Source organism: Kribbella qitaiheensis (assembly GCF_042657745.1).
Taxonomy (GTDB): Bacteria; Actinomycetota; Actinomycetes; order Propionibacteriales; family Kribbellaceae; genus Kribbella; species Kribbella qitaiheensis.
Genome location: NZ_JBHSKE010000035.1, coordinates 1 through 57671, shown reverse-complemented (window position 1 = coordinate 57671; position 57671 = coordinate 1). Strand labels below are relative to the sequence as shown.

Genomic DNA, 57671 nt, shown 5'->3' with positions numbered 1-57671 from the left:
GGAGCTGCCCGACGCGGGCTCGCCCGCGCAGCTCATGGCTCAGTCAGGTGCGTCCCTGGCAGCACCGCCTTTGATCGCCCGGGCGCACCACGGTTCGGTCAGCAAGGAGCAGCGGGCGCTGATCGAGGCAGACCTGAAGTCCGGGCGACTGCCCTGCGTGGTCGCGACGAGCAGCCTCGAGCTCGGCATCGACATGGGCGCGGTCGACCTGGTGATCCAGGTCGAGGCACCGCCGTCCGTGGCCAGTGGTCTGCAGCGGGTCGGCCGCGCCGGGCACCAGGTCGGCGCGACCTCGCGAGGTGTACTGTTCCCCAAGTTCCGCGGCGACCTGGTCGACACGGCCGTGGTGGTCCAGCGGATGCGCGACGGCCTGATCGAGAGCCTGCACATCCCGGCCAACCCACTCGACGTACTCGCCCAGCAGATCGTCTCGATCGTTGCCCTCGACACCATCGATGTGGACGAGCTCTACGCCCTCGTACGCCGATGCGCTCCGTTCGCCACGTTGCCCCGTTCGGCGTACGACGGGGTGCTCGACATGTTGTCCGGGCGCTATCCGTCGGACGAGTTCGCGGAGCTCCGGCCGCGGATCGTGTTCGACCGGGTCAGCGGCGAGATCTCCGGCCGGCCTGGTGCTCAGCGCCTGGCGGTGACCAGCGGCGGTACGATCCCCGACCGCGGCCTGTTCGGCGTCTTCCTCGTCGGCGAGTCCACCAACCACCGGGTCGGTGAGCTCGACGAGGAGATGGTCTACGAGTCGCGGGTCGGCGACGTCTTCACCCTGGGCGCGTCGAGCTGGCGGATCGAGGACATCACCCACGACCGAGTGCTGGTCTCCCCCGCTCCCGGCCAGCCAGGGCGGCTCCCCTTCTGGAAGGGCGATGCCGTCGGGCGTCCCGCCGAGCTGGGCGCTGCCACCGGCGCCTTCGTCCGGACGATGGCTTCGCTGCCACAAGCGAAGGCGGTCAAGCGCGCCCGCGACGCCGGCCTGGACGAGTACGCGGCGAACAACCTGGTCGCCTATCTCGCCGAGCAGCGCGAAGCGACCAGCCGGATCCCGGACGACATCACCATCCTGGTCGAGCGGTTCCGCGACGAGCTGGGCGACTGGCGCGTCTGCATCCACTCCCCGTACGGCGGTCAGGTGCACGGCCCCTGGGCTCTGGCGATCGCCGCCCGCCTGCGCGAGCGGTACGGGATGGACGCGCAGTCCGTCTCCGGCGACGACGGGATCGTGCTGCGCCTGCCCGAGACCGACGAAGCTCCGCCAGGTGCGGATCTGGTGTTGTTCGACCCGGCCGAGATCGAGGACCTGGTCACCGCCGAGGTCGGTGGATCGGCCTTGTTCGCCGCGCGGTTCCGAGAGTGTGCGGCGCGGGCCTTGCTGCTCCCCCGACGCAATCCGGGCAAGCGGTCGCCGCTGTGGCAGCAACGTCAGCGCTCGGCCCAGCTCCTCAGCGTCGCCAGCAAGTACGGCTCGTTCCCGATCGTGCTCGAGACGCTGCGGGAAGTTCTGCAGGACGTGTATGACCTGACCGCGCTGAAGGATCTCCTGACCGGGATCGGCGAGCGCCGGATCTCCGTGGTCGAGGTCGAGACCCCCGAGGCCTCGCCGTTCGCGAAGTCGCTGCTGTTCGGCTACGTGGGCGCCTTCATGTACGAGGGCGATACGCCGCTCGCCGAGAAGCGCGCGGCCGCCCTCTCCCTGGATCAAGGTCTGCTGGCCGAGCTGCTGGGCCGGACCGAGCTGCGCGAGCTGCTCGACGCTGAGGTCGTACTGCGGACCGAGGCCGAGCTGCAGCGCCTGGCGGAAGACCGTCGAGCCCGCGACGCCGAGGGCCTGTTCGACGTACTACGGCTGGTCGGGCCGCTGTCGATTTCCGAGGCCTCGCAGCGTTGCGTGGAAGGCTCAGATGCCGAGGCTTGGTTGACCGAGCTTGCCGCTGCCCGACGAGTCGTCCGGGTGCGGATCGCGGGCGAGCACCGCTGGGCTGTGGTCGAGGATGTCGCCCGGCTGCGCGACGCCCTCGGAGTGCCGCTGCCTCCAGGTGTCGCCGAGGCTCACGCCGAGTCTGTCGCGGATCCACTAGGCGATCTGGTCTCGCGTTATGCCCGCACGCATGGCCCGTTCCGTGCGATCGACCTCGCCACCCACCTCGGGATCGGCGTGGCGGTGGTGACCGATGCGCTACGGCGGTTGGCAGCCGCCGGGCGGGTGGTCGAAGGCGAGTTCCTGCCCGGTGGCATCGCGATGGAGTGGTGCGACTCGGAGATCCTCCGGCTCCTCCGCCGGCGTTCCCTCGCCGCTCTCCGCAAGGAGGTCGAGCCGGTCGATCCCGCCGCGCTGGCGCGCTTCCTGCCCGCCTGGCAGGGAATCACCAGCAGCCGCGGCCGTGGGTACGACGTACTGCTGGGCGCGGTCGAGCAGTTGGCGGGTTGTGCCGTGCCCGCGTCGGCCCTGGAGTCGATCGTGTTGCCGTCACGCGTCCCCGGGTACCAGCCGTCCATGCTGGATGAGCTGACCGCGACGGGCGAGGTCGTCTGGGCGGGGTCGGGTTCACTGCCGGGCACGGATGGCTGGGTCTCGTTGCATCTCGCGGACAACTGCGATCTGACGTTGCCCGATCCAGATTCTGCCTTCGAGCTTGGTGAGACCCACCAGGCTGTGCTCGACGCGTTGTCGGGTGGAGGGGCGTTCTTCTTCCGGCAACTGAGTGATGTGGTCGGCGCGACGGCCGGTGTGGTCGATGACGAGACGCTGGTCGGAGTCCTCTGGGACCTGGTCTGGGCCGGGCACCTGACCAACGACACGCTGGCCCCGGTGCGCTCTCTGGTCGGGGGCGGCCGAGGCAGCCACCGGACCCGCCGTACTCCGCCCCGCGCGCGCCCGGGTCGTCCGACCAGGCCGGGGCGACCCGCCATGCCATCGCGGAGTGGTCCGCCAACCGCGGGCGGCCGGTGGTCGCTGCTACCTGAGCGCAACCCGGATGCCACCAGGCGGGCTCATGCCGCGGCGGAGACCCTGCTCGACCGCTATGGCATCGTCACTCGCGGCTCGGTGATCACCGAGCGGACGCCGGGTGGATTCGCAGCGGTCTACAAGGTGTTGAGCGCGTTCGAAGAGTCCGGACGTTGCCGTCGTGGGTACTTCGTGGCGGGGCTCGGTGCCGCGCAGTTCGCCTTGCCTGGCGCGGTGGATCGCTTGCGGGCGATGGCTGAGCTTCCGACCGGTGCGCCGAACTCCGCGGCCGGGAGGCGCAAGGAGGAGCCGGCGGCGCGGGCCGTAGTACTGGCTGCTTCTGACCCGGCGAATCCCTATGGCGCGGCGCTGCCGTGGCCCGAGCGGGAGAACGCGGGTGGTCATCGACCAGGTCGCAAAGCGGGCGCGCTCGTGATGCTCGTGGATGGGCGGCTGATCGTCTACGTCGAGCGTGGGGGGCGAACCGTGCTCAGCTTCACCGAGGATCCCGACCTGCTGCAACCTGCTGTGGACGCGCTCGCGCTGGCGATCAGGGACGGCCACCTGGGCAAGCTCAGCGTAGAGACCGCGGACGGCGAGCAGGTGCGGCACACGGCGTTCGGGGATGCCTTGGCGAAGGCAGGGTTCCACGCGACGCCGCGCGGACTGCGACTCCGGGCCTGAGCCATGCGTGAACGGGATCGCGCCGATGCCTGAGGGGGGAATGAGTCGTGCCTGAGGGAGATACCGTCTGGCGCGCTTGCAAGCGTCTCAACGAGGCCCTGGGCGGGCGGGAGCTGACCCGGACCGATTTCCGGGTGCCCGCACTGGCGACGGTCGACCTCAGCGGCCGCACGATGACGGAAGTCGTTGCTCGCGGCAAGCACTTGTTGATGCGGGTTTCGGATGGGGTGACGATCCACAGCCACCTCCGGATGGACGGCAGTTGGCATCTGTACCGCCCTGGTGAGTCCTGGAAAGGCGGTCCGGACTTCCAGATCAGGGTCGTGCTGGAGACGGCTGACTGGGTGGCGGTCGGGTATCGGCTGCCGGTGCTCGAGCTCGTCGAGACGGAGAAGGAAGACACGGTGGTGGGGCACCTGGGCCCCGACCTGCTCTCCCCCGACTTCGACCGGTCCCTCGCGGTCGCCAACCTCGCCGCCGAGCCAGAACGAACCATCAGCGAGGCGTTGCTGGACCAGCGGAACCTCGCCGGGATCGGAAACTTCTATCGCACCGAGGTCTGCTTCCTGCTGGGTCTGCACCCGTGGCGGCCGGTGTCATCCGTGGACCTCGGTGCGGCGGTGGACCTCAGTCGCCGCCTGCTGAAGTCAAACCTGCGGCGCGCCGCTCAGGTGGCCACCGGGATCGATCGTCCGGGCCAGCGGACCTGGGTCTTCGAGCGCGCCGGCAAGGCGTGCCGGCGGTGTGGGACGACGATCCTGACCGCCCATATCGGCGAGCCGCCACAGGACCGCGTCAGCTACTGGTGCCCCACCTGCCAGCCCGAGCTCTGACCTCGACTGGAGTCGCAGCGGGTTGAGTCCAGGCGCCTGTGGATGACCCGCGGCACTGGCGAAAAGACGGATACCTTCTCTGTCGAATCGAACATCTGTTCGACCCGAGGAGGAGAAGACCATGTGCGACGTGTGCGGCGGCATCACGAACGACGAGTACCTGCAGCGACTCGTGGACAGCATCCGCGCCCACGGCTGGACCGTGCAGTTCATCGAGGGTGACGACCAACGGAATCCGGCCTTCGCCTACACGCTCGGGCTCAGCTTGCGGGGTCATCCGGAGTTCATCACGTTCAACTGCCGGCCGGAGTCCGTCCAACGTGATCTCGGGCCGCTGGTGCGGGCCGTGCTCGACGGGGAGCGCTTCGATGAGGGCGACGACCTGAGCCGGTTCTACCCAGCCGAGACCAAGCCTCAACTGCTCCGCTTCCCCGACTCGACGACCCACCTCTACACGGCGAACGGGATGTTCAGACGCGCCGGAGATCCGCCGATCCAGGCGTTGCAGTTCGTCTGGCCGAGCCAAGTTGCCTGGATGGGCGGCAACGGATGAATCGAGCAGAAGGATCCACGCCGCAAGGCCGGCCCAGCGTCAGGCCGGACCGACGGTCAGGCAACGCGCAGTACCGCGAATCAGGCCGTGAGCAGTGCCGCGGGTCAGGCGGCGGAGGCGACGACCTCGGTCTCGATGGTGGGATGAGCCAGCACCAGAGCCTCTTCGCGAGCCAGGTCCTCGCTCACCTCGGCGAAGATCGTCGACAAGGGGACCTCGAGCGCCATGCAGATGGCGGCGAGCAGCTCGCTCGACGCTTCCTTCTGACCGCGCTCCACCTCGGACAGATAGCCCAGGCTGACCCTCGCATCGGCGGACACCTCGCGCAGAGTGCGCCCCTGGCGCAGCCGCTTGCGCCGCAGGACGTCGCCCAGCAGGCCACGAACCAGCACCATGAGGTTTCTCCCTTCCGCCTGTCGGACCGAACTTACTCGCACCGTAGCCCGTCCGTGAGGACCAACGGTACCCGTTGCCGGGTCACTACTCCTCGCAATGTCCAGCTTCGGTGCGCCGTACCAGTCTGCCTTACCTGTCCCCATGGTGGTCTCAACGCCCCGGTTGGGCCAGATCTTCCGCGACGAGTTCTGCTGCCAGGCCCAGGACAGCCTCGACACTGCCGCGGCGGACGGTTGCCCGGTCCCCACTCAGAGACAATTTTCGTACCTTTACGACGCCTGGACCGGCCGCCGCGACGAAGACCGTGCCCGCCTCGATCCCGTCCTGCGGGTCCGGGCCTGCGACACCGGTCGTGGCCAGGCCGTAGGTGGCCCCCAGCCGCTCCCGTACGCCGGCTGCGAGGGCTGCTGCGGTGTCGGAGTGCACGGGGCCTACCTCGACCAGCAGGTCCGTCGGAACGCCTGCGAGAGTCGCCTTCAAGTCCGTCGCGTACACGATCACGCCGCCACGGTAGATCGCGGAGATGCCTGGGATGTCCGTCAAGGCAGCGCCCACCAGGCCGCCGGTCAGCGACTCGGCCGTGGCGAGGGTTTCCCCACGGTTCTTCACCAGCTCCACCAGCCGCTGTAACGCGGTCCCGGGGGCGTCCTCACCCGTGGGACTGGGCGTTTCCTGACTCATGGAAGGGGGCGCTTCGCGGCGGCGCGGAGGCGGAGGGCTCGGCCGACGTAGTCGAGGCCGGTGACGATGGTGACGATCACTGCGGCGCCCATGAACACGACAGCGGTCCAGTGCAGGACGGCCACCGAGTGCCACGGAAGGAGGTAGAGGCCGAGCGCGATCGCCTGGAGGACGGTCTTCAGCTTGCCGCCGCGGCTGGCCGGCATCACGCCGTGCCGGATCACCCAGAAGCGCAGCGCGGTGACACCCCACTCACGGACGAGCACGACGACCGTCACCCACCACGGCAGTTCACCGAGGATGGACAGCCCGATGAACGCCGCTCCGGTGAGCGCCTTGTCGGCGATCGGGTCGGCGATCTTGCCGAAGTTGGTGACCATGTTCCACCGGCGCGCGATGTCGCCGTCGAACCGGTCCGTGATGATCGCCACCACGAACGCGGCGGTCGCGAGCAGCCGGGTCTCGGTGTCTTGTCCACCGTCGCGGAACAGCAACCACACGAACACCGGCACCAGCACGAGCCGCAGGACCGTCAGCGCGTTCGCCACATTCCAGGCGCTCGGCGCGCTGATCGGTCCGGCGCCGGCACGCGGCACCGGATTCGTCGGCGGGATGGTCACGCGGTCAGGTTAGCTGCCGCGACGCCCTCTCGGGTGCCCACGTGCGCGGCGAATTGGGCGATCAGGTCGACACCTTCGGTTCCGACCACCTCGGCGAAGACCAGGTCGCCGACGGCCAGGCCGTCCGGGAGCGCGGTCAGCGTGGTCGAACCGTCGACCTCCGGGCCTTGGTGGGCAGCACGACCCTCGGCGGTGTCGCCGTCGATCGACTCGACCAGGACCTCGACCGTCTCACCGATCCGGGATTCGGCGCGCGCGGAGGTCAGATCCTCGGCGAGCCGGGTGACGCGGTCCAGCCGGGCCGCGATGGTGTCCTCGTCCAGCTTGCCGTCGTACGTCTCCGCCTCGGTGCCGTCCTCGTCCGAGTACCCGAACACGCCGATCGCGTCGAGTCCGGCGCGGGAAAGGAAGTCGCAGAGTATGTCCACATCCTCCTCGGTCTCCCCCGGGAACCCGACGATCACGTTGCTCCGGATACCGGCGGTCGGCGCCTGCGCACGGACCTGCTCGATCAGTTCGAGGAATCGCTCCGCATCACCGAACCGGCGCATCCGCCGCAGCAGCGGACCGGACGCGTGCTGGAAAGAGAGATCGAAGTACGGCGCGACGCCCGGGGTGGACGCCATCGCGGTGATCAGCGTCGGGCGCATCTCGGCGGGCTGCAGGTACGACACGCGCACCCGGGTGAGACCGGGGACCTCGGCGATCTCGGCGACGAGGGTCTCCAGCAGGCGGAGGTCGCCCAGGTCCTTGCCATACGAGGTGGAGTTCTCGGAGACGAGGAAGACCTCGCGGACGCCGTTCTCGGCGAGCCAGTGCGCCTCGCCGAGCACCTCGGTCGGGCGGCGGGACACGAACGCACCACGGAAGGCGGGGATCGCACAGAAAGCACAACGACGGTCGCACCCGGACGCCAGCTTGAGCGGGGCCATCGGGCCACCGTCGAGCCGGCGCCGCATGATCCGGGGTCCACTGGCCGGCGCGGAGACCAGATCAGGCGCATCGATCGTCAACTCGCGGTCGGCCGCCTTCACCGTCCGCCCCTTGAGCTCCTTGCCGCCGCCCACATCACCATCACCCACAGTTTCGCCACCCACCAACGCCTCACGAGTGAGGTCATCAGCCGCTGGGAGGCTGGCTGCAGAGGTGTCGTGGGTGTCCCCGTGACCGGGAACTGCCACGCCGGTCGCGTTGGCGCGGTCGGCGGGAGCGAGTGGGAGGAGCTTGCGGCGGTCGCGCGGGACGTGCGACTGGTGCTTGGTGCCGGACAGGATCGAGCGGAGCCGCTCGGAGATGTCCGCGTAGTCGTCGAAGCCGAGCACCGCGTCCGTCTCGGGCAGCGCCTCGGCCAACTGCTCGCCGTACCGCTCGGCCAGGCAGCCGACGGCCACGACGGCCTGGGTCCGGCCGGATTCCTTGTAGTCGGAGGCGGCGAGCAGGGTGTCGACCGAGTCCTTCTTGGCGGCCTCGACGAACCCGCAGGTGTTCACCACCACGGTGTCCGCCTCGGCGGCGTCGTCGACGAGGCGGAAGCCGCCGGCCTCGAGCCGTCCGGCCAGTTCCTCGGAGTCGACGTCGTTGCGGGCACAGCCCAGCGTGACCAGGGCGACGGTCGTGGGAGTCGTAGTCATCGCTCCGAGTATGACTGCTGCACCCGACGCCCCGAAATCAGCCGCCCACGAAGAGCGCAGGGCACGCGACCCCTGCCACGTCCGCACGGACAACCGCGGGATGCCGACCAGCCCTCTCGGAAGGGCTAGTTCGGTTTGGCTATTTTGCCCATCAGGGTGACGGTGAAGCGTTTGGACGGTGGGATCGACTTCTTGTTGTTGATCAGGACGGTGATGTTGCCGCCGTCGACCAGGGAGACTCGCATCTCGCCTTTGTTGACGATGGTTTGAGTGGAGCCCGGGCCCAGTCGGCCTTGGAAGAGGCGGATGCCCTGGGAGTTCCGGACGGTGACGTACGAGCCGTCGCCGCGAGCGGTGAGGGTGAGCTTGACGCTGCTCGGCTTCACGACCGGCGGCTTGGCCGGGGGCTTGGGTTTCGCCGGCGGCTTGGCGGTCACCTTCGGCGCGGGCGTGGTGACGACCGGGGTCGGGCTGGTCTTGGAGGCGTTGGCCTCGACGTCACTCGGGAGCGTGAAGAGGCGGACCATCCCCCAGCCCATCAGGCCGACCAGGATCGCGCCCAGGACCACGGCCCAGCGCGGACGCGCCGGGTGCAGGGTCGGTCGCCGGTCCTGCGCGCGCTCGTCGCGGCGGCTGCGGTCGGCATCGGGCTCCGGATGCGTCTCGTCGAACTTCGCCAGCAACACAGCAGGGTCGGTCTTGACCACGCGGGCGATCGCACGAATGTGGCCGCGGGCATAGAAATTGCCACCGCAGCGGGTGAAGTCGTCGGCTTCCATGGCGGCGAGCAGACCGGATCTGATCCGGGTCGAGGCACTCAGCTGCTCGATCGTCATGTCAGCCCGTTCGCGGGCCGCCGTGAGCTCGCTGCCGATGCTCACGTCCCCACCGCCTCTCCACCGTCATCGACAAGTTGTTCAGATCCGCTGACACCACAGTCAACGGTCTTGGTTCGACGGGGTCACGCAGATGTCAGAGTTGTTCCCTGACCGGACACCTGGTGTCTGCCAGCAAGTGCAGCGCCTGAACCACTTCCCCGTTCGACGGCCGAGCCGTCAACCCGAACGGTACCGCGAGTGAGGTCCCCGTCAGACGACGGTTGGCATCAGTCACCTTGCGACTGGCTTGCGACATCGCCCCGAGCACCGGCCCGGGGTCCAGCAGGTGCACCGCGATCCGCCCGTCGTCGAGCAGGTGACGCCGTCGCAGGACGGTGACCTCCTCGATCTCTTCCCAGCGAGTACCGATCCATTCGTTGCGGATCCGCAACCGGATCCCGACCTCGTCGGCGACCAGCAACGCCCCGATCGTCATCGCCCTCGCGCAGATCACCGCCAGTACGCCGAACGCCGCGGCCGCGATCCACCGCAGTACGCCGGTGGGGCTGGTCGAGGCGGAGGCGGCGAATCCGAGCGCGACCAGGCCGGCGCCGAGGGCCAGGCCCCCGTGCACTTTCTGGGAGGCACGGACGGTGAACTCCGTGGCGACGGAATCCGGGTCGACAGCGTGCTGCTCAGACCGAGGCATCGCGGTATGGGCGGTCACGGGTCACTCTCCTCGCAAAGTGGCGACGAAGTCCTCTAGGTCGTCAGGTTTCACCAGCACGTCCCGGGCCTTGGAGCCTTCGCTCGGCCCGACCACGCCCCGGCTCTCCAGGATGTCCATCAGCCGGCCGGCCTTGGCGAAGCCGACCCGGAGCTTGCGTTGCAGCATCGAGGTGGAACCGAACTGGGTGGAGACGATCAGCTCGGCCGCCTGGACGACCAGGTCGAGGTCGTCGCCGATCTCGTCGTCCAGGTCCTTGCTCGGGCCGGCCACCGCGGTGACGTCCTCGCGGTACGTCGGCTGCAGTTGCTGCTTGCAGTGCTCGACGACCGCACGGATCTCGAGCTCGGTGACCCAGGAGCCCTGGATACGCATCGGCTTGCTCGCGCCCATGGGCAGGAACAACCCGTCACCCTGGCCGACCAGCTTCTCGGCGCCCGGCTGGTCCAGGATGACCCGGCTGTCGGCCAGCGACGAGGTGGCGAAGGCAAGCCGCGACGGCACGTTCGCCTTGATCAGACCGGTCACGACGTCGACCGAGGGCCGCTGCGTGGCCAGCACCAGGTGGATGCCGGCAGCGCGGGCGAGCTGGGTGATCCGGACGATCGAGTCCTCGACGTCTCGCGGGGCGACCATCATCAGGTCGGCGAGCTCGTCCACGATGACCAGCAGGTACGGGTACGGCGTGAGGACCCGCTCGCTGCCCGGCGGCGGCTTGACCTTGCCGCCGCGGACCGCCTTGTTGAAGTCGTCGACATGCCGGAAGCCGAACGCCGCCAGGTCGTCGTAGCGCATGTCCATCTCGCGCACGACCCACTGCAGCGCCTCGGCCGCCTTCTTGGCGTTCGTGATGATCGGCGTGATCAGGTGCGGGATGCCCTCGTAGTTGTTCAGCTCGACCCGCTTGGGGTCGACCAGGATCATCCGCACCTCGTCCGGCGTCGAGCGCATCAGCACCGAGGTGATCAGCGAGTTGACGAAGGACGACTTGCCGGAGCCGGTCGCACCCGCGACCAGCAGGTGCGGCATCTTCGCCATGTTGGCGACGACGAACCCGCCCTCGACGTCCTTGCCGAGCCCGGCCACCATCGGGTGGTGGTCGTTGCGCGCGGTCGCCGACCGGATCACGTCGCCGAGGCTGACGATCTCCTTGTCGACGTTCGGGATCTCGATACCGATCGCGGACTTGCCCGGGATGGGCGACAGGATCCGGACATCCGCGCTGGCCACCGCGTAGGCGATGTTCTTGCTCAGCGCGGTGACCTTCTCCACCTTGACGGCGGAGCCGAGCTCGACCTCGTACCGCGTGACGGTCGGGCCGCGGGTGTAGCCGGTGACCTGCGCGTCGATGCCGAACTGGTCGAACACCTCGGTCAGCCGGTCCACGACGGCATCCGACGCCTTCGTCCGTGCCTTGTGCACCGAACCGGGCTTCAGGATCTGGCCGTCCGGCAGCGTGTAGGTGATGTCGCCGGACAGCCTGAGCTGCTCCACCCGCTGCGGGATCGGCGTGTGCGGCGGCGGCTCGGGAGCGGACTCCGCCTTCGAGGCGGCTGCGGCCTTCCAGGCCGGCTCGGCCTCGGTGTGGGCCGCCGCGTCACCGTCGTCGCCATCCACTTCCGGCTCCACGGCGGCCTTCTTCCGGCCACGTTTGGAGATCTCGCGGCCCTCGAGCACCGGCGAGTCGTACGGCTTGACGGTGGGCTCGCCGTCGTCGTCCAGAGCGGCCTTGGCGCGCCGCTCCTTGCGGGTGAGCCGCACGGTGTCATCGGGCTGCCCTGTGACCGAGGGAGCGTCGGCCGGGATCTCCGTCCGCCCCAGCAGTACGTCGAACGCGGCCCGCACCCGCAGCGGGATCGCGTAGATCGGAGTACCGGTGACGACCAGCGCGCCGAAGATCGCCAGCAGCACGAGCAGCGGCGCGGCGACGTACTCCGTGAGGAGGTCCGACAGGAGCGAGGAGACCACGTAGCCGATGGCGCCGCCGGCCTCCTTCAGGCTGCCGTCGGCCGGGTTGCCGGGACGCGGCAGGCCGTTGGCGATGTGGACCAGCCCGAGTACGCCGAGGGACAACGAGGTCCAGCCGATCACCTGGCGCCCCGCGGGCCCGTTGCGGTCCGGGTGGCGCAGCGTGCGCAGCGCGACGAACAGGAGCATCAGCGGCACGGCCCAGCCGAGCATGCCGACGCTGCCGCCGACCACTGTGCGGACTCCGTTGCCGACGGCACCGGGCAGGTCCCACCAGATCGCGGCGGCGACCACCAGCGCGAGGCCGATCAGCGTGAGGCCCGCGCCGTCGCGGCGGTGGGCCGGGTCCAGGTCGCGGGCGCCGTGACCAATGCCGCGGACCATGCCCCCTAGCAGGTGTGCGATCCCGATCCAGCACTTGATCAGCCCTCGTCCGAGGGCCAGCATGGCGGCCGCGAAAGGACCGGCGCTCGATTTGGGCGCGGCCGTGCGCGCAGCGGTGCTACCACTGCGCTTCGCGCTCTGCCCACGCTTCTGGGCTCCTGACGGACGGGAGCGTCCACCTGCGGCCGACCGCCCCGTACCGGGACTGTTGGCTGCCGACTTCCGCGCCCGCGCCGGGGAAGACGTGCGGGTCGCCATATCTAGCAGGCTACCCCGACTACCTCTCGAGTCACACGTGTCACACGCCGATCACACCGCCCCATCCGCAGCGTCATAACGCAGCTACCCGCTCCCGCTGGAGCTGCCTCAGGCGGAGCGCGTGCCAGATCAGCACATACCCGGCCAGGGCTAGGAGGACACCCGAGGCGGCCCCTGTCAGCACCAGCCGCGCGACCGCTTCGCCAAGCAGCGGGCCCTCGGCCCGACCAACCTCCACCGCGGCAGCAACTGCGGCTAGGAGTATTACCGCCGCCAGTACGCCGTATCGGGCGGCCCTCGAGACGTAGCGCGTGGCGTCGACCGGGCTCGGCGGGGTCTTGCGCCACCAGAAGTAGAGCCAGACGGCAATGACCAGGACGCCGCCCACGCTGCTCAGGTACTGCAGCACCCGGTTGACGTCCCAGAACGGGGTGATGTCGGCGGTGAGGAACCTCCAGCGGCGGACGAAGTACCCGTCGTAGTGCGTGAACGAGTCCCACAGCACGTGGGTGAACGCGCCGATCACCGTCGACACCACGATCCAGAACACCTGCACGAGGCTGGGGATCCGGGCACGCACTGCAGGCGATGGCAATCGACCGGCGAGGGCGCTAGGAGCCAGGGCGAGCAGCGGCCGCTTCACCAGCAGCTGGAAGACCAACAGGATGACCAGGGCCAGCAGCGGGTCCAGCCAGAACGCAGACGAGAACTCATGCGTCCGGGTGATCGTGAGATTTCCGTCGATGTACATGGTCGCGAAGCGGTAGCCGGCACCGACGTACAGCAGATCCGGCGCGACCGCACCGGCCACCAGCGCCGACGCCACCAACGGCCCCCGCATCAACGGCAACACGGCAGCCGGATGCGCTAACGGAAATGGCACCCGCCGCACATTAGTTGCCCAGGAGGTCTAACCCTCAGGCGCCGGTGACGCCATCGAGCTGCTCGCGGAGGAGATCGGCGTGGCCGCAGTGCCGGGAGTACTCGCCGATCAGGTGGATATAGATCATCCGGAGGGTCGAAGGCTCACCGCCGAAGGTGAACCGGTCGTCCAGGGAGTGACCTTCTGCGGCCTTGTCGGAGAGTGCCCATTCAGCGATCAGAGCCTCGTACTCCGACTGCGCCCGGCTGGCGTCGATCAGTTCGAAGTCCGCGTCCTTCCCGAGTTCCGGCGCGAACAACGGCTCGGCCGGGTCGTCGCCGGCGAAGTGGATGCGGAACCAGATGCGCTCCACCTTCGTGGCGTGGCGGATCAGCCCGAGCAGCGAGAGGTTCGACGGCGGCACGGGCCGGGCGGCCAACTGCTCGGCGGTCAGCCCCGCGCACTTGTAGAGCAACGTCGTTCGGTAGTAGTCCAGGTAGCCCGCGAGCAACTCCCGCTCGGGTGCCACCAGCGAACCCTCAGGTCGCTCGATCTCAGGCGCGGTCCAGGTCATCCGCGCATCCTCCCCCGCCGACCCGCCACCGCACCAACTGATTAGCCGGGATGGACCGGCGGCGCCCAGCCGGGACGGGGGATGAGGCAGAACGGGTGGCCGGCCGGGTCCTCGAACACATTGCCGGACAGCTTCCGGGCGCCAAGCGCCAGGACCTGCGGTTCGGCGGCCTGCACATCGTCGACCATCACGTCGAGATGGAACTGCTGCGGCCGCTCCGGATCCGGCCAGACCGGCCGCCGGTGATCCGACGCGAGCTGGAACGCCAGCCCCGAAGTCGTGTCGTTCACCGCGATCACCACCCAGTCGAGGCTCTCGTAGGTGATCGGCAGCCCGGTCAGCTCCGAGTAGAACCGCGCCAGCGCCGAAGGGTCCGGGCAGTCGATCACCACATGGTGAAGTCGTCCGATCATGCCGCCATCATCGTCCCGACCCTTGCGTCCGAAGAAGTGCGGGACCGGGTCAGCAGTTCTTCGGACGCAAGGCGAGAAACGCATCCCAGATCCGGGCTGTCTCACGATGCGTCTGTGTATCCCAACTAGTGAGATAGGTGCTGGCGCTCGGACGAGGTCGTTGGTTACCGTCTTCGACAGGTCATGAGTGCCAGCGCGAAGCCCCGGCTTGCTGGCCGGCAACCCTCCTCCGCGGTGGGGTGCCCCGGGTGAGGACCCGGCCGTTCGGATCCCCCGAATCGGCAAGTGCGGACCACCCGGGAGCAGAACCATGTCGATCCTCTCCATCCTCGAGCCTGCCAACTCCACCTCGAGCAGCCGTCCAGCCGTCGCCCGGCTCACCACCGGCAGCATCCCCACCACCGTCGCGGCCGACCTGCTCGTCCCCCTCGCCGACGGCCGAGTGACGGACTACGCGAACTTCGACCACGGAGCCAGCGCGCCCTGCCTCGAATCGGTCCGCGCGGCCGTCGAGGCAGCACTCCCGTCGTACGCGTCGGTGCACCGCGGCAACGGGTACGCCTCCCGGATCACCACCCAGTGGTACGAGCGGGCGCGCAGCGAGGTCCACACCTTCGTCGGCGCCTGCAGCACAGACCAGGTCATCTTCACCCGGCAGACCACCGACGCCCTGAACCTGTTGGCCCGGGCGGTGCCGACGGACGCGACTGTGATCGTGTTCGAGTCCGAGCACCACGCGGCCCTGCTCCCCTGGCCGGCCGAGCGCACCATCCGCCTCGCGGCCCCGACCTCCCAGACGGCAGCCGTCACCGCCGTCGCCGACGCACTCCGTACTGCGCCCGACGGGCCGCGGCTGGTCGTCGTCACCGGCGCCTCCAACGTCACCGGCGAGATCTTCCCGATCGCCGAGATCGCCGCTGTCGCCAAGGCCCATGGCGCGCGGGTGTGCCTCGACGCCGCTCAGCTGGCGCCGCACCGCCTGGTGAACATCGAGGAGCTCGACGTCGACTGGGTCGCCCTGTCGGGCCACAAGCTCTACGCCCCGTACGGCGCGGGCGCGCTGATCGGCCGCACCGACTGGCTGAATGCGGCCGACCCGTACCTGTACGGCGGAGGCGCCACCGCCACGGTGACGCCCGAATCCACCGTCTGGAACGAGGGCCCGGCGCGGCACGAAGGCGGCTCCCCCAACGTCATCGGCGCGATCGCCCTGGCCGCAGCCTGTGCCGCGATCAGCAAGTACCGCGAGTCCATCGAGCAGCACGAGCGCAGCCTGCTCGCCCGGCTTCGCACCGGCCTGGCGCAGATCCCCGGCGTGACGACGTACTCGATCTTCGGGGCCGAGGCGGACCGCGTTGGCACCGTCTGCTTCACCGTCGAGGGCGTCAGCTCGACCGTGGTGTCCGCAGCGCTCTCGGCGGAGTACGGGATCGGCGTGCGGGACGGCAAGTTCTGCGCCCACCCGCTGGTCGGTCACCTGCTCGCCGAATCCCCGGAGCACGGCACGGCCGTCCGCGCCAGCCTGGGCCTCGGCACCAGCCGCGAGCACGTCGATCGCCTCGTCACCGCGGTCCGCACCCTCGCCACGACCGGCCCGGCGTCGGAGTACGTCGAGTCCGCCCACGGCTGTCAGCCGGTCGGCGACCCCCGCGACCTCGAGGCTCCCCAGATCTGGTGACCCACCCGCCAACAGCCTGAGCCCGCTCCACCGCTCGGAGAGGCTCAGGCTTGGTAGGTGGCAGAAACGTCCGGCAGCAGCCCTGCACGGTGAGCGGCAAACGCCTGAGCAGAACCAGCCACTCCGGACCAACGAGCGTCGTACCCCGCTACTGCGGTCGCAAGCCTGTGTGGTGCGCGGCAAACGCCAGCAGGTCGGCCCATTCCGAGGCAACCATGGCCGCGGGCTTACCGAAGCCGTGGCCGGTGTTGACCTCGATCCGGCTCAGCACTGGACGATCGCCGGCCTGCACGTGCTGCAGCGTCGCCATGAACTTGTGACTGTGCAGCGGCACCACCCGGTCGTCGTGGTCGCCTGTAACGACCAGGGTCGCCGGGTACGACGTACCGGCACGCAGGTTGTGCAGCGGCGAGTAGGCGACCAGGTCCTCGAACTGCGCGGCGTCGTCCGGCAGCCCGAAGTCCGACGCCCACGCGGCCCCCACCGTGAACAGGTGGAACCGCAGCATGTCCATCACGCCGACCCCGGGCAGCGCGACCGCGAACAGGTCCGGCCGCTGGGTCATCACCGCGCCGACCAGCAGGCCGCCGTTGCTGCGGCCGTGGATGGCGAGTTGCTGCGGCGTGGTCACCTTGGTCTTCTGCAGGTGCTCGCCGACCGCGATGAAGTCGTCGAAGACGTTCTGCTTGTTCGCCAGGCGCCCCTCGTCATGCCAGGAACTGCCGTACTCGCCGCCGCCGCGCAGGTTGGTGATCGCCAGTACGCCGCCGGCCGCGAGCCAGGCGGGCCAGCCTGGCCGGTAGTCGGCCAGGACCGGGATGCGGAAGCCGCCGTACCCCCACATGAGCGTGGGCCGCGGCTGGTCGAAGGTCAGGTCGGCCCGGCTGATCAGGAAGTACGGCACCTCGCGGCCCGGCTCGACCCGGCGGGTCACGGTGATCTCCGGCGAGGTGAAGCCCGCACCCGCCGGCACGAGCTCAGGCAGTGCGCGGAACTCGCCCGACGCCGCGGAGACGACGTACGAGACCGTCGGGTCGGTAGTCGACGACAGGCCGACGAAAACCTCGTCGTGCTTGGGCGACGCGTTCAGGCCCACGACTCCCCCACCGGGCACCGGGACCACCCGCGGGTTGCCGCCGTCCAGGTCGTACAGCGAGAGCACCGGCTGCGCGTCGATCAGGGACAGCACGGCCAGGCCGGCCGCGGTCCCGCGGACAGACTGCAGGGCGCCTTCGCCCTCAGGGATCAGATCGGTGAAGGTGCCCGCCAGATCCGAGGTCACCACCCTGCCCCGCGACGCGTCGCGGTCGGTCCGGAGGACGAGCCGGTCGCCGGACATGCGGACGAAGGCGGTCTCGTCGCGGAACTCGTCGATCACCTTGATCGGCTCACCGAGGCCGCCATCCGCGATCGGGTAGAGCCAGAGCCGGGTCGCCGGGTCGGTGCCCTCGCTGATCGTCACCACGAGGTAGCGGTCGTCGTCGGAGACCTCCGGCCCGATGAAGATCCGGTCGTTCTCCGGGAAGCTCAGGATCAGCTGGTCGTCCTCCTGCGGCGTCCCGACCTTGTGCAGCTTCAGCTGACCGCCGCCGAGCGCCTTCGTCTCGGTGCCCTCACTGCGCCCGCTGGCCGGGTAGTGCAGGTACAGGTACGCCGAGGAGTCCGGCAGCCAGGTGGCCTCGCAGAACTTGGCCTGGGTGACCACGTCGTCCACCTCGGCGCCAGTGGCGACCTCCAGCAGCCGGAAGGTGATCCAGTCGCTACCACTCTCGTTCAGGCCGTACGCGAAGTACCGGCCGTCCGGGCTGACCGTGTAGCTGCCCAGCGAGTCGGTGCCGTCCTCGGAGAGCTTGTTCGGGTCGATGAGCACCCGGCCGCCGTCGAGCAGCCCCTGCAGGGAGTCGGCGACGTACACGACGTCCTGGGCCTGGGTGCCGTCGTTGCGGCCGACGAAGAACCAGCCGGACTCCTGAGCCGGTACGCCGGCCCGCGGGCGCGCCAGGATCGCGGTCATTGTCTGCTGGAACCACTCCCGCTCGGGGTAGCTCGACAGCTCGGTCTCGGTGGCCCCGTTCTGACGGCGGACCCAGTCCTTGGTCTCGGCGGAGTCGGGATCCTCCAGCCAGCGGTACGGGTCGGCGATCTCACGGCCGTGCAGGGTCTCGACGATTCTCTCGTCGCGGCGGCTCTCGGGGTACTCAGAGGTCATGCCAGCCAACCTAGTACGCCGTACCGACTCCCTTCCGCCGGTTTTCCCTTGCAGGCGGCGGCTGCGCGTCCCACTCACCGGACCTTCGGCGGGCGGCATCCCGCGCCAGGCGTCCGGACCGGTGAGTGGGCCGCTCCCCAGAGGTGGTCAGTCAGTGCTTCTTGGCGGGGTTCAGGTCCTTGCGCCAGAGGACCTCGCCGTACAGGTTGCGCAGCGACGCGGTGAAGACCTCGGTGCGCGGGTCGATCTCGACGTGGCCGAAGAACTGGTTGCCACCGCTCGGCGGCTGGCTCGGGAAGTCCGCGGCCTTCACGAACTCCACCTTCGGGCCGAAGGTCGAGTCCAGCCCGTTCGGGCCGAAGGTCCCGGCGTTGACCGGACCGGCGACGAGTTCCCAGAACGGGTCGAAGTCGGTGAAGGCCGCCCGGGACGGGTCGTAGTGGTGAGCTGCGCAGTAGTGCACGTCCGCGGTCAGCCAGACCGTGTTCCGCACCTTGCGGCGCTTGAACTGACTCAGCACCCAGGCGATCTCGTGCTCACGGCCACCAGGCGCTCCGGCCAGACCGTTGGCGACCGCCTCGATCCCGTTGCCGTCCGGGACGAGCAGGCCGAGCGGCATGTCGCTGGCGATCACCTTCCAGGCCGCCTTCGAGGCAGCGACCTCCCGGACCAGCCAGGCGGCCTGCTCCGCTCCCAGCATCGCGACCGGACCGGCGACACCCGGGGCCGGGTTGGCGCCGCGGTAGGTCCGCATGTCCAGGCAGAACACGTCCAGCAGTGGGCCGTAGCTCACCTTGCGGTAGATCCGGTTCCGCCCGGCCGAGTGCGTCATCGGCAGGTACTCGAGGAACGCCTTGCGCGCCCGCGCCGCGAGCACGTCGACCCGCTTCTCGGTGTACCGGTCGTCGGTCAGGATCTCGCCGGGGTACCAGTTGTTCAGCGTCTCGTGGTCGTCCCACTGGCTGACGATCGGCACGTCGGCGTACAGGTCGAGCACGTTCTGGTCGAGCAGGTTGTACTTGTACCGGCCGCGGTACTCGGCCAGCGTCTCGGCGACCTTGGAGACCTCCTCGGTCACCACGTTCTTCCAGATGGTGCCGTCGGCAACCTTCAGCTCGGCCTCGATCGGGCCGTCGGCGTAGATGTTGTCGCCGGAGTGCAGGAAGAAGTCGGGCCGGGCCTGGTGCATCGCCTTGTACGCGACCATGCCGCCGATCTCGGGGTTGATGCCGTACCCCTGACCGGCCGTGTCCCCGGTCCAGACGAAGCTCACCGGGCGGTTGCGGCCCGGAGTACTGAAGGAGCCCTCGGCGGTCTCGCCGACCCGGCCGGACGAGTCCTCGAAGCCGATCCGGTAGTCGTAGCGCTGGCCGGGCCGGAGTCCCTTCAGCGGCAACTGGGCGGTGAAGTCCTCGTCGGCCGAGGTGATCGGGCCCCGCAGCCGCACCGCTTTGTCGAACCGGCCGTGGCTGGTCAGGTCGACGACGAGGCGGGCGCGGCGATCCGTCCGGGACCAGACGACGGCCGAGTTCGAAGTGACGTCGCCGCTCGCGATCCCGGACGGCAGGGCGGGCCGGGTGCGACGGACGACGTTGGGGGCAGCGGCGGCGGTCGCGGCCGGTACGGCGACGGTAGCGCTCGCGGCGGCGGTGGCGGCCAGCAGCTGGCGGCGGCTCAGGTTCATGAAGCCGAAGGTGCTCTCCCAGGGTGACAACGGGGTGACCTTCGAGCGAACTGCCTGACAACTCAGCCAGGGTGTGCCGGCGCTTGCGTGTGGGCAGATGATGGAGGGAAGTCAGGGCCGAAAGGGAATGCCGGGGAATGAGCAGAGAACACCGCCTCACGCAGGTTTTCATCCGATTGGCCGACACCCTGGTCGCCGAGTTCGACCTGGTCGACTTCCTCGGCATGCTGGCCGAGGCGACCGTCGAACTGCTCGACGTGGACGCGGCCGGCCTGATGCTGGCCGACGACCATGGCGTCCTGCACGTGATGGCCTCGTCGGACGACCAGGCCGAGCTGCTGGAGCTGTTCGAGCTGCAGCAGAACGAGGGGCCGTGCCCGGAGTGCTTCCGGACCGGCGTACCGGTCGTCAACGTCGACCTGGCCGACTGGCCCGACTTCGCTTCCGCGGCGGCGGCCGGTGGTTATGTCTCCGCCCACGCGCTGCCGCTGCGACTCCGCGGCCAGGTGATCGGCGCTATGAACCTGTTCCGGTCCAACACGAGTCCGCTCACCGAGGAGGACGCCGCGCTCGGGCAAGCCCTCTCCGACATGGCGACGATCGGCCTGCTGCACGAACGGGAGCTGCGCGGCCAGCAGGAGCTCGCCGGGCAGCTCCAGCACGCGCTGGACAGCCGCGTCGTGATCGAACAGGCCAAGGGGATGCTGGCCGAGCGAGCCGGCGTGAGCCTGCCGGATGCCTTCACCGCGATGCGTTCGTACGCCCGGGGCCGGGGCTGCGGGCTGACTTCCGTGGCCAACAGTGTGCTCGACGGCACGCTCGAAACCTCTGCACTGCTGACCCAGTAGTTGCGTCCGACTGCCCGCCGTGGTTCCGTTGACGGCATCAGCCACTTTCTCGTGGCGCTGCCCTGGACCCGGTAGCGCATCTCGACCGATGCACTCCCGGATGGGGCGTTCTCATTGTCACAGCTCGTCGCGGATGACACACATCCGCAAGGCCCGCAGGCGCGGCACGCAAGTCTCTACACCGACCTCTCACACACTGTGCGTGATCTAGGTCTGCTCCGGCGCCGCTACGGCTACTACTGGACCCGTATCGGGCTGGTACTCGCCGCCCTGGGCGGAATCATCACCGGATTCATCCTCCTCGGCGACTCCTGGTTCCAACTGCTGATGGCCGGCGCGCTAGCGGTCGTCCTCACCCAGGTCGCCTTCCTCAGCCACGACAGCGCGCACCGGCAGATCTTCGACTCGGCCACCTGGAACGACTGGACCGCCCGGTTGCTGGCCGGCGGACTCGCCGGGATGAGCGTCACCTGGTGGCGCAACAAGCACAGCAAGCACCACAACGCACCCAACCAACTGGGCAAGGACCCCGACATCGCGATCGGAGTGGTCGCCTTCACCCCTGACCACGTGGCTCGCCGTACCGGCCTGGTCAAGTGGCTCGGCGATCGCCAGGGCTGGCTGTTCTTCCCGCTGCTGACGCTGGAAGGGCTGAGCCTGCACGTGGCCAGCATCCAGCACCTCTTCCGGCGCGGGGCGACCCGGCTGGAGCGCGTCGAGGCCGCGGTCGTCGTGTCCCGGGTCGGCGGCTACATCGCCGCCCTGTACATCGTCCTGCCGATGGGCAAGGCCAGCGCCTTCCTCGGGCTGCAACTTGCTCTCTTCGGCGTCTTCCTGGGCGCCTCGTTCGCCCCGAACCACAAGGGCATGCCGCTGGTGCCAGCCACGATGAAACTGGACTTCCTGCGCCGCCAGGTGCTGATGTCCCGCAACATCCGCGGCGGTGTGATGGTGGACTTCGCGATGGGCGGGCTCAACTACCAGATCGAGCACCACCTCTTCCCGAGCATGCCCCGGCCGACACTGCGGAAGGTGCGGCCGATCGTTCGCGAGTACTGCCAACTGCACGGCGTGAAGTACACCGAGGTCGGCCTGTTCGAGTCGTACCGCATCGTCATCGACTACCTGAACAACGTCGGTATCCGGGCGCGCGACCCGTTCCAGTGCCCGCTCGCCGCCACGATGCGGAACTAGCTCAGCAACAGCCGGAGGACCGCGGCCATCGCGGTCCTCTGCGCTGTCGCCTTCAGCTCGAGGGCGGGATCTCCCCGGAGCCCCGGATCGTCAGCTTCACCGGCACCCGGACGGTCCGGCCCGGGCGATGCGGCTCGGGAAGGCGCTCGGTCATCAGCTGAATCGCCGTCCGGGCCATCACGTCGGCCGACTGAGCCACCGCGGTCAGACCCGGGCTGAGCAGATCGCCGAGCGCCAGGTCGTCGAACGACACGAGCGCGACCCGATCGCGGCGGCCCGCCATCCCCCGCAGTACCTCGGCGGTGGTCATGTTGTTCGCCGAGAGGATCGCGGTGGCCGGCTCCGGCCGGTCCAGTACTGCGGACAGGGTGATCCCGATGCCCTCGGTGGTCGGCTCGGACAGGTGGACCAGGTCCTCGTCGACGTCGATCCGGTGCCGGGCCATCCCCGCGCGATAGGCGACGACACGTTCCCGGGCGGTGAAGATCCGCTCGTCGTCACCGAGGTACGCGATCCGGCGGTGCCCCTGGCGGACCAGGTGGTCGATCGCCTGGTCGATGCCGCCGGCGTTGTCGGCCAGTACGGCGTCGGCCTCGATCCCGTGCGCCGGCCGGTCGATCGTCACCACGGCCATGCCGGCGTCCACGTGCGGAGCCAGGTAGTCCTGGGTCTCGCCGATCGGCGCCATGATGAGGGCGTCCGGGCGGCGGGCGACGAACTCGAGGCAGACGTCCCGCTCTCGTTCGGGGTCCTCGTCGGTCAGGCCGATCATCACGACCGAGCCGCTGGACCGGGCCCACAACTCGACCGCGCGGCCGAGGGACGCGAAGAACGGGTCACCGATGTCGCGGATCACCACGGCGATGGTGCCGGTCTTGCCCCGGCGCAGCATGCGGGCGCTCTCGTTCGGCGTGTAGTTCAGGTCCTTGATCGCGGCCTGGACCTTCGCGGTCAGTTCCGGGCTGACGTTCGGCTCCTCGTTGACCACCCGGGAGACGGTCTTGAGCGCCACGCCCGCCCGGGCCGCGACCTCTTTCATGGTGGGCCGGCGCTGCCCGGCTCCATTGACACCAGTGAAACTCACGTGGCCCACCCCTTCTGTCAGCTCTCCACGACAACCGGGATGATCATCGGCCGTCTACGGTGAGTATCGCTGACCCACTTGCCGACCACGCGGCGAATGACCTGCTGCAACTGGTACATGTCGTCCACCCCGCTCCCGATCGCCTTCTCGATCTCTGCCTCGATCTTCGGCCGCAGGTCGTCGAAGACGGCGTCGTCCTCGGCGAATCCGCGGGCCTGGATCTCCGGTCCGGCTGTCAGTTTGCCGGTGACAGAGTCCATCACGGCGATCACCGAGATGAAACCCTCGTCGCCGAGAATCCTGCGGTCCTTCAGCGACGTCTCGGTGATGTCGCCGACGGTCGACCCGTCCACGAACACATAACCGCACTCCACCTTGCCCGCGACGACGGCCTTGCCGTCGACCAGGTCGACCACCACCCCGTCCTCGACCACGACCACGTTCTCGGCCGGTACGCCGGTCTGCCGGGCGAGCTCCGCGTTCGCGTGCAGGTGCCGGATCTCCCCGTGCACCGGCAACACGTTGCGCGGCTTGACGATGTTGTAGCAGTACAGCAGTTCACCGGCGCTCGCGTGGCCCGACACGTGCACCAGCGCGTTGCCCTTGTGGATCACGTTCGCGCCGTGCCGGGTCAGCCCGTTGATCACCCGGAACACCGAGTTCTCGTTGCCAGGGATCAGCGAGGACGCCAGTACGACGGTGTCGCCCGGCTGGATCTGTACTACATGGTGGTCGTTCGCCGCGATCCGCGACAGCGCCGACATCGGCTCGCCCTGCGAACCGGTGGAGACCAGCACCACCTGCTCCGGCGGGTAGTTGTCGAGCTCGCGCATGTCGATCAGGGTGTCGCCGGGGACGTTGAGGAAGCCCAGGTCCCGGGCGACTCCCATGTTCCGCACCATCGAGCGGCCGACGTACGCGACCTTGCGGCGGTGCTTCACGGCGGCGTCCATCACCTGCTGGACGCGGTGCACGTGGGAGGCGAAGCAGGCGACGATGATCCGCTGCTGCCTGGCGTTGGTGAAGACCCGGTCCAGCACCGGTGCGATGTCGCGCTCGTGGGTGGTGAAGCCGGGGACCTCGGAGTTGGTGGAGTCGACGCAGAACAGGTCGACCCCCTCCTCACCCAGCCGCGCGAACGCGCGCAGGTCGGTGATCCGGTTGTCCAACGGCAACTGGTCCATCTTGAAGTCGCCGGTGTGCAGCACCATGCCGGCCGGCGTTCGGATGGCGACCGCGAGCGCGTCCGGGATGGAGTGGTTGACCGCGACGAACTCGCACTCGAACGGGCCGAAGCGGACCGTCTCGCCCTCGGCCACGGTCTGCTGCGGCACGTTGCGGTGCCGGTGCTCCTTCAGCTTGCCCTCGAGCAGCGCCAGGGTGAGCTGCGAGCCGACCACCGGGATGTCGCCACGCTCGCGCAGCAGGTAGGGCAGACCACCGATGTGGTCCTCGTGTCCGTGCGTCAGCACGACCGCCACGATGTCGTCCAAACGCTCCCGGATGGGCTGGAAGTCCGGGAGGATCAGGTCGACACCGGGTTGGTTCTCGTCCGGGAAGAGGACGCCGCAGTCCACGATCAGCAGCTTGCCGTCGTACTCGAACACCGTCATGTTCCGGCCGACCTCGCCGAGGCCGCCGAGCGGGATGACCCGCAGCGCGCCGGGCGCTAGTGGTGCCGGCGCGTCCAGTTCCGGGTGGGGGTGACTCATGCAATCAGTCCTGCCGTCTTGAGATCGGTGGTGAGCCAATCGACCTGTTCGGGGGTCGCCTCGATCAGCGGCGACCGCATCGTCGCGTGTTCGATCACGCCGGTCAGCTTCAGTGCGGCCTTCACCATGATGGCGCCCTGGGTCCTCGTCATGATCGCCTCGACGGCGGGCACCAGCCGGCGATCGATCTGCTGTGCGGTGGCGAGATCACCGGCGACGACGGCGTCGATCAACCCGCGGTACTGCGGACTGGCGACGTGGGCGACCACGCTCGCGATGCCGACGGCACCGATCGACAGCCAGGCGAGGTTCAGCTCGTCGGCGCCGCAGTAGTAGGCCAGGTCGGAGTTGGCGAGCACCTTGGTGGTGGCGGCGACGTCGCCCTTGGCGTCCTTCACCGCGACGATCCGCGGGTGCTCGGCCAGCGCGAGCAGCGTCTCGGTGGTGATCGGGACACCGGCGCGGCCGGGGATGTCGTAGACCAGCACGGGCAAGCCGGTGGCGTCCGCGACCGCGGTGAAGTGCGCCTTGATGCCTTCCTGCGGGGGCTTGTTGTAGTACGGGGTGACGACCAGCAGGCCGTCCGCACCCGCAGCCTCGGCAGCCTTCGCGGACTCCACGCTGTGGGCCGTGTTGTTCGACCCGACGCCCGCGAGCACCTTCGCGCGATCGCCGACCGCGGCCAGTACGGCGCGGACCAGCTCGACCTTCTCCGCGTCGCTGGTGGTGGGCGCCTCGCCGGTGGTGCCGTTGATGATCAGGGCGTCGTTCCCCTGGTCGACCAGCGCGGTCGCCACCTTCTGCGCAGCCTCGAGATCGAGCGAGCCGTCGGGCCGGAACGGGGTGATCATCGCCGTGGTCAGCCGGCCGAATGGCAGAGCTGCTGAGGCGGGAGTTGCTGCTGAGGACATGGGGCTCAGATTACCGCTCCCACCGCCTCGAGAAATGAGTAGGCCTGGTGGCTGTCCGCTCGGGGGTCCGGGCAGCCACCAGGCTCACTCGTCCTATCGGGCCGCCACCCGCAGTCGTTACACATTTGTCCAAAAAAGTCCGGAAAAGTTTCTGCAAATACGCGTAGTGACACAACGCTCACCATCCGTCGATCATCGTCTCAGTTTCGGGCCTGGCATCGATTACTCACCCCCGCGGGAGCGTTCGGCGCGGCAACGGCACAGAGGTGTCAGCGTCAGGAATCTGCCATGCCGGATTCCGACAGCCCGCAGGCGAGACGCGACGCAGAACAGCTGCCAATACTGATGATTCAGTCCCCCGCCACTCGTCGAACCGTCCCCTCGGCGAATCCCTAGGAGCGTCATGAAGAAGTACTTCGCGTTGCCTGTCGCGCTGGCAACCCTCGGCCTCACGGCGCTGTCGGTCATACCCGCCGAGGCCTCGCCCGTCCAGGCCGCCGCCGTGCAGACCCAGCTCGCCGGGTCCACCGCGGAGGAGCCCGGATCCCTGCTGGAGCAGGCTCGCGCGATGCTGGGCCCGGAGATCGTGGCCACCGCGACGGCCAACGCGCAACGCCTCGGCCTGGAGGAGGCGCCCGCCTCCACGGCCGCGATCCTCAAGGCCCTCGACCCAGAGGACTACGCCTGCTCGCCCAACACTCCGCTCACGGACTGGGTGGCCGCCACCATCGCCGACTGGACCCCGCTGGACAAGATCTTCGCGCTCGGCGCCACCCTGTCGAACCTGCCCGGCTACGGCAGCATGATCGCGACGCCCGCCAACTCGCCGTACGGGCTGGACGGCGAGTTCACCACCGCGGTGACGCACACCTTCCGCGACGTGAAGAAGTTCTGGGACATCCAGTCCGGTGACATCAGGATCAAGCCGATGCACAGCGCGATCATGGCCGACCGGACGGCGCTCTACCAGGTGTTCCGGACGATCTACAACCGGTCCGACGTCGACTCGAGGTACTTCGCGAACCTCTACGCCTCGTGGGCCGAGCAGCCGAAGTTCCGCAACCACCCGCTGCTCAGCCTGAACGCCTACGCGTTCAGCGGCGTCGGCGATCCGAACCCGGCGTTGGCCGCCCTGCCGGACCAGATCGTGATGGGCGACGGCATCCTGCAGGCCTACCAGGCGATCGGACTGGGTGACGTGGCGCCGCAGGCGATCCTCTCGCACGAGTTCGGTCACCACGTCCAGTACGAGGACGGTCTGTTCGCGTCGGAACTGACCGGCCCCGAGGCGACTCGCCGCACCGAACTGATGGCCGACGGCTTCGGCGCCTACTTCCTGTCCCACTCGCGCGGCGCCAGCATGCAGTGGAAGCGGGTGCGGCTCTTCAACCAGGTCTTCTACGGCATCGGCGACTGCAACTTCTCCGACCCCGGTCACCACGGCACCCCGAACCAGCGGCTGCGCACGGTCGAGTGGGCCTACAGCGTCGTGACCGGCGCGCCAAACCAGGGGCACATCCTGCCCGGCCTGACCTTCGCCGGGCTCTTCGACGCCAAACTGCCGGACCTGGTCGCCCCCGACGCCGGGAGCTGACCCTCGATCCCTCGTGGGTGGCCGGGATTCGTGCCCGCCTCCCAGCCACCCATGAGGTTCCACCCCAGGCGTGGTGTGCCGTGAGCTTCCTCCTCCGGCACACCACGCCCGGCTAGTTGGAGCCGGCGATCCAGACCGAGGTGGTGGAGAGCAACGCTGCCAGGAAGTCGCGAAGGACCTGGACGGCGCCGGGGAGCAGGAGAACGCTGCCGATGACCAGGGCTGGGGCGATGAGGAGGTTCTCCACCCAGCCACCGGTGCGGAAGCGGAGGCCGCGGGGCAGGCGGATCTCGTACCAGGTCTCGCCGCGGATCGGCAGCGGCCAGAGCCACGGACAACCTGAGCGGGTGAGGCTGTCGCCTAGGCAGTGCACGAACATCCCGACGGCGACCGCGACGCCGATCCAGCTACCGATCTCGGCGAGGCCACCCTGCAGCGCCTGAGCCGCCGTAGTGCCAGGCAGCCAGGTGCCTGCGAGTGTCCAAGCGCCTGCGCCGACCACGACGGTAAGCACCCAGTCGCCGAGCACGTCCGCGGCGAGGATCAGCCCGAACAAGGCGACGCCTAGTACTGCGCGCCAGCCGCCAGTGGCACCGACGCTGGAGGTCAGGAAGCCCAGGGCGATGGCCGCGGCGAGGGTGTGACTCGCGTGCCGGTGCCGCCCGGTGCTGTCCTCGTCGCGCGGTCCCTTGGTGATCGCGTAGAGGAGACCCGAGAAGGCCCGCACCGCGCCCGACACGAACCCCGTGATCGGACCGAGCACCCGGGACGCGCTCGCACCCGGGTGATCGAGGTCAGGCAGCAACGCGTACCCCGCGGTCGCGGCGGCGAACGGCACCACCTCAGCCACCGAGGTCAGGCCGACGAACGGCGCCACGGCCAGACCGGCACACCAACCGGACAACGCATGCGAACGCCCCATCACGGCGCCCCACCCCCTCAGTCCCTCACATCGTGAGCGGCCGAGTATTTCAGCGAACTCCGACAGTTCCTGGGAGGCGCAACCGTCAGGCGTCGAAGTCGAGGGTGACCTTGTCGCTGGTCGGGTGGGACTGGCAGGTCAGCACGTAGCCGGCCCGGATCTCGTCGGGCTCGAGGGCCCAGTTGGTGTCCATCCGCACGGTCCCCTCGATCACCTTGGCCCGGCAGGTCCCGCACACGCCGCCCTTGCACGCGAACGGCGCATCGGTCCGTACTGCGAGGGTGGCGTCGAGCACCGCCTTCGCGTGCTCACCCAGGGGGAACGTCGATCGGCGGCCGTCCAGGATCACAGTCACCTCGGCCGCATCTTCGTCAGCCACGTTCTCCTCGACACGGGCCACCGGCGCCTCGTCGCCGACGTGGAACAGCTCGGCATGCACGGTCTCCCGCGGCACCCCCTCGTCGAGCAGCACCTCCTGTGCGCCGACGACCATCGCGTACGGCCCGCAGAGGAACCACTCGTCGACGGACTTCACCGGCAGGATCGTGTCGATCATCCGGCGCAACCGGTCGCTGTCGATCCGGCCACTGAACAGCTCGACCTCGGTCGACTCCCGGGAGAGCACGTGCACCAGGTGCAGCCGCTCGGCGTACACGTCCTTGAGGTCGGCCAGGTCGTCCGCGAACATCACCGAACCGGCGGTGCGGTTGCCGTAGAGCAAGGTGACCCGGCTCTGCGGCTCGACGGCCAGGATGGTCGCGACCAGCGACAGCACCGGGGTGATCCCGCTGCCCGCGGCGACGAACGCGTAGTGCTTGGCGTTCGCCGGATCCAGCGGGGTGCCGAACCGGCCGAGCGGCGTCATCACGTCGATCGTGTCTCCGACCTTCAGCCCGCTGGCGGCGTACGACGAGAACTCGCCGCCGGGGATCCGCTTGACCGCGATCCGCAGTACACCGGACCCGGCCCGCGAGCAGATCGAGTAGCTCCGCCGCACGTCGTCTCCCGGCCGCCGCACGGTCAGGTGCTGTCCCGCGGCGAACTCATACTCTGACGCCAGCTCGTCCGGCACGTCGAAGGTGATCGCGACCGAGTCGTCGGTGATCAGGTCGATCGCCTTCACCGTCAGGGAATGGAAGGTGGCCCGTCTACGGGTCATCGTCGTCATGTCAGATCGCCTTGAAGTGATCGAAGGGCTCTCGGCAGGAGTTGCACCGCCACAGCGACTTGCAGGACGTCGAACCGAACCGGCTCAGCTCGCTCGTGTCAGGTGAGCCGCATAGCGGGCAGCGAATTGTCAGGCTCAGCGACACGGGTCCACCGACGGCGCGCTTGCCGGTCGGCGGAGCGATCCCGTACTCCGTCAGCTTGGCCTTGCCTTCGTCGCTCATCCAGTCGGTGGTCCAGGCCGGCGACAACACCGTCTCGACCCTGCCTTTGAGGCGGAGCGAGTCGAGGGTCAGCTCGACCTCGTGCCTGATCAGGTCCATCGCCGGGCAGCCGGAGTACGTCGGGGTGATCGTGACGACCACTTCATCACCGTCGCGCCGGACGCCGCGCAGTACGCCAAGATCCGCGATCGTGAGCACCGGCACCTCCGGATCCGCGACCTCGCCGACCGCCTCCCAGATCTGGGTGTCGCTGATCGCGGTGTCGCTCACCACGACGCTCCTGGATGCGAGCGCGCCACGTGCTGGAGCTCCGCGAGGAGGTAGCCGAAGTGTTCGGTATGCCGGCCTTCGCGACCACCGGAGTGCTGGTACGTCGAAGTCGGCCGGGCGCAGGTGGACTCGTCGATCACCTGGGTGACCCGGCGCTCCCACTCGTCGTGCAGGGTGGACGGATCCACCGCGACGTCCAGGCGCTCCACCAGGGCGTCCGAGGCGAACAACTCCGCCGTGTACGGCCACATCGCGTCGAGGCCGGCCTGCATGCGCCGGTGGCTCTCGTCGGTGCCGTCGCCGAGGCGGAGGACCCACTGGGTCGCGTGGTCGACGTGGTACGCGACCTCCTTCACGGCCTTGCCGGCGACACCCGCGAGGATCTCGTCGGCACCTCCGCGCAGCTCCTCGTAGAGCAGGTGCTGGTACGTCGCGAAGTACAGGAGTCTGGCGATGCTGTGCGCAAAGTCGCCGCTGGGGAGCTCGCAGAGTTGCACGTTGAGGAAGTCGCGCTCGTCGCGGAAGTAGGCCAGGTCGTCCTCGGAGCGTCCCGCGCCCTCGACCTGCCCGGCGTACTGCAGCAGGGAGCGGGCCTGGCCGAGCTGGTCGAGCCCGATGTTGCCCAGGGCGACATCCTCCTCGAGCTGCGGGGCGGCCGCGATCCACTCGGCGGTCCGCTGTGCCGCGATCAGCGCGTCGTCCCCGAGCCGGAGCGTGTAGACGAAGAGGTCGTTCACAGGTGGTCGACGCCTTCCGGGACCTGGTAGAAGGTCGGGTGCCGGTAGACCTTGTCGCCGGCCGGGTCGAAGAACTCGTCCTTCTCGTCCGGGCTCGACGCGGTGATGTCGGTGGCCGGCACGACCCAGATCGAGACGCCCTCCTGGCGGCGGGTGTAGACGTCGCGGGCGTTGCGCAGCGCCATCGTCGCGTCCGGCGCGTGCAGGCTGCCGACGTGCACGTGCGACAGGCCGCGCCTCGACCGGACGAAGACCTCCCAGAGTGGCTCGATCATGCGGCACTCCCCTGCGCCTTGGCGGCCTGCTTCTCGGCGTACGCCGCCGCTGCCTCGCGGACCCAGGCGCCGTCCTCGTGCGCCTTCACCCGGTGCGCGAGGCGCTGCTGATTGCACGGACCGTTGCCCTTGACAACTTCATAGAGCTCGGCGAAGTCCGGCTCGGTGAAGCTGTAGTGCCCGGTCTCCTCGTCGTAGGTCAGCCCGTCGTCGGGGACCCGGATGCCGAGCACGTCGGCCTGCGGGACGGTCATGTCCACGAACCGCTGCCGGAGCTCGTCGTTGCTGTGCCGCTTGATCCCCCACGCCATCGACTGCTCCGAGTGGGTCGAACTCGCGTCCGGCGGGCCGAACATCATCAGGCTCGGCCACCACCAGCGGTTCAGCGCGTCCTGCGCCATCGCCTTCTGCGCCTCGGTGCCGTTGCACAGCGTGTGCAGGATCTCGAACCCCTGCCGCTGGTGGAACGACTCCTCCTTGCAGACCCGGACCATCGCGCGCGCGTACGGGCCGTAGGAGCAGCGGCACAGGGGCACCTGGTTGACGATCGCGGCGCCGTCGACCAGCCAGCCGATCGCGCCGATGTCGGCCCAGGTGAGGGTCGGGTAGTTGAAGATGCTGGAGTACTTCTGCTTGCCGCTGTGCAGCAGGTCCAGCAGGTCGGCACGATCCACCCCGAGCGTCTCGGCGGCGGCGTACAGGTACAGGCCGTGGCCGGCCTCGTCCTGCACCTTCGCCATCAGGATCGCCTTCCGCCGCAGCGACGGGGCGCGGCTGATCCAGTTCCCCTCCGGCTGCATCCCGATGATCTCGGAGTGCGCGTGCTGGGCGATCTGCCGGATCAGCGTCTTGCGATACCCCTCAGGCATCGCATCCCGCGGCTCGATCCGCCCATCCGCCTCGATCGTCGCCTGAAAGCTGTCCATGCCCGCGAGCATAGCGCAGATGTGACACTTCCTCCCCATCCCAACAAAAAGTGTCACAACCCACCCGTACTCCGGACACGCGTTCCGGCGGCTGCAGAAGTGGTGTTGGCACCACCGGAAAGAGGGGGCTCAGGGCGATGGGGAGCCGGGCTTCAGGACAGCAGGATGGAGGTAACAGTTCAGGGGTTCAACAGTTTGAGGGAGTGGTTGTCGTGGCGCAGGTGGCTGAGCGGGTAAGCGGCTGGCGAGGGCCGGTGACAGGCCGGGAGCGGGCTCTGGCTCCCGACCTGATCCGGGGTGGGATGTTGTTGCTGATCGGGCTCGCGAACGCGGCCAACTTCGCGTTCGCCGGACAGCCCGGACTGAACGGGAACCCGCACGGGCTCGAGCGGATCCTCAACTTCCTCAAGATCACGCTGGTCGACGCCCGCGCCTATCCGGTGTTCGCGGTGATGTTCGGCTACGGGCTGGTCCAGCTCGCCAGGCGGCAACGGAACGCGGGCACCACCGCGAGCGGAGTACGGAAGATCCTGCTCAAGCGGAACGGCTGGCTGGTCGCCTTCGGCCTGGCCCACGCGACACTCTTGTACTTCGGCGACTTCCTCGGCGCCTACGGCATCGTCGGGATCCTCTGCACGCTGCTCCTGCTGAATCGTGGCGACAAGTTCCACCGGATCATCCTGTGGATCTGGGGAGCCCAGGTGGCCTACACGATCGTCGCCGCGGGGCTGGCCGTACTCGCCATCGCCAAGAGCTCCGGCCCGGCCCACGCGATGACCGACAGCCCGAACCCTTCCCTGGCCGCCACGAACTACGGCGCCGGCCTGGTCGACCGGCTGCACGAGTACCCGCTGCACACCGCCACCGTGCTCGGCTTCATCGTCATCGTCTGGCTCGGCATCTGGGCAGCTCGCAAGCAACTGCTGGAGAACCCGCGCGCTCACCGCACCCTCCTGGTCCGCGTCGCCGCGACCTGCATGGGCATCACCGTCCTGGGTGGTCTGCCTCTCGCTCTGGTCTCGGCCGGCTGGCTGCACGTCGACGCTGCCGCGGTAGATGCGATGAGCTTCCTGCACAACATCAGCGGCCAGTTCGGCGGCCCGGGGTACATCGCACTGTTCGCCCTGCTGGTCGGCAAGCTCACGGCGAACCGCCGCCCGGACCAGCTGGGCCTGCCGATCACGGCGATCTCGGCGCTCGGCCAGCGTTCGATGAGCGGCTACCTGTTCCAGTCGGTCGCGTGGATGCTGCTGCTGGCACCGTTCACGCTGAACCTGGGTGACCGGCTCGGCAACACCGCCTTCACTGCCGCGGGTGCCGCGATCACGGTCTGGACCATCTCGGTGATCGGCGCCTACCAGATGAAGAAGCACTCGTACCGCGGTCCGGCCGAGACCGTGCTCCGCCGCCTGACCTACTGAGAACGGGCTGACCTACCGAGACCGCGATCGGCAGGACACCTCCCCGACGGGTGTCCTGCCGATCGCCGTTGCCGGGCACTTTGAAAGGATGGGCCGCATGAGCAGCGACTTCGGCGTACCGGAACCGGCCAACCTGTCCTCGATGGGCGCGTCGGAGGATCCGATCGCCGAGTCGAGTGTGCGGCTGGCTTTGCCCGCCGAGGCTGACGCGATCGGTGAGATCCAGGTCGCCGCGTGGCGCCGTGCCTACGAGAACCTGCTCCCGGCCGACGTGCTCGCCGACCTCAACCCAGCCCAGTTCGCCGCCCAGTGGCGGGCCGCCCTGCTCGCTCCCGGAGAGGCCCGCAACCGCGTCCTAGTGGCGCTGGCAGGTCGCACGCTGGTCGGCTTCGCCGCGATCACCGCATCGGACGACCCGGACGCCGACCCGCGCCACGACGCTCTCGTAGCCGAGCTGGCGGTCGACCCGGAGGCCACCCGCGCCGGCCACGGCTCGCGCCTCTTGAACGCGGTGGTCGACACCATCCGCGCCGACGGCTTCAGCCGCGTCACCGTCTGGGTGAACTCCACCGACGATGTCCTCCGCGGCTTCTACACCGAGTCAGGGTGGGGGGCCGACGGTGCCCACCGCGAGCTCGACCTGTACGGCGACGGCTCCGTCCGCGTCAAGCAGATCCGCCTCCACACGGATCCCGCTCCGGCCGACGACTGATCAGTCGCCCGCCTCGAGTCGCTGGGGATCGTTGAAGGGGCGAACGTTCACCCCGGGCTCGCCAGGCTGAAGCGGCGGCGATAGTCGGTCGGAGTCAACCCGGTACGGCGCCTCAGCTGAATCCGCAGGTTGGTCGCCGTACCCAGTCCGCAATGCCGGGCCACCGCGTCCAGGCGAACCTCGCCGGCTTCGAGCAAGCGGCATGCGAGCGCGACGCGTTCGGCGGTGAGCCAGGCGAGCGGCGTTGTCCCGAGCTCAGCCTGGAAGCGCCGGTGCAACGTCGCCTGGCTCATCGACGCGTGGGCTGCGATGTCCGCGATCGTCAGCGGGCTCGCCAGTTCTGCCCGGACCCAAGCCAGCAGCGGAGCTAGCGATATGTCGGCTACCGGCGGGACCGGCTGGTCGATGAACTGGCGCTGGCCGCCATCGCGATGCGCGGTGAAGACGAGTCGCCGGCTGACCGCGTTCGCCACCTCGGCGCCGTGGTCGCAGCGAATGATGTGCAGCCCGAGGTCCAGCGCCGCCGCACTCCCGGCCGCCGTCAGAACGTTGCCGTCGTCAACGAACAGGACATCCGGCTCCAGCTTCACCGCGGGGAACATGGTGGAGAAGAGCTCAGCCCACCGCCAGTGCGTGGTCGCCCGCCGCCCATCGAGTACGCCGGCCGCCGCCAGCGTGAAGGCACCCGTACAGAAGCTGACCAGCCGGGCCCCGCGCGCGGCAGCCCGTCGTACTGCGTCCAGCACCGCGGGCGACGGTGGCACCTCGGGATCCGGGCGGTTCGGCACGATCACCGTGTCCGCGGCGTCGACCTGATCGAGCCCGGCGACACCGGTCAGCGTGAAGAATCCCGTCGCCAGACGGATCGCCGGCTCCGGCGTACAGAGGATGAGGTCGTACCAGGTGCGGTCGAGCTCCGGGCGGCGCAGGCCGAACAACTCGGTCGCCACGCCCAGCTCGAACGGGTTCGAGCCGTGGTCGACGATCACCGCGACCCGATGCGCGCGGTCGTGCGAGGATTCTTTCGGCATACGCTATTCCTAGCACTCACGCCGACCGGGCGCACGCGGTGACGATGATCAGGTGACTACCGAACCTGTGGACCTGAACGCCGCCCTGAAGACCTTCGACGAGCTGTGGAGCCCGCGGATCGCGGCGCGGATCAACGACTACGACGTCCGCGTGACCCACGTCGCGGGCTCCTACGTCTGGCACGTGCACGACACCACGGACGAGTTCTTCCTGGTGCTGGACGGCCAGCTCAGCATCGCGCTGCGCGACCCGGACGAGCGCGTCGTCTCACTGACGCCGGGCTGTGTCTTCGTCGTACCCCGCGGTGTCTACCACCGGCCGTTCTCCGACGGCGGCGCCTCGATCGTGGTGATCGACCCGGCCGGCACTCCCACCACCGGCGACTCCCACGACGCGATCCCCGACCACATCAAGACCCACACCGGTGTGCCCTTGGAGGACTGACCTCAGTCCTTGACCCATTGCTCGATGGCGGCGAGGAGTTCGGCGGGCTTGGCGGTCTGCACGTGGTGACCCGCGCCCTCGACCGTCACGAGGGTGGCGTCCGGGAGCAGCTTTGCGGCGGCGGCCAGCGACTCCTGCGGGACCTTGCTCGTGGAGCCACCTCCGACGATCAGGGTGGGGACGGTGATCTTCGGCAGGTCCGTCCACCAAGCGGGATCCGGTTTCGCCTGTTGACCGTAGATCGCGGTCAGCATCTCCCAGTCGGCGATGAGCTCCCCCTCCGGCTTCGGCGGGACCGTCCAGTCCCCCTCCCCGTCTGGCGGCGCCGCGTCGACGATGACCAGTCCGGTCAGGCGATCGACGTACCGCTCAGCGAAGAGCCAAGCGACACTCGCCCCCATCGAATGACCGCAGAGCAGGAACTTGCCGAGCCCGAGTCGATCGGCGAACTCCAGCAGGTCGTCCCGCATCTGCTCGAAGGAGTACGTCGGGGTCCACACGCTCTCACCGTGGCCCCGCAGGTCCAGGGCGATGACCCGCCGGGTCTTCGCCAAGGTCGGTGCTACCTGCTCCCAGGTCGAGGAACTCCACCCCATCCCGTGCACCAGCACCATCGGCGGAGCCCCCTGTTCGCCGTACTCGACGTAGTGGAACTCCCCCGCTTCGAGCGAAATCTTCATCCGACCATCCCCTTCCGTCAGCAACAGACCCACAGCATCCACCCGCGCGGGGCCAGGGGAAACGCAATTACCTGAGGTGCTGCTGGCGGCCGACGGCGTAGGCGCGCGTGAACCAGTCGATCACCTCGGCGTCGACCTCTGACGGGCTGCGGAGGCGGAAGGCGTGGAGGACGTTGCGCGGGGAGTAGACCTCGACCTTGGTGAAGCGGTGGCTGTCCAGGCGCTCGGCCAGTACTACGTGGCCGTCGAGCCAGTGGATCCTTGGGGTAAAGGCGGCGAAGCTCATCCGTGCGTGCAGGGCGATCCGCGTCTTCTCCGCCAGTACCTCAACCGGCCCCAACCCCTGCACCACCTCGACGATCCGGTCGAAGGTCTCCCGCACGGCCGGGTCCTTGCCATCGAAGTGCGAGGCGAGGTCACCGAGCGCACGGCAGGTGTGCGACTGGTTCCGGTTGGCGAACGTCCGGCCGCACTTCTCGCAGGTCCACAACTCATCCATCGCCCGTCCACCCTAGAACCGGCCGCCGACAGGACGGGGTGGGCACGCTCCAGGCGCGAGCGCGCCCACCACGGGTCAGCGTTCCTCGACCAGTTCCATCCGTTCCTCGGTGGCGTCCTCGATCAGCGCGAACGCGGCCCGGGCCTGCGGAAGGGCGGGCGCGCCGGCCAGGGCGGTCTGGAGCGACTCGGCGGACTCCCAGCGCCACAGGTCGAGCCAGGTGGTGTCGTCGACCTTGGCGAGACGGGTCTCGGTCAGGCCGGAGAACTGCGCGCGCACCGCGTCGATCAGGTCCGCCCGGGTCTTCAGCATCGCGTCGGCATCCACCGACGGCTTCAGGCTGAAACGGGTCAGGCGCAAGATAGTCATCGCAAACTCCTTGTAGGTGGACTCTAGTGATTAACTCTAGAGATAGACTACAAACATGATCCAGGTCAAGAAGAGTGACGGACGCTCCGAGAAGGCGCGGCTGACCCGCGGCCGGATCCTCGACGCGGCCGGCGAACTGTTCGTGCGCGACGGGTACGGCGCGACCGCGCTGCAGGACATCGCCACGTTGGCGGGGTGCGCGGTGCAGACGATCTACTACAGCTTCGGGAACAAGCAGACCGTGCTGAAGGAGCTGGTGGACCGGACGATCGCGGGTGACGACGAGCCGGTCGCGACCCTGGACCGGCCGTGGTTCCGCGAGGCGCTGGCCGCGGAGACCGCGGAGGAGCAGTTGCGCCGGCACGTCAGCGGGACCAGGGCGGTGCTCGAACGAGTGGCGCCGATCATGAAGATGCTGGCGGCCGCCGCGTCGACGGATCCCGCGATCGGGGAGCTCTGGCCGGACCAGCAGGAGGACCCGCGCCTCACCGTGCAGACCGCAGCCGCAACCGCCCTACTGAGCAAGCCGGGCGCCAACCCGGGCATCGCCGTCGAGCACGCCGCGGACGTGCTGTTCGGACTCCTCAGCCCCGAGCTCTACCTGCTCCTCGTGGACGAGCGCCACTGGACGCCCGCCGACTGGGAGAAGTGGACCCTCCAGACCCTCTTCCCCCAACTCTGCGAGACCTGATCTCCACTATCACTCGCAGCATCCCGCGACGGGCCGGGGGTGGTGCTCGACCGTCACACCCTGACATGACAGATTGCGACGGTCCGATCACGCTTGGCCATCCGTTGGAGGATGTATGAAGTTCCGTACCCTGGCCGTCGGCCTCGGTATCAGTGCTACGGCACTACTGGTGATCCCCGGCTCCGGAGCGACCGCCTCGGTCGAGGCTCCCCAAGCACAACCGCGAGTGCAGCAGGGGCCGAACAAGGTGGCGAAGCGGTACCTGGACCAGAAGCCGGTCTGGAAACAGTGCGGCGACCCGGAACTACGCACGTACTGCGCGAAGATCGCCGCCCCGCGCGACTGGTCGAACCAGTATTCCGGCAAGGACATCCAGCTCGCGATCAGCAAGGTCGCCCCGGCCAAGGGCAAGCCGAGCCGGGTCGTGTTCGGCAACCCGGGCGGCCCCGGCGCCGCGGGACTCGGCATGGCGCCGTACCTGGCAAGCCAGAAGGAGCTCGCCAAGGACCACCTCACCGTCGGGTTCGACCCGCGCGGCACCGGCGACAGCGACAACGTCACCTGCGAGGGCGCGCCGGGCTACACGATGGACGCGCGCGACCGCGACCCGTGGAACCTCGACCTGATCTCCGAGGCCTCGCGCCTCACCGGCCCGTACTGCGCCCGCCAGTCGCGCGGGTTGCTGCCGTACGTGAACACTGCCCAGACCGTGCAGGACATCGACCTGATCCGCCAGTTGCTCGGCTTCCACAAGATCGACTGGGTCGGCTACTCCGGCGGCACTTGGTTGGGCGCGTACTACCAGACCTATTTCCCCGGGCACGTCGGCCGCTTCGTGCTCGACTCGAACACCGACTTCACGAGGCCGTGGCTGGATACGTTCAGTGCGCAGCCGCAGGGATTCGAGCGCCGATTCCGCGAGGATTTCGCGAGTTGGGCAGCGAAGTACGACGCGAAGCTGAAACTCGGAAGTTCTCCACGGCTGGTGATCAGGACCTATGAACGACTCCGGGCGGACCTGAAAAAGCAGCCGGCGGTCGAGGAGTTCCTGGACGGGTCGGTGAAGATCAGCTACGACCAGAACGCCCTGGACAACATCGTCGCCGGGGATATGTATACAAAGATGGATTTCCCGTCGCTAGCTCTCGACCTGGCATTTCTGCGTGAGCTTTCGGCGGCTCAGAGTAAAGGCGGACCGCGGGCCGCGCAACGGAAAGTGGACGAGCTCCCGATGGCCCGCCAACGGCAACTCGTCGAGCGCGCGACCCGGCATATGGTCGGCCTGGCGCCGTTCGGTCTGCGGCAGTCCGGCGGCCAGCTCGGCCGGCCCTTCGCGGAGAGCGCCGAGAACGCGACCTTCACCGCGGTCACCTGCAACGACACCGCCTGGCCGCAGGGCCGCGAGGTCGGTGACCAGCTGGCCGCCCGGCTCGGACCGCGCTATCCCCTGCTCGGCTGGGGCATGAACGAGAACCCCTGCTTCTACTGGGATCGGCCGCGGCTCGAGATGCCCGTCCCGACCGGCAAGGGACTGCCGACGACGCTGATGGTGCAGTCGGTGCACGACCCCGCCACCAACATCTCGCTCGCCAAGTCGGCGCACAGCCGGTACGCCGGGTCACGGCTGCTCACGATCACCGGCGAGGGCGACCACGGCATCTACGGCGGCGTGAACAAGTGCGCCGACAAGATCGTCAACACCTTCCTCACCACCGGGAAGGCGCCGGCCGAGGACACCACCTGCGCGGGCGAAGGAATTCCGGCCCCGACCGCGCCGTATTCCACCGACTATGCCGAGGGCGCGCCACTGGGCCGGGTCGCCGGATTCACCAGGGCGATCTCCGGCTATCTGCGTTAATTGGCAGTTCACGTCGTGAATTAACCGCACTTTCGGATCCAATTCCGGCACACAGGGAAAACGCCTGGTCACGATCGGCAAGGTCGTGACCAGGCTTTCGTTGTCAGTACGTCTTTGTCAGGGCATTGTCAGGGTTTCGTCCCTGTGCGACAGAGCGTGACCACGCCAGCCTTGAGTCAGCGCGGGAGAACCAAGCGCCGACCGGGAGGGCTCGGCGTAAGGGGAACATCGCCAACGAGGCTTCGGCCGGCTGTGGTGTGGGGGGACTGCCTGGGGGGTCAGACAGAGACACAGCCGGCCGGGACCCGTTCTCGCTTGTCCAGCCCGCTCTCAGATCCCTCGCGGGGTACCTTCGATCCCCCAGGTCGTGGTGCCTCGCGAGGCCAGATTTGCCCGTACTCCGCGGCGGGGCGGCCCCGGAGTACGGGCATTCCAATGTCCACCGTCGCCTACAGACAGTGAGCAAGCGGCGCCCGAGGAGCCGCGTGTCTCAGAGCCAGGTGGAGCGGTCGGACGCTTGGGCCCGGCCCGGGTAGCCGTCGGCGACAGCGGCCAGCGGGGCGGATCGGCCGGCGGACCAGGCGGCGCGGAAGGCCCGGCGGTCGAGGGACTGCTCGATCGCCTGGCGGGTCTCCAGATGGTCGGCCTTCTCCACCTCGGGCACGGGTGCCCCGATGACCTCGCGGATCCCGTCCGCGGCACCCAGCAGGAAGGCGCCGTACTCCGTCCGGTTCCGCTGCCGGGCGACCGTCGCCAGTTCCTCCAGCACGCTCGCGGAACGCCAGCGGTCGCCGAGATCCCGGTGCTCGGCCAGGCTCTCGTCGAGCAGGTGCACCGCACGCTCGGTGAAACCGCGGCGGCGTTCCACGATGCCCAACTGGTTCAGTGACCAGGCGATGCCTTCGCGGTACCCGAGCCGCTGGGACAGCGCCAGGCTCTCCTGCAGCAGGTCCTCCGCCTCGGTCAGCTCACCGCTGTACTGCGCGATCGTGCCGAGGCTGATCAACGCCCAGGCTTGGCCTTCGCTGTCGCCGAGCACGCGGAAGCTGTTCATGGCCTTCCGGCAGCGCCGGGCTCCGACCTCCAGGTCACCGCGCAGCCAGGCGACGAACCCCAGGTGGTTGTGCGCCCAGGCCATCCCCGACCGGTCCCCCAGGCTCTCGAACAGGTCGTAGCTCTGGCAGTGCAGGTTCTCCGCGGTCACGTAGTCACCACGCTCCCGGGCGACTCCACCCAGGCGCTGCATGACCAGTGCAGTACCGGCTGTGTCGTCGAGCTCCTTGTACTGCGCCAGGGCGGACTCGAGCCGGGTGGTGGCCACCTCGTACTCGCATTGCAGAAAGGCGAGCATGCCCGCGCCGAGCCAGGCCTTCGCCCGGTACGACGCCAGTGCCGGGTCGGAGGCGTCCGGCAGGGCAAGGGCGCGTTCCAGCCATTCGCCGCCTTCGCCGTAGTGGCCGCGCAGGTAGCAGAACAACCAGAGATCACCGGCAAGGCGGAGCGCTTCGCCGTTCGTGCCGGATCGCAGCGACCAGGTCATCGCGCAGCGGAGGTTGTCCAGCTCGCCGTCCACCCGGTCGAGCCAGTCGGCCTGGTTCGACCCGCGCAGGTGAGTCTCAGCCTCCTCGGCCAACGCCGTGTAGAAGGCACTGTGGTGCTGGGCGGTCTCCTCGAAGCGGCCAGAGGCCACCAGTTGGTCCGCGGCGAACTCACGGATCACGGCGAGCATGTCGTACCGCGCGATGCCGTGGTCGCGGCTGACCCTGATCAGGGACTTGTCGACCAGCCGGCTGGTCAGGTCGAGCGCGCGGGCCCGCTCGAGGGGCCCAGGGCTGACGGTGCCGGTGAGGACGGCGGCGGCCGCGTTCAGCGTCCACCCGCCGACGAACACCGACAGCAGAGCGAACATCTCCCGCTCCGCCGGGGTCAGCAGCTCGTGGCTCCACTCGATCGCGCCGTACAGCGACTGCTGCCGAGGCCCGGCGGTGGTGCTCCCGCCGGCCAGGATGGCGAACGAGCTCTCCAGCTCGGCAGCGAGCTCCTCGACGGTGAGTACATTCGTCCGGGCTGCGGCCAGCTCGATCGCGAGCGGCATGCCTTCGAGCCTGCGGACCACCTGGGCGACCTGCTCCATCTGCTCGGCCGGGGCATGGCCTCGTGCGGTCGCGCGATCCACGAACAGCTTGACCGCGGGCGAGCTCTCCAGCTGGTCCTCGGTCGCCGGCAGCGCCAACGGCGGTACGACGAAAACGCTCTCGCCCGGGACTCTCATCAGTTCACGGCTCGACGCGAGCACCGACAGGTTAGGGCAACGCTCCAGCAGGGTGGCACAGATCAGCGCGACGTCGGCGACGACGTGTTCGCAGTTGTCCAGCACGAGCAGCAGACTCCGCGTGCCGACCTGGGCCGCGATCTCCTCGACCAGCCGCCCACTTTCGAGCGGGTGCAGCCCGGTCGACGCCGCGATGGTCGCCGCGACCGCGGCCGGATCCGAGACCGGTGCGAGCGGTACCCAGCAGATCCCGTCGTCGAACTTCGGGGCCACTCCCCCGGCGACCGCGAGCGCGAGGCGGGTCTTGCCGACACCGCCCGGTCCGCTAAGGGTCAGCAGCCGGGTGGCCCGCTCGCCGAGGAGCCGGCCGGCTTCGGCGAGCTCGGTGGCACGGCCGACGAGTTCGTTCGCGGGGACAGGCGTCGGACGCAGGGTCGTGCGCTGGCCCGGGTCGGCGTCGCGCCGAGCAGCGGCGGTCAACTGGGCGCGATCGGGCGCGCCGAGCTTCAGAGCGTCTCCGAGCAGCCTCAGCGTGTGTGGTCTGGGCGCTCGACGACGACCCCGTTCCAGGGCCGCGATCGCGTCGACACTCAGGCCGGCGAGTTCGGCCAGCCCCTCTTGTGACAATCCGGCGTCGCGCCGGTGCCGGCGGAGCAGGTCACCGAAACCCGTTGGCTGGGCATCGTCCGAGCCGCGGCGAGACCCGTCTGATGGCAAAGGACGGCCCACCCAGTCTCCGACCTCGTGTGTGGCGGTCGCCACGCACCCCCTGAAGGTATCCCCTACCGCACCGCATTGTCAGGCGATCCGGTGGGGTTCCCAGCCAACTCACAGGAAACTCCCGGCTGACCCGGAGCGCTATCGCCCGGTGTACTGGGCGATCGCGGTTCGCATCGAGGCCCTCGCCCGCTTGCGATCACCCGCCGCGTCGTACGCCGTGGAGAGGCGGAACCAGACCCGCCAGTCGTCCGGCGCGGCCTCCGCCTCCTCCTTGTACTTCGTGAAGGCGGCGTCCGCCGCGGCCCGGTCGATCCGCCCGGACGGCCGCCTGGGGAGATCGTCGACGGGCAGGCCGCCGGACTCGCCGAGCTCCCGTGCGAGTGCCTCCGTCTGCCGCCCGAACTGGATCTCCCGCCAGACCAGGTACGCCCCGACGATCGGGATCACCAGGACGGCGACACCGAGCCCGACGGCGACCGGATCACCCGTGCCGATCAGCAGGACTCCCCGCCAGCCGAGGAGCACGGCGTACGCGACGAAGACGACCGCGAGCACCACCGCGGAGCGTTTGGCCGTCATTCCTGAACCCGTCGTCTCAGGAGAGGTCGAGGAAGTGCTCGAGGCCCACGGTGAGGCCGGGGGCGCCGCCGATCCGGCGGACGCCGAGCAGCACGCCGGCCATGAACGACTCGCGGTGCATCGAGTCGTGCCGGATCGTCAGGGTCTCGCCGGTGTCTCCGAACAGCACTTCCTGGTGCGCGACCAGGCCGCGCAACCGGATCCCGTGCACGCGGATCCCGTCGACGTCCGCGCCGCGCGCGCCCTCGAGCCCGGTGCTGGTGGCGTCGGGGATCGGCCCGGAGCCCGCTTCCCGCCGGGCCTCGGCGATCAGCTCGGCGGTACGACGCGCCGTACCGGAGGGGGCATCTACCTTGTCGGGGTGGTGGAGCTCGATGATCTCGACGGACTCGTAGTACCGGGCGGCCTTGGCGGCGAACTGCATCATCAGCACGGCGCCGATGGAGAAGTTCGGGGCGATCAGTACTCCGACGCCGGGCTTGGCGTCCAGCTGCGCCCGCAGGGTGGCGAAGCGCTCCTCGTCGAAGCCGGTGGTGCCGACCACGGCGTGGATGCCGTGCTCGATGCACCAGGCGAGGTTGTCCATCACGACCTCGGGCCGGGTGAAGTCGACCACCACCTCGGCGCCGGCGTCGATGAATCCGGTCAGCTCATCGCCCTGGTCGAGCGCCGCGACCAGCTCGAGGTCGCTCGCCGCCGCGACGGCCTGGCACGTCTGAGCGCCCATCTTCCCCTTGGCGCCCAGCACCGCAACCTTGATCATCCGCACCCTTCCTCGTCACCACCACCGGTCCCGCCAAGGATCTCACCCCCGCTCCCGGCGGCAGCGATCAGGGAGTTCGCGGCCGCCGGGTTCACGCGTTGGCGGGGGTGGTGTAGGTGGATTGGGCTTCTTCGGCGAAGTGGCAGGAGACGGTCTGGCCGGTGGGGATCTGGCGGAGTTCGGGGATGTCGGTGGAGCAGCGGGCCTCGGCGCGGAGGCAGCGGGTGTGGAAGCGGCAGCCGGACGGCGGGCTCACCGGGGAGGGCGGGTCGCCGGCCAGGACGATGCGCCTGCGGCCCTGGCGGGCGAGACCCGGCTCGGCCGAGAGCAACGCCTGCGTGTAGGGATGCGCCGGTACGTCGTACACCTCGTGGTGCTCGCCGAGTTCCGCCACCCGGCCGAGATACATCACGGCGACCCGGTCCGACACGTGCCGGACCACCGACAGGTCGTGCGCGACGAAGATGATGCTCAGGCCGAGCTCGCGCTGCAGCCGCATCAGCAGGTTCACCACCTGCGCCTGGACGGACAGGTCGAGCGCCGAGACCGGTTCGTCGCAGAGCAGGACGTCCGGGTTCAGCGCGATCGCCCGGGCGATGCCGATGCGCTGGCGCTGTCCGCCGGAGAACTGGTGCGGGAACCGCGTCTCGTCCTCGGCCCGGAGCCCGACCAGTTCCAGCAGTTCGCGGACCCGGGCCCGGATGTCCATGCCCTTCGAGACGTCCGGGTGCACCTCCAGCGGCTCCGCGACGATCTCGCCGACGCGCATCCGCGGGTTCAGGCTGGAGTACGGGTCCTGGAAGACGACCTGGACGTTGCGGCGCCACTTGCGCAGGTCCTTGCCGTTCAGCTTGCTCACGTCTACCCCGCCGTACCGGACCTCGCCGGACGTCGGCTTCTCCAGTGCCGCGAGCAGCCGGACCAGGGTCGACTTGCCACAGCCGGACTCGCCGACGATGCCGAGCGACTCGCCCTTGCGCAGTACCAGGTCGACGCCGTCCACGGCCCGGACCAGCGTCTTGGTACCGAAGGAGAAGGCCGGACTGATGTCGTAGTGCTTCACCAGGTCCGTTGCCACCAGCAACTCTTCGCTCATCACACCGCCTCCTTCGCGGAGATCGTGGTACGCCGGATGCACGCCGCGTCCCGGCCGGGGGCGACCGTCACCAGCTTCGGCACCTCCACCGCGCAGTCCTCGATCGCGTGCGGGCACCTGGTCCGGAACGCGCAGCCCGACGGGATCGCCCGCAGCGACGGCGGCGTACCGGGGATGGTCGGCAGCTCCTGGCCCTTCAGCTCGGCCGACGGCATCGAGCCCAGCAGCCCTTCCGTATAAGGGTGAACGGGATAGTCCAGGGCCTCCGCGGTGGCGGCCCGCTCGACCACGTGGCCGGCGTACATCACCACCACGTTGTCGGCGACGTCGGCCACCACACCGAGGTCGTGCGTGATCAGCACGACGCCCATGTCCCGCTCAGCCTGCAGTTCCTCGATCAGTTCCAGGATCTGCGCCTGCACGGTGACGTCGAGCGCGGTGGTCGGCTCGTCCGCGATCAGTACGTCGGGGTCGAGCGCGAGGGCCATTGCCAGCATCACCCGCTGCCGCATCCCGCCGGAGAACTCGTGCGGGTAGTCGTTCACCCGCTTGGCGGCGGCCGGGATCCGGACCTGGTCGAGCATGTCGGCCGCGCGCTTCATCGCATCCTGCTTGGACAGGCCGCGGTGCACCCGGTAGCACTCGGCGATCTGCTTGCCGACCGACTGGACCGGGTTGAGCGCGGACAACGAGTCCTGGAAGACCATCGTGATCCGGTCGCCGACGATCTTGCGGCGTTCCTTCACCGGCATCGCGATCAGGTCCACACCGCGGTACTCCGCGGTGCCGGAGACGATCCGTCCGGGTGGCATCTCCAGGATGCCGGTCAGCGCCTGGGTGGAGACGCTCTTGCCGGAGCCGGACTCGCCCAGGATCGCCAGCGTCTCACCGGCCCGGACCTGCCAGGACACCCCGTCGACCGCGCGGACGGAGCCGTGCGGAGTGTCGAACTCGACGCTGAGGTTGTCCACCTTCAGCAATACTTCACCGGTAGTCATCGCAGCAACTTCGGGTCGAGGGCGTCGCGGATCGAGTCGCCGATGATCATGAACGAGATCGTCATCGTCGAGATGAACAGCGCCGGCCAGAGGAACAGGTGGGGGGTGTCACGGTAGGACGCGGCGACACCGAACTGGCTGCCCCACGAGATCGACGGCGGTTGCAGGCCGACCCCGAGGAACGTCAGCACGGCTTCCAGGCCGACCAGGCCGCCGACCCCGAGCGTGGTCATCGCCAGCAGCGGGGCCATCGCGTTGGGGAACACGTGCTTGCGCAGGATCCGCCAGGGTGGCACCCCGATGGACCGGGCCGCCAGCACGTACTCCCGGTTGCGCACCGAGAAGACCGTCGACCGCATCACCCGCATGCCTTGCGGCCACCAGGTCAGCAGGATGACGGCGACGATGATCCAGATGCTCCGGTTCGGTACCGAGTTCAGGATCACGATCAGCGCGATCAGCCCCGGCAGGGCGAACAGCACGTCGGCGACCCGCGAGATCACCGTGTCGACCGCGCCCGGGAAGTACCCGGCCAGCAGGCCGAGGATGCCCGCGACCACGAAGCCGCCGACACTGGCGACGACACTCACCAGCACGGACGGCCGGGCGCCGTAGATCACGTTGGCGAAGTAGTCGCAGCCCTGGATGTCGAAGCCGAACGGGTGCCCGGGCTCGCGGCCGTGCTGACTCTTGCCGAGCTCGCAGAACCGGGGATCGACGGAGGTGAAGATCCGCGGGAACGCGGCCATCACGAAGAAGGTCAGGACCAAGAGTACGCAGACTACGAACTGCGGTTTGCGCAGCAGCGCCCGCAGCAGTTCGCGGTTGGACAGGGTCCGGCCTTCGAGGACCTGGGTCTCGGTCTCGAAGACCTGTTGCGCCTCAGACATTGCGTACCCTCGGATCGATCGCGCCGTAGACGATGTCGACCAGCAGGTTGATCAGGATGAACATCAGGAACGCGAGCGTGGACAGCAGCACCACCACGCCACCTTCCTTCAGCTTGATCGCCTGGAACATGAACTGGCCGAGCCCCGGCAGGTTGAAGATGCTCTCGGCAAGGACCGCGCCGGCGAAGATGCCGGCGAAGTCGATGCCCATCAGGGTGACGACGGGGAGCAACGCGTTCGGCAGCACGTGCCCCCAGAGGATCCGCTGCTCCCCCAGGCCCTTGGCCCGGCCCGTCTTGACGAAGTCGGCGTTGGCGGTGTCCACGATCGAGGTTCTGGTCAGCCGCGCCATCCCGGCGAATCCGGTGATCGCGATACAGACCGCCGGCAGCAGGTACGAGATCGGGTAGCCGTCGGCGACACCGGACACCGGCAGCCACTTGAGCTGGACACCGAACACGTACTGCCCGGCGAAGTACAGGACCAGACCCGGCACGGCCAGTACGACGAGCGTCGACAACAGCAGCATCCGGTCGATCACGCCGTTGCGCCGGAAGCCGGCGTACAGCCCGAACAGGAGGCCGGCGATCCACTGCAGCGCCAGGCTCAACGTGGCCAGCTTCAGCGTCACGGGGATCCGCAGCCTCAGCTGGTCGGCGATGTCGGCGCCGGCGAACGTGCTGCCGAAGTGGCCGGTGAGGATGTCCTTCATCGAGAGCAGGTACTGCACGATGAAGGGGTCGTCGAGGTGGAACTGGGCCCGCTTCGCCGCCAGCACGGCGGCTGGGATGGGCTTGTCACCGGCCAGTTCCCGCAGGGGGTCTCCGGGCATCGCGAAGACGAGCGCGAAGACCCCCAGCGTGACGATCAGGCCGATCGGGATGGCCGCCAGTACGCGGCGCAGGACGAACCGGGTCACTTGAACGTGGAGTAGAGCGCCTGGACACCGGTGTACTTGGAGACCCGCGGCTCGATCTTCGCCGAGTGCAGGTAGGCGTTCTGCTTGGCGTACAGCGGGATCAGCGGCATGTCCTCGAGCGCGATGTCCTCGGCCTGCTGGTACAGCTTGATCGCCTTTTCCTGGTCCGGCTCGGCGTCGCCCTGGGCCAGCACCTTGTCCAGCGCCGGGTTGTTGTAGCCGGCGAAGTTCGCGTCACCGGTGGACTTGAACATCGGGGTCAGGTAGTCCTCGATCGAGGGGTAGTCGTGACCCCAGCCGCTGAAGCGCAGGCCGTCGAGCTTGCGGGTGTCGGCCAGCTGGGTGATCTCCGAACCCTGCTTGCCGGTGTACTTCACCTCGAGGCCGAGGTTCTGCCGGATCATGTTGCCGATCGCCTCGGCGAAGATCTGGCCGGTCGCGGAGGTGGTGTTGTAGTTGATGTTCACCGGACCGGAGAAACCGCCGGCCTCCTGGAGCAGCTGCTTGGCCTTGGCGGCGTCGAAGTCGCAGTACTTGCAGGCGTTGTCGCGGTAGCCGTTGATGTCCGGGGCGATCAGGCCCTTGCTCGGCGTGGACAGGCCGACCAGGTCGGCGAAGGCCTTGCGGTCGATCGCCATCGAGAAGGCGTGCCGCAGCTTGGGGTTCTTGAAGCGTGCGTCCCAGGCCGGGAGCGTCAGGTAGTTGGCGCCGGAGCTCTCGGCGGTCACCCAGCCATCGGGCGCGTCGGTCTTGAAGGTCTTCACCTTGGTCGGCGGCACGTCGACGAAGTCCACGGTGCCGGCCAGGAACTCGTTGTACGCCGTGTCCGCGTTCGGGATGTACCGGAAGGTGATGGAGTCGGCGTCCGGCGCGTTCGGGCCCTTGTAGCCGTCCCACTTGGCGAGCTTGATGTCCTCACCGGCGTTCCAGGTGCCGTCCAGCTTGTAGGCGCCGTTGCCGATCGGCTTGCGCTTGTAGGCGTCGGGGTTCTTCCGGACCTCCTCCGGCAGTGGCGCGAGTCCGAGGTACTGCAGGGTCAGGCCGAACTGCGAGAAGGGCACCTTGAGCTTGACCGAGAAGGACATGTCGTCGATCTGCTTGAGGCCGCTCAGCGTCTTCACCGCGGTCGGCTTCGGGGTCGCGCCGTCGGGGGTCTCCGGGTTGAGCGCCTCGTAGCCCTCGACCTTGGAGAAGAAGCCGTTGTTCTTCCAGGCGGTGGAGCCCTGGGCGGTCAGGTTCCAGCTGTCCACGTAGTCCTTCGCGGTCAGCGGCTGGCCGTTCTGGAACGAGTTGCCGGGCTTCAGTTTGATCGTCCAGGTCTGGCTGGTCTTGTCCGGCGTGACGGACTCGGCCATCACGTTGACGGTCTTGCCGCTGTTCGGGTCGGTGGCGACCAGCGGAGCGAACATCGCCTGCGCGACCTGGATGCCGGGGCTGCCGTTCTCGTTCAGCGGGTTGATGTACTCCAGCGGGTCCGCCGCGATGGCGATCACCACACTCTTGGCGCCACCCCCGGCGCTGTCCCCACTGCTCTTGCCGTCACCACAACTGCTGAGCACCAGGGCGAGGCCGAGTGTCACCCCCAGAACACCAGTCATACGTCGCACAGTCAGAACCAACTTCCTCGGCGGGAGGGCCGGTAGGCGGAGTAGCCGCCATGTTGGCTGGTCGAAACTGCGCATGTCAACGTTGTCAGGGACAGACTGGACGCAAGTAACAAATGCGTTACCTTGGCGAGACCTCAGAGCACCCTAGGCCGACAAGGCAGGCTTCGGACACGATAACCATGTTTCCGGCCCAAGTCATCAGACGATCCACGCCTGGGACCGTTTGCGCACGGAAGTGACGTTTCGCGCACTCGTCGCGGTATCAGCCGGGTGGGATGTTCTGGTTCAGGTGGAACAGATTGCCCGGGTCGTACTTCTGTTTCAGGGACTCGAGCCGCTCGTACGACGCGGCGCCGTACGCGTCCCTGATCCGTGGCGTGCCCTCGTCGCCCAGGAAGTTCACGTACACGCCGGACTGGTGCGGTTCGAGCGCCTGCCAAGACTGCCGTACCCACTCGCGCTGCTCGGCGAAACCGTCCGGGCCGGGCGTCGCGCCGACGAAGTTGAAGGTGTGCCCGCTCGACCTGTCGCCGAACGCGGTCCCGGCCGCATCGATGCCGCGGATCGCGCCGCCGAGCTGGAAGATCGGGTACGACGTCAACGGCGAGTCGATCGCCAGGCCGCGCTCCACCGCGATGTCGATCACGTCGTCGGAGAGCTCGGCGACGTCACAGGCCCGCATGTAGTACCAGCGCCCCTGCGGGAAGCCCGGGTCGAGCATCGACTGGAGGGCGAGGTACGGCATCGGTGTGCACAGGTCCAGCAACGGCGGTCCAAAGGCCTTGAGCGGTGCCAGCACCCGCTCGCCGTCCTCGACGGGACCGGCGTAACACGCGACGACCATCACCACCGGGCGTCCGTGGTACTCGGCCGGAATCGTGGGCAGCGGCGGGACCCATCGATGGATGACCGCGGTGGTGAGTTCGTCCGGCACATAGGTGATCCAGTCCCGGTAGAAGCGCAGCAGCTCGGGCGACGATTCCATCGGCCACAGGATCGGGCCGGCCAGCACGATCGGCCCGACCGGGTGCAGCCGGAACTCGAACTCGGTCACGATCCCGAAGTTGCCACCGCCACCGCGAACACCCCAGAACAGGTCCGCGTTGACGTCCTCGCTCGCGGTGACCAGCTCCTCCTCCGCGGTGACCAGGTCGACCGACTCCAGATTGTCGATGCTGAGCCCGTACTTGCGCATCAGCCAGCCGATCCCGCCGCCCAGGGTGAGACCGGCGACGCCGGTGTGGGTGACGATGCCGGAGGGCGTCGCCAGGCCGAAGACCTGGGTCTCGCGGTCGAGCTCACCGAGCAGGACGCCGGCCTGGGCCCGAGCCGTACGCCGGACCGGATCGACGCGGATGCCCTTGAGCGGCGACAGGTCGATCACGATGCCGCCGTCGCAGGTCGAGTGACCGGGAAAACTGTGGCCGCCGCCGCGAACCGCGACCGGCAGCCCGGTCCGCCGGCCCAGGCCGATCACGGCGCGGATGTCGGCGACGCCCGTGCAGCGGGCGATCAGCGCCGGACGCCGGTTGATCGAACCGTTCCAGACCTTTCGGCGCTCGTCGTACCCCGGATCAAACGGGCCGACGAGCTCGCCTCGGAAATCCGCCCTGAGATCGTCGAGTGCCTTTGAGTCGAGGTGCACGTCTGGAGTGATTGTGCTCATCGCGGGACCCCCTCCCTGCCGCCAGTTTGCCCCCGTCGTACGGGGCTGTCGAGGGTGCGCCGGACGGCTACAAGGGGGTCACAGACCGAAGGCGGGGGTGTCCTCGTCGAAGGGGCCCATCACCGTGAGGGCCTGCTCGCCGGCGTACAGCTCGGCGGCCAGGTCGGCCACGTCGTCGAGGGTGACCGCGTCGATCCGGGCCAGGATCTCGTCGACCGTGGGGAGCTCGCCGTACACCAGTTCTGCCTTGGCGATCCGGGTCATCTTGGCGCCGGCGTCCTCCAGCCCCATCACCACGGAGCCGCGCATCTGGCCCTTGCCGCGAAGGAGTTCGTCGGGCGTGATGGTGCCCTTGGCGATCGTGGCCAGCTCGGCCCGGACCACCTCGAGCACCTCGGGCGCCTTCTTCGGCAGGCAACCCGCGTAGACGCCGACCATGCCAGTGTCCGCGTACGCCGAGCCGAAGGTGAAGACCGAGTACGCGAGACCGCGCTTCTCCCGGACCTCCTGGAAGAGTCGCGAGGACATCCCGCCCCCGACGATGCCGTGCAGCACGCCGGCGACGTACCGCCGCTCGTCGTTGCGGACCAGCCCGGGCATGCCGAGCACGAGGTGCGCCTGCTCGACGTCCCGGTGGTGCACCCGCACTCCCGCGTACGTCGGGACGCGGCGGGCGGAGCTCCGCCGTACCGGAGCGGGCTCGGCCTCAGCGGTGACCCAGTGCCGCTCGAACGCCTTGCGGACCAGCTTCACCACGTCGGAGTGCTCCACGTTGCCCGCGACGGAGACAACGATGTTCTCGGGCAGGTAGCGACGGCGGTACCAACCGACGACCTGGCGACGGGTCAGGCCCGCCACCGACTCCGGCGTACCGGTGATGGATCGGCCGAGCGGGGACTGGCCCCACAGCTGCTCGGCGAAGAGGTCGTGGATGTGATCCGACGTCTCGTCGGCGTGCATCGCGATCTCTTCGTCGATCACGTCCCGCTCGCTCTCCACGTCCTCCTCGGTGAGCGTGGCCGAGGTGATCATGTCGCAGATGACGTCGACCGCGAGTGGCAGGTCGGAGTCGAGCACCCGGGCGTAGTAGCAGGTGTATTCCTTGCCGGTGAACGCGTTCATCTCGCCACCGACCGCGTCCAGCGAGGCGGAGATCTCCAGCGCGTCGCGGCGCTCGGTGCCCTTGAACAGCAGGTGCTCGAGGAAGTGCGTGGCACCGGACAACTGGACCGGCTCGTCCCGCGAGCCGACGCCGATCCAGACGCCGAAGGTGACCGAGCGGAAGCCCGGTACGGACTGGGAGAGCACGCGAAGCCCGGAGGGCAGGACGGTCCGTTTGACCGGACCGCCCGCCTCCGGGCTCAGCAGCGTGCTGGTGATCGCACGTGTCACTCGGCGGGAGCGACCTCTGCGTCGTCGGCCTTCTCGTCGGCCTTCTTGTCGGCATCTTCCTCGAGCACCGGGATCAGCGACAGCTTGCCGCGGTCGTCGATCTCGGCGATCTCGACCTGGAGCTTCTGGCCGACGGACAGGATGTCCTCGACGGCCTCCACCCGCTTGCCGCCGGCCAGGCCGCGCAGCTTCGAGATGTGCAGCAGACCGTCCTTGCCCGGGAGCAGCGAGATGAACGCACCGAAGTTGGTCGTCTTCACGACCGTGCCCAGGTAGCGCTCGCCCTTCTCCGGCATGGTCGGGTTGGCGATCGCGTTGATCATCGCGCGCGCCGCGTCGGCCGAGGGGCCGTCCGTCGCACCGATGTACACCGTGCCGTCGTCCTCGATGGAGATGTCGGCACCGGTCTCGTCGGTGATCTGGTTAATCATCTTGCCCTTCGGGCCGATGACCTCGCCGATCTTGTCGACCGGGACCTTCACCGAGATGACCCGCGGCGCGAACTCGCTCATCTCACCCGGGGCGTCGATGGCCTTGGCCATCACGTCGAGGATGGTCAGCCGCGCGTCCTTGGCCTGGGTCAGCGCCGCACCGAGCACGCTGGCCGGGATGCCGTCCAGCTTGGTGTCCAGCTGCAGGGCGGTGACGAAGTCCTTCGTGCCGGCGACCTTGAAGTCCATGTCGCCGAACGCGTCCTCCGCGCCCAGGATGTCGGTCAGCGCGACGTACTCGATCTCGCCGTCGACCTCACCGGAGATGAGGCCCATCGCGATACCGGCGACCGGCGCCTTCAGCGGCACACCGGCGGACAGCAGCGACAGCGTCGAGGCGCAGACCGAGCCCATCGAGGTGGAGCCGTTGGAGCCGAGCGCCTCGGACACCTGACGCAGCGCGTACGGGAAGTCCTCGCGCGACGGCAGCACCGGCACCAGGGCCCGCTCGGCCAGCGCGCCGTGACCGATCTCGCGGCGCTTCGGCGAACCCACCCGGCCGGTCTCACCGGTCGAGTAGGGCGGGAAGTTGTAGTTGTGCATGTAGCGCTTGCGCGTCTCCGGGGAGAGCGTGTCGAGCTGCTGCTCCATCCGGAGCATGTTCAGCGTGGTGACACCCAGGATCTGGGTCTCGCCGCGCTCGAACAGCGCCGAGCCGTGCACCCGCGGGAGCACCTTGACCTGCGCCTTGAGCGGACGGATGTCGGCCAGGCCGCGGCCGTCGATGCGGACCTTGTCGGTCAGCACGCGCTTGCGGACCAGCTTCTTGGTGAGCGAGCGGAAGGCTGCGGACAGCTCCTTCTCACGACCCTCGAAGTCGGCGGCCAGCTTCTCGACCACGGCGGCCTTGACGGCGTCGGTGGCCGACTCGCGGTCGTGCTTGCCCGCGATGGTGAGGGCCTGCGACAGCTCCTCGGTGGCAGCGGCCTCGACGGCGGCGAACGCGTCGTCCTGGTAGTCCGGGAAGAGCGGGAACTCGCCGGTCGGCTTGGACGACTTGGCGGCCAGCTCGGACTGCGCCTCGACCAGGGTCTTGATGAAGGCCTTCGAGGCTTCGAGGCCCTGGGCCACGATCTCCTCGGTCGGCGCCTGCTTGCCGGCCGCGACGGCGTCGAAGGTGCCCGGGGTGGACTCGGCCTCGACCATCATGATCGCGACGTCACCGGACTCGGTGACCCGACCCGCGACCACCATGTCGAAGACGGCGTCCTCGAGCTCGGTGTGCGTCGGGAAGGCGACCCACTGCTTGTCGATCAGGGCGACGCGGGTGGCGCCGATCGGGCCCGAGAACGGCAGCCCGGCGATCTGGGTGGACATCGACGCGGCGTTGATCGCCAGCACGTCGTACAGCTTGTCCGGGTTCAGCGCCAGGACCGTGATGACGACCTGGATCTCGTTGCGCAGGCCGGACACGAACGACGGCCGCAGCGGGCGGTCGATCAGCCGGCAGGTCAGGATGGCCTCCTCGGAAGGACGGCCCTCCCGGCGGAAGAACGAGCCCGGGATGCGACCGGCGGCGTACATCCGCTCCTCGACGTCCACCGTCAGCGGGAAGAAGTCGAACTGGTCCTTGGGCTTCTTGCTGGCCGTGGTGGCCGAGAGCACCATCGTGTCGCCGTCGAGGTAGGCGGCGGCGGAACCGGCGGCCTGCTGGGCCAGACGGCCCGTCTCGAAGCGGATGGTGCGGGTGCCGAAGCTGCCGTTGTCGATGACGGCTTCAGCGAATTCTGCGCCCTCCATGGGCGCGTTTGTGGATCCCGACACGGGATACCCCTCTCTCGCTTGAGACGACTGCGAGGCGCGAGCTCCGGGGTGCCGGTCTTCGATCGAGGCCCGCGGGTGCCCATTGTTTGGATGCACCCCCGAAGGCCACTACCGAGGACCGGTCGTAGTCCCGACACGCGTTTCGCGTCGTCTCGTTGTCGTTGTTCTTCAGTTGTCCCGCGGCGCCCGGTGGTGGTTGCCACCGGGGACCGCAGATACGCGAGAAGCGGCCACCCGATTCCGGGGGCCGCTCCTCACGACGTCATCGGCGAAGGCCGAGCCGCTCGATCAGGGACCGGTAGCGGTTGATGTCCTTCTTCGCCAGGTAGTTCAGCAGCCGGCGGCGCTGACCGACGAGCAGCAGCAGGCCACGACGGCTGTGGTGGTCGTGCTTGTGCTCCTTGAGGTGCTCCGTCAGGTCGGCGATCCGGTGCGTGAGCAGCGCCACCTGGACCTCGGGGGAACCAGTGTCACCCTCGGTCAGGGCGTACTCACCGATGATCTTCTTCTTCGCTTCAGGATTAGCTGATGACACGGAGGTCCTCTCGATTTCCGTTGCGCGGCGCACCGGGGCTTGGGTCACCCGGGCACTCTCGATCCGCGGCCGTTCAGACGGCAGCGCCAAGAGTATCAGTCCGTGGACGCGTCACCCTAATTCCCGGTAAGGAAACGGCCCCGTGTCGTCGACGTAATGCTACTCCTCGGCGAGAATCCGGCGGGCGTTGTCGACGTCGGCCTTCATCTGGACCAGCAGGTCGTCGATGCTGTCGAAGCGGATCTGGCTGCCGCGCAACCGGGTGACGAAGTCCACCGCGATCTTCGCGCCGTACAGCTCGAGGTCGTCGCGATCCAGCACGTACGACTCCACCCGCCGGTCCACCCCGTCGAAGGTGGGGTTGCTGCCGACGCTGATGGCCGCCGGCAACGGTTCGGAGTACTGCGGGGCGCCGGGTGCGGGCTTCAGCACGATCAGCCAGCCGGCGTACACCCCGTCCAGCGGGACCGCGGCGCCTGCCAGGGCAGGGATGTTGGCGGTCGGGTAGCCGAGCTCGCGGCCGCGCTTGTCGCCTTCTACGACGGTCCCGGTGACCCGCAGCGGGCGTCCGAGTGCGGTCGCGGCGCGTTCGACATCGCCCGCGGCGATCAGCTCACGGATGTACGTCGAGGACCACGGCTGGTTGTCGCCCGCCAGCGTCAGGCCCTCCACCTGGAACCCTGCCGCGGCACCCGCCGCGACGAGGGTGTCGACGTGGCCGGCGGCCTTGTGGCCGAAGCGGAAGTTCTCCCCCACCACGATCGCCTTGGCGTGCAGGGTCCCGACCAGGACGCGGTCGATGAACTCCTGCGGCGACCAGGACGAGACGTCCTTGGTGAACGGCAGGATCAGCACGGCGTCGGCACCGGCCGCGCCGAGCAGCTCGGCCCGCTGATCGGGTTCGCTGAGCATCGCGGGCGCCCGGTCCGGGCGCAGCACCACCATCGGGTGCGGGTCGAACGTCATCGCGACCACCGGCAGCCCACCCAGCTCGGCCGCCCGGGCCCTGGCGTGGGCGAGCACCTCCTGGTGGCCGCGGTGCACGCCGTCGAAGTTGCCGATGGTGACGACCGACGGACCGAACCCCGGGTCCACCTCGTCCAAACCGTGCCAGACACGCATGACAGCAGGATTCCATGTCCCTCCTCCGGCCGGTGCAACAGGTCCGCTGATCACCCCTGTAATCACCTGGTCACCCAACCACAGCCCCCGCAGCTCCCCTGCCGGCGCGAGTAGACCGCTTCATTCGCCGAGTCGTGGAATTGCCCGGCGGGAAAGCGGTTGCCGACAACGCGAATCCACGACTGAGTGGCGGCTCACACCTTTAGGCGAGGGTGTTGGTGAGGGTGGTTAGGGCTTGGCCCAGGGGGAGATTCACTCGGTGGGCGGCGTAGGGGTCGCCGCGGGTGTGGCCCTGGTTGATGATCAGGACGGGTTTGCCGGCCTTGGCGGCGTAGCGGACGAAGCGGAAGCCGGACATCACGGTCAGGGAGGAGCCGAGCACCAGTACGGCGTTCGCCTCGTCGATCAGCTGGTAGCAACGTTCGACGCGGGTCTTCGGGACGTTCTCCCCGAAGAAGACGACGTCCGGTTTGAGCAGCGGGGATCCACAGTTCGTGCAGTCGACCAGCTGGAAGTCCTTGACCACGTCGTCGTGGAGCTCGACGTCACCGTCAGGGTTGATCCGGGTGGCTTCGCCTTCGAAGACCGGGTTTGCCGCGCGCAGCCGGCGGTCCAACTCCTCGCGTGGAGTTGTCTCGCCGCAGTCCAGACAGATCACTCGGTCGAGGTTCCCGTGCAGCTCGATCACGTCACGTGCGCCGGCCGCACCGTGCAGCCCGTCGACGTTCTGGGTGATGACGCCGTTGAGGAATCCGCGGGCCTGCAGTGCAGCGACCGCCCGGTGCCCGTCGTTCGGATCAGCTCGAGCGATCGTCCGCCACCCGAGGTGACTCCGCGCCCAGTACCTCTGCCGGCCAGACTCGCTTCCCACGAAGTCGCCGTACGTCATCGGCGTATGCGTCCGCAGACTGCCGCTCTCACCTCGGTAGTCCGGAATCCCGGACTCGGTGGAGATCCCAGCACCACTGAGAACCACCACTCCACTCTCGGCAACCACATCCGCGATTGGAGCGACATCCGTAGTACCGGGCTCCAACGAGAGCACATCAGGCCCAGGAGACCAGGTAAGTGTGGGACGGGAACGCACACCCCAAGCGTACGTGGGCCCGGGAACTCCCCTGCCGGAAGCTCGAAGAGTTGCCCCTGCCCGGAGGGGCGGCGGGACTCCCCGAACAGGCACCTTGTGCACCATCCGAGCAGATTCCGGCGATCCGGGCACTCAACCGGGACACAAAGTGCGGGCTCGGACAACAAGTCGGGACCTCGGACACGACCTGACCGGTCCAAGAGCCTGTTGCTTTTTGGGTGACGCGCCTGGGTAGGTCCTGGCTGGGGTCGGGTGGTGTTGGAAAGAT

At 68.7% G+C, this 57671-nt stretch carries 51 protein-coding genes and 1 riboswitch (1 of these 52 running past the window's edge); of the genes, 12 read left to right on the top strand and 39 right to left on the bottom strand.

The window, feature by feature from the left end:
* From ACFPJ1_RS24920 to ACFPJ1_RS24910, 3 genes are all read left to right on the top strand, one after another.
* Positions 1-3643: the 3' portion of an ATP-dependent helicase gene (locus ACFPJ1_RS24920; RefSeq protein ID WP_380107543.1), read on the top strand. It extends 950 nt beyond the left edge of the window; the window shows 3643 of its 4593 coding nt (coding positions 951-4593); its start codon lies beyond the left edge, outside the window; its stop codon occupies positions 3641-3643.
* A 47-nt stretch (positions 3644-3690) separates the two neighbouring features.
* Entirely contained in the window at positions 3691-4476 is a 786-nt protein-coding gene (locus ACFPJ1_RS24915) for an Fpg/Nei family DNA glycosylase (RefSeq protein WP_380107456.1), read from the top strand.
* Between the two features lie 121 nt (positions 4477-4597).
* On the top strand, positions 4598-5029 hold the full coding sequence (locus tag ACFPJ1_RS24910) for a DUF4262 domain-containing protein (RefSeq protein ID WP_380107454.1): 432 nt from the start codon (positions 4598-4600) through the stop codon (positions 5027-5029).
* Positions 5030-5133: 104 nt separating this feature from the next.
* Here the strand turns inward: ACFPJ1_RS24910 and ACFPJ1_RS24905 are convergent, their stop codons facing one another.
* The 10 genes from ACFPJ1_RS24905 to ACFPJ1_RS24860 form a co-directional block, all read right to left on the bottom strand.
* Positions 5134-5424 carry a helix-turn-helix domain-containing protein gene (locus ACFPJ1_RS24905; RefSeq protein WP_132285553.1) on the bottom strand — a complete coding sequence of 97 codons (291 nt, stop codon included), beginning with the start codon at positions 5422-5424 and terminating at the stop codon, positions 5134-5136.
* A gap of 151 nt (positions 5425-5575) precedes the next feature.
* Complete coding sequence (locus ACFPJ1_RS24900; RefSeq protein ID WP_380107452.1) at positions 5576-6106, bottom strand: CinA family protein; 531 nt, start codon at positions 6104-6106, stop codon at positions 5576-5578.
* Positions 6103-6726: a CDP-diacylglycerol--glycerol-3-phosphate 3-phosphatidyltransferase gene (gene pgsA, locus ACFPJ1_RS24895; RefSeq protein ID WP_380107451.1), complete on the bottom strand. Its 624-nt coding sequence runs from the start codon at positions 6724-6726 to the stop codon at positions 6103-6105. Before pgsA ends, ACFPJ1_RS24900 begins: the two co-directional genes overlap by 4 nt.
* Entirely contained in the window at positions 6723-8357 is a 1635-nt protein-coding gene (gene rimO, locus ACFPJ1_RS24890; protein WP_380107449.1) for a 30S ribosomal protein S12 methylthiotransferase RimO, read from the bottom strand. The genes pgsA and rimO overlap by 4 nt, the downstream gene beginning before the upstream one ends.
* Before the next feature lie 125 nt (positions 8358-8482).
* On the bottom strand, positions 8483-9238 hold the full coding sequence (locus ACFPJ1_RS24885; RefSeq protein WP_380107448.1) for a helix-turn-helix domain-containing protein: 756 nt from the start codon (positions 9236-9238) through the stop codon (positions 8483-8485).
* A gap of 91 nt (positions 9239-9329) precedes the next feature.
* Positions 9330-9902: a hypothetical protein gene (locus ACFPJ1_RS24880; protein ID WP_380107446.1), complete on the bottom strand. Its 573-nt coding sequence runs from the start codon at positions 9900-9902 to the stop codon at positions 9330-9332.
* 3 nt (positions 9903-9905) lie between these two features.
* Entirely contained in the window at positions 9906-12317 is a 2412-nt protein-coding gene (locus ACFPJ1_RS24875) for an FtsK/SpoIIIE family DNA translocase (RefSeq protein WP_380107444.1), read from the bottom strand.
* A 268-nt stretch (positions 12318-12585) separates the two neighbouring features.
* Positions 12586-13395, bottom strand: coding sequence for a DUF4184 family protein (locus ACFPJ1_RS24870; protein ID WP_380107442.1), 810 nt, complete (start codon positions 13393-13395; stop codon positions 12586-12588).
* Between the two features lie 34 nt (positions 13396-13429).
* A complete protein-coding gene (locus ACFPJ1_RS24865; RefSeq protein ID WP_380107441.1) occupies positions 13430-13948 on the bottom strand; it encodes a DinB family protein in 519 nt (172 codons plus the stop codon).
* A 41-nt stretch (positions 13949-13989) separates the two neighbouring features.
* Positions 13990-14361, bottom strand: coding sequence for a VOC family protein (locus ACFPJ1_RS24860; RefSeq protein ID WP_380107440.1), 372 nt, complete (start codon positions 14359-14361; stop codon positions 13990-13992).
* A 179-nt stretch (positions 14362-14540) separates the two neighbouring features.
* Positions 14541-14655, top strand: a riboswitch (SAM riboswitch).
* 16 nt (positions 14656-14671) lie between these two features.
* Here ACFPJ1_RS24860 and ACFPJ1_RS24855 point away from each other — a divergent pair.
* Positions 14672-16039, top strand: a complete 1368-nt coding sequence (locus ACFPJ1_RS24855; protein WP_380107439.1) for an aminotransferase class V-fold PLP-dependent enzyme — start codon at positions 14672-14674, stop codon at positions 16037-16039.
* A gap of 148 nt (positions 16040-16187) precedes the next feature.
* Here ACFPJ1_RS24855 and ACFPJ1_RS24850 read toward each other — a convergent pair whose 3' ends face one another.
* A complete protein-coding gene (locus ACFPJ1_RS24850; protein WP_380107438.1) occupies positions 16188-18248 on the bottom strand; it encodes a prolyl oligopeptidase family serine peptidase in 2061 nt (686 codons plus the stop codon).
* Between the two features lie 151 nt (positions 18249-18399).
* Entirely contained in the window at positions 18400-19962 is a 1563-nt protein-coding gene (locus ACFPJ1_RS24845; RefSeq protein ID WP_380107437.1) for an alkaline phosphatase D family protein, read from the bottom strand.
* A gap of 107 nt (positions 19963-20069) precedes the next feature.
* Here ACFPJ1_RS24845 and ACFPJ1_RS24840 point away from each other — a divergent pair, with 107 nt between their 5' ends.
* Together ACFPJ1_RS24840 and ACFPJ1_RS24835 are read left to right on the top strand one after the other, a co-directional pair.
* Complete coding sequence (locus ACFPJ1_RS24840; protein WP_380107436.1) at positions 20070-20780, top strand: GAF domain-containing protein; 711 nt, start codon at positions 20070-20072, stop codon at positions 20778-20780.
* 198 nt (positions 20781-20978) lie between these two features.
* Positions 20979-21974 (top strand): fatty acid desaturase family protein, encoded by a 996-nt coding sequence (locus tag ACFPJ1_RS24835; protein ID WP_380107434.1) that lies wholly within the window; start codon positions 20979-20981, stop codon positions 21972-21974.
* 52 nt (positions 21975-22026) lie between these two features.
* Here the strand turns inward: ACFPJ1_RS24835 and ACFPJ1_RS24830 are convergent, their stop codons facing one another.
* The 3 genes from ACFPJ1_RS24830 to dapA are packed head-to-tail and all read right to left on the bottom strand — an operon-like array spanning position 22027 to position 25681.
* Positions 22027-23058, bottom strand: a complete 1032-nt coding sequence (locus ACFPJ1_RS24830) for a LacI family DNA-binding transcriptional regulator (protein WP_380107433.1) — start codon at positions 23056-23058, stop codon at positions 22027-22029.
* A gap of 17 nt (positions 23059-23075) precedes the next feature.
* Positions 23076-24770 carry a ribonuclease J gene (locus tag ACFPJ1_RS24825; protein ID WP_380107431.1) on the bottom strand — a complete coding sequence of 565 codons (1695 nt, stop codon included), beginning with the start codon at positions 24768-24770 and terminating at the stop codon, positions 23076-23078.
* Complete coding sequence (gene dapA / locus ACFPJ1_RS24820) at positions 24767-25681, bottom strand: 4-hydroxy-tetrahydrodipicolinate synthase (protein WP_380107429.1); 915 nt, start codon at positions 25679-25681, stop codon at positions 24767-24769. The genes ACFPJ1_RS24825 and dapA overlap by 4 nt, the downstream gene beginning before the upstream one ends.
* A 403-nt stretch (positions 25682-26084) precedes the next feature.
* On the opposite strand from dapA, the gene ACFPJ1_RS24815 reads away from it, so the two are divergent.
* Positions 26085-27275, top strand: a complete 1191-nt coding sequence (locus tag ACFPJ1_RS24815; RefSeq protein ID WP_380107427.1) for a hypothetical protein — start codon at positions 26085-26087, stop codon at positions 27273-27275.
* A 112-nt stretch (positions 27276-27387) separates the two neighbouring features.
* Here ACFPJ1_RS24815 and ACFPJ1_RS24810 read toward each other — a convergent pair whose 3' ends face one another.
* The 6 genes from ACFPJ1_RS24810 to paaA form a co-directional block, all read right to left on the bottom strand.
* Entirely contained in the window at positions 27388-28197 is an 810-nt protein-coding gene (locus ACFPJ1_RS24810; protein WP_380107426.1) for a metal-dependent hydrolase, read from the bottom strand.
* An 85-nt stretch (positions 28198-28282) separates the two neighbouring features.
* Complete coding sequence (gene paaE / locus ACFPJ1_RS24805) at positions 28283-29365, bottom strand: 1,2-phenylacetyl-CoA epoxidase subunit PaaE (RefSeq protein WP_380107424.1); 1083 nt, start codon at positions 29363-29365, stop codon at positions 28283-28285.
* Between the two features lies 1 nt (position 29366).
* Complete coding sequence (gene paaD / locus ACFPJ1_RS24800) at positions 29367-29858, bottom strand: 1,2-phenylacetyl-CoA epoxidase subunit PaaD (protein ID WP_380107423.1); 492 nt, start codon at positions 29856-29858, stop codon at positions 29367-29369.
* The gene (paaC, locus tag ACFPJ1_RS24795) at positions 29855-30595 is read right to left on the bottom strand and encodes a 1,2-phenylacetyl-CoA epoxidase subunit PaaC (RefSeq protein WP_380107421.1); all 741 of its coding nucleotides are present in this window, start codon (positions 30593-30595) and stop codon (positions 29855-29857) included. The genes paaD and paaC overlap by 4 nt, the downstream gene beginning before the upstream one ends.
* A complete protein-coding gene (paaB, locus tag ACFPJ1_RS24790; protein WP_380107420.1) occupies positions 30592-30870 on the bottom strand; it encodes a 1,2-phenylacetyl-CoA epoxidase subunit PaaB in 279 nt (92 codons plus the stop codon). The genes paaC and paaB overlap by 4 nt, the downstream gene beginning before the upstream one ends.
* Positions 30867-31796 carry a 1,2-phenylacetyl-CoA epoxidase subunit PaaA gene (gene paaA / locus ACFPJ1_RS24785; protein ID WP_380107418.1) on the bottom strand — a complete coding sequence of 310 codons (930 nt, stop codon included), beginning with the start codon at positions 31794-31796 and terminating at the stop codon, positions 30867-30869. Before paaA ends, paaB begins: the two co-directional genes overlap by 4 nt.
* A gap of 221 nt (positions 31797-32017) precedes the next feature.
* On the opposite strand from paaA, the gene ACFPJ1_RS24780 reads away from it, so the two are divergent.
* Both ACFPJ1_RS24780 and ACFPJ1_RS24775 read left to right on the top strand, forming a co-directional pair.
* Positions 32018-33217: a DUF418 domain-containing protein gene (locus ACFPJ1_RS24780; protein WP_380107417.1), complete on the top strand. Its 1200-nt coding sequence runs from the start codon at positions 32018-32020 to the stop codon at positions 33215-33217.
* Between the two features lie 97 nt (positions 33218-33314).
* On the top strand, positions 33315-33929 hold the full coding sequence (locus ACFPJ1_RS24775; RefSeq protein WP_380107415.1) for a GNAT family N-acetyltransferase: 615 nt from the start codon (positions 33315-33317) through the stop codon (positions 33927-33929).
* A gap of 47 nt (positions 33930-33976) precedes the next feature.
* On the opposite strand, the gene ACFPJ1_RS24770 is transcribed toward ACFPJ1_RS24775, so the two are convergent.
* Positions 33977-34960 (bottom strand): GlxA family transcriptional regulator, encoded by a 984-nt coding sequence (locus ACFPJ1_RS24770; protein WP_380107414.1) that lies wholly within the window; start codon positions 34958-34960, stop codon positions 33977-33979.
* Between the two features lie 52 nt (positions 34961-35012).
* On the opposite strand from ACFPJ1_RS24770, the gene ACFPJ1_RS24765 reads away from it, so the two are divergent.
* Positions 35013-35405, top strand: coding sequence for a cupin domain-containing protein (locus ACFPJ1_RS24765; protein WP_380107413.1), 393 nt, complete (start codon positions 35013-35015; stop codon positions 35403-35405).
* 2 nt (positions 35406-35407) lie between these two features.
* On the opposite strand, the gene ACFPJ1_RS24760 is transcribed toward ACFPJ1_RS24765, so the two are convergent.
* From ACFPJ1_RS24760 to ACFPJ1_RS24750, 3 genes are all read right to left on the bottom strand, one after another.
* The gene (locus tag ACFPJ1_RS24760) at positions 35408-36085 is read right to left on the bottom strand and encodes an alpha/beta fold hydrolase (RefSeq protein WP_380107412.1); all 678 of its coding nucleotides are present in this window, start codon (positions 36083-36085) and stop codon (positions 35408-35410) included.
* A 67-nt stretch (positions 36086-36152) separates the two neighbouring features.
* A complete protein-coding gene (locus ACFPJ1_RS24755) occupies positions 36153-36584 on the bottom strand; it encodes a DUF5655 domain-containing protein (RefSeq protein ID WP_380107411.1) in 432 nt (143 codons plus the stop codon).
* 75 nt (positions 36585-36659) lie between these two features.
* Complete coding sequence (locus tag ACFPJ1_RS24750) at positions 36660-36953, bottom strand: hypothetical protein (protein WP_380107410.1); 294 nt, start codon at positions 36951-36953, stop codon at positions 36660-36662.
* A gap of 55 nt (positions 36954-37008) precedes the next feature.
* Between ACFPJ1_RS24750 and ACFPJ1_RS24745 the strand changes: the two genes are divergently transcribed.
* Both ACFPJ1_RS24745 and ACFPJ1_RS24740 read left to right on the top strand, forming a co-directional pair.
* Positions 37009-37644, top strand: a complete 636-nt coding sequence (locus ACFPJ1_RS24745) for a TetR/AcrR family transcriptional regulator (RefSeq protein WP_380107409.1) — start codon at positions 37009-37011, stop codon at positions 37642-37644.
* Between the two features lie 115 nt (positions 37645-37759).
* On the top strand, positions 37760-39502 hold the full coding sequence (locus ACFPJ1_RS24740; protein WP_380107408.1) for an alpha/beta hydrolase: 1743 nt from the start codon (positions 37760-37762) through the stop codon (positions 39500-39502).
* A 490-nt stretch (positions 39503-39992) separates the two neighbouring features.
* On the opposite strand, the gene ACFPJ1_RS24735 is transcribed toward ACFPJ1_RS24740, so the two are convergent.
* From ACFPJ1_RS24735 to ACFPJ1_RS24670, 14 genes are all read right to left on the bottom strand, one after another.
* Entirely contained in the window at positions 39993-42491 is a 2499-nt protein-coding gene (locus ACFPJ1_RS24735) for an ATP-binding protein (RefSeq protein WP_380107406.1), read from the bottom strand.
* Between the two features lie 141 nt (positions 42492-42632).
* On the bottom strand, positions 42633-43073 hold the full coding sequence (locus ACFPJ1_RS24730) for a hypothetical protein (protein WP_380107405.1): 441 nt from the start codon (positions 43071-43073) through the stop codon (positions 42633-42635).
* Positions 43074-43089: 16 nt separating this feature from the next.
* Positions 43090-43836, bottom strand: coding sequence for a 4-hydroxy-tetrahydrodipicolinate reductase (gene dapB / locus ACFPJ1_RS24725; protein WP_380107403.1), 747 nt, complete (start codon positions 43834-43836; stop codon positions 43090-43092).
* Positions 43837-43927: 91 nt separating this feature from the next.
* Complete coding sequence (locus ACFPJ1_RS24720; protein ID WP_380107402.1) at positions 43928-44932, bottom strand: ABC transporter ATP-binding protein; 1005 nt, start codon at positions 44930-44932, stop codon at positions 43928-43930.
* Complete coding sequence (locus ACFPJ1_RS24715; protein WP_380107400.1) at positions 44932-45930, bottom strand: ABC transporter ATP-binding protein; 999 nt, start codon at positions 45928-45930, stop codon at positions 44932-44934. The genes ACFPJ1_RS24720 and ACFPJ1_RS24715 overlap by 1 nt, the downstream gene beginning before the upstream one ends.
* Positions 45927-46820: an ABC transporter permease gene (locus tag ACFPJ1_RS24710; protein WP_380107398.1), complete on the bottom strand. Its 894-nt coding sequence runs from the start codon at positions 46818-46820 to the stop codon at positions 45927-45929. Before ACFPJ1_RS24710 ends, ACFPJ1_RS24715 begins: the two co-directional genes overlap by 4 nt.
* Positions 46813-47739, bottom strand: a complete 927-nt coding sequence (locus ACFPJ1_RS24705) for an ABC transporter permease (RefSeq protein ID WP_380107397.1) — start codon at positions 47737-47739, stop codon at positions 46813-46815. The genes ACFPJ1_RS24710 and ACFPJ1_RS24705 overlap by 8 nt, the downstream gene beginning before the upstream one ends.
* Positions 47736-49337: a peptide ABC transporter substrate-binding protein gene (locus ACFPJ1_RS24700; RefSeq protein WP_380107396.1), complete on the bottom strand. Its 1602-nt coding sequence runs from the start codon at positions 49335-49337 to the stop codon at positions 47736-47738. The genes ACFPJ1_RS24705 and ACFPJ1_RS24700 overlap by 4 nt, the downstream gene beginning before the upstream one ends.
* 271 nt (positions 49338-49608) lie before the next feature.
* Positions 49609-51012 carry an FAD-binding oxidoreductase gene (locus ACFPJ1_RS24695; protein ID WP_380107394.1) on the bottom strand — a complete coding sequence of 468 codons (1404 nt, stop codon included), beginning with the start codon at positions 51010-51012 and terminating at the stop codon, positions 49609-49611.
* 78 nt (positions 51013-51090) lie between these two features.
* Positions 51091-52404: a M16 family metallopeptidase gene (locus tag ACFPJ1_RS24690; protein ID WP_380107393.1), complete on the bottom strand. Its 1314-nt coding sequence runs from the start codon at positions 52402-52404 to the stop codon at positions 51091-51093.
* On the bottom strand, positions 52401-54635 hold the full coding sequence (locus ACFPJ1_RS24685; RefSeq protein WP_380107391.1) for a polyribonucleotide nucleotidyltransferase: 2235 nt from the start codon (positions 54633-54635) through the stop codon (positions 52401-52403). The genes ACFPJ1_RS24690 and ACFPJ1_RS24685 overlap by 4 nt, the downstream gene beginning before the upstream one ends.
* A gap of 286 nt (positions 54636-54921) precedes the next feature.
* Positions 54922-55194 carry a 30S ribosomal protein S15 gene (gene rpsO, locus ACFPJ1_RS24680; RefSeq protein WP_012920573.1) on the bottom strand — a complete coding sequence of 91 codons (273 nt, stop codon included), beginning with the start codon at positions 55192-55194 and terminating at the stop codon, positions 54922-54924.
* A 159-nt stretch (positions 55195-55353) separates the two neighbouring features.
* Positions 55354-56316, bottom strand: coding sequence for a bifunctional riboflavin kinase/FAD synthetase (locus ACFPJ1_RS24675; RefSeq protein ID WP_380107388.1), 963 nt, complete (start codon positions 56314-56316; stop codon positions 55354-55356).
* 202 nt (positions 56317-56518) lie between these two features.
* Positions 56519-57313 (bottom strand): NAD-dependent protein deacetylase, encoded by a 795-nt coding sequence (locus ACFPJ1_RS24670; RefSeq protein WP_380107386.1) that lies wholly within the window; start codon positions 57311-57313, stop codon positions 56519-56521.
* Between the last annotated feature and the right edge of the window lie 358 nt (positions 57314-57671).

Bases quoted from the DNA above. Each gene is read 5' to 3' on its own strand.
- ACFPJ1_RS24910 (WP_380107454.1), top strand. From the start codon at position 4,598: ATGTGCGACGTGTGCGGCGGCATCACGAACGACGAGTACCTGCAGCGA.
- ACFPJ1_RS24905 (WP_132285553.1), bottom strand. From the start codon at position 5,424: ATGGTGCTGGTTCGTGGCCTGCTGGGCGACGTCCTGCGGCGCAAGCGG.
- ACFPJ1_RS24900 (WP_380107452.1), bottom strand. From the start codon at position 6,106: ATGAGTCAGGAAACGCCCAGTCCCACGGGTGAGGACGCCCCCGGGACC.
- rimO (WP_380107449.1), bottom strand. From the start codon at position 8,357: ATGACTACGACTCCCACGACCGTCGCCCTGGTCACGCTGGGCTGTGCC.
- ACFPJ1_RS24875 (WP_380107444.1), bottom strand. From the start codon at position 12,317: ATGCTGGCCCTCGGACGAGGGCTGATCAAGTGCTGGATCGGGATCGCA.
- ACFPJ1_RS24865 (WP_380107441.1), bottom strand. From the start codon at position 13,948: ATGACCTGGACCGCGCCTGAGATCGAGCGACCTGAGGGTTCGCTGGTG.
- ACFPJ1_RS24860 (WP_380107440.1), bottom strand. From the start codon at position 14,361: ATGATCGGACGACTTCACCATGTGGTGATCGACTGCCCGGACCCTTCG.
- ACFPJ1_RS24855 (WP_380107439.1), top strand. From the start codon at position 14,672: ATGTCGATCCTCTCCATCCTCGAGCCTGCCAACTCCACCTCGAGCAGC.
- ACFPJ1_RS24850 (WP_380107438.1), bottom strand. From the start codon at position 18,248: ATGACCTCTGAGTACCCCGAGAGCCGCCGCGACGAGAGAATCGTCGAG.
- ACFPJ1_RS24840 (WP_380107436.1), top strand. From the start codon at position 20,070: ATGAGCAGAGAACACCGCCTCACGCAGGTTTTCATCCGATTGGCCGAC.
- ACFPJ1_RS24825 (WP_380107431.1), bottom strand. From the start codon at position 24,770: ATGAGTCACCCCCACCCGGAACTGGACGCGCCGGCACCACTAGCGCCC.
- dapA (WP_380107429.1), bottom strand. From the start codon at position 25,681: ATGTCCTCAGCAGCAACTCCCGCCTCAGCAGCTCTGCCATTCGGCCGG.
- ACFPJ1_RS24815 (WP_380107427.1), top strand. From the start codon at position 26,085: ATGAAGAAGTACTTCGCGTTGCCTGTCGCGCTGGCAACCCTCGGCCTC.
- ACFPJ1_RS24810 (WP_380107426.1), bottom strand. From the start codon at position 28,197: ATGGGGCGTTCGCATGCGTTGTCCGGTTGGTGTGCCGGTCTGGCCGTG.
- paaE (WP_380107424.1), bottom strand. From the start codon at position 29,365: ATGACGACGATGACCCGTAGACGGGCCACCTTCCATTCCCTGACGGTG.
- paaB (WP_380107420.1), bottom strand. From the start codon at position 30,870: ATGATCGAGCCACTCTGGGAGGTCTTCGTCCGGTCGAGGCGCGGCCTG.
- paaA (WP_380107418.1), bottom strand. From the start codon at position 31,796: ATGGACAGCTTTCAGGCGACGATCGAGGCGGATGGGCGGATCGAGCCG.
- ACFPJ1_RS24775 (WP_380107415.1), top strand. From the start codon at position 33,315: ATGAGCAGCGACTTCGGCGTACCGGAACCGGCCAACCTGTCCTCGATG.
- ACFPJ1_RS24770 (WP_380107414.1), bottom strand. From the start codon at position 34,960: ATGCCGAAAGAATCCTCGCACGACCGCGCGCATCGGGTCGCGGTGATC.
- ACFPJ1_RS24760 (WP_380107412.1), bottom strand. From the start codon at position 36,085: ATGAAGATTTCGCTCGAAGCGGGGGAGTTCCACTACGTCGAGTACGGC.
- ACFPJ1_RS24755 (WP_380107411.1), bottom strand. From the start codon at position 36,584: ATGGATGAGTTGTGGACCTGCGAGAAGTGCGGCCGGACGTTCGCCAAC.
- ACFPJ1_RS24750 (WP_380107410.1), bottom strand. From the start codon at position 36,953: ATGACTATCTTGCGCCTGACCCGTTTCAGCCTGAAGCCGTCGGTGGAT.
- ACFPJ1_RS24745 (WP_380107409.1), top strand. From the start codon at position 37,009: ATGATCCAGGTCAAGAAGAGTGACGGACGCTCCGAGAAGGCGCGGCTG.
- ACFPJ1_RS24740 (WP_380107408.1), top strand. From the start codon at position 37,760: ATGAAGTTCCGTACCCTGGCCGTCGGCCTCGGTATCAGTGCTACGGCA.
- ACFPJ1_RS24730 (WP_380107405.1), bottom strand. From the start codon at position 43,073: ATGACGGCCAAACGCTCCGCGGTGGTGCTCGCGGTCGTCTTCGTCGCG.
- dapB (WP_380107403.1), bottom strand. From the start codon at position 43,836: ATGATCAAGGTTGCGGTGCTGGGCGCCAAGGGGAAGATGGGCGCTCAG.
- ACFPJ1_RS24720 (WP_380107402.1), bottom strand. From the start codon at position 44,932: ATGAGCGAAGAGTTGCTGGTGGCAACGGACCTGGTGAAGCACTACGAC.
- ACFPJ1_RS24715 (WP_380107400.1), bottom strand. From the start codon at position 45,930: ATGACTACCGGTGAAGTATTGCTGAAGGTGGACAACCTCAGCGTCGAG.
- ACFPJ1_RS24710 (WP_380107398.1), bottom strand. From the start codon at position 46,820: ATGTCTGAGGCGCAACAGGTCTTCGAGACCGAGACCCAGGTCCTCGAA.
- ACFPJ1_RS24700 (WP_380107396.1), bottom strand. From the start codon at position 49,337: ATGACTGGTGTTCTGGGGGTGACACTCGGCCTCGCCCTGGTGCTCAGC.
- ACFPJ1_RS24695 (WP_380107394.1), bottom strand. From the start codon at position 51,012: ATGAGCACAATCACTCCAGACGTGCACCTCGACTCAAAGGCACTCGAC.
- ACFPJ1_RS24685 (WP_380107391.1), bottom strand. From the start codon at position 54,635: ATGGAGGGCGCAGAATTCGCTGAAGCCGTCATCGACAACGGCAGCTTC.
- ACFPJ1_RS24675 (WP_380107388.1), bottom strand. From the start codon at position 56,316: ATGCGTGTCTGGCACGGTTTGGACGAGGTGGACCCGGGGTTCGGTCCG.